Genomic DNA, 55,081 nt, shown 5'->3' on the forward strand with positions numbered 1-55,081 from the left:
CGACCACCGGGCGGGCGGCCTCGTTCCTCGCGCCCGCCGCCTTCGCAGCCACCGTCTCGATCGCCGCGGCCGTCTCGGGCAGCGGCGAGGCGAACGTGCAGTACTGGGGCATCCTCGGGCTCGTCCTCGTCCTCGCCGTGGGGCTGGTGCTGCTCCTGCCGGTGCGCCGCCCGCCGGCCACCGCTCCCGTCGTGCCGGAGCCGCGGCTCGCTCCGCCCGCCCGCCGGGACTGACGAGGCCCGTCCCGCGGGAGACGCGGGCGAGGCCCCTCCCCGCGCGCCGCCGGCCGCGGATCAGACCGTGGCGATCCAGAACACGATCAGCAGGAGCGTGACGAGGAAGCCGGTCAGGAAGTTCAGCGCGAGGAAGCGCTTCCAGCCCGCATTCGCCCGCTCCGCCTCGGCGTCCTCGAGCGACCGGTACGGCCAGATGCTCACCGCGTACGGCACCGCGAGGATCGCCGCGAGGGTCCCCGGCCAGGGCAGCAGGAGCAGGAGCAGGCCGCTCGCGACGTAGGCGGCGATGGCGAAGCGCGTGGTCGCCTTCGCTCCGATCACGGTCGCGATCGAGCCGATGCCGCCCGCGCGGTCGGCCAGGATGTCCTGCACCGCGCCGAAGGCGTGGCTCGCGATCCCCCAGAGGAAGAACGCCACGAGCAGCGCCACCAGAGGTCCGGTGACCACGGTGCCCGCGAGGGCGATCCCGTAGACGGCCGGGCTGACGAAGTGGGTCGCCGAGGTCAGCGAGTCGACGAACGGGCGCTCCTTGAAGCGGAGCCCCGGCGCACTGTAGGCGATCACGGCGAAGACGCTGATCGCGAGGACAAGCCACGAGACCGGTGACCCGAGCAGCACGAGCGCCACCAGGAACGGCACGTTCGTGGCCACCGCCGCGATCAGCGTCGCGCGGTGCTCGCTCCGGTCGAGCACGGCGCCCTCGACGCCGCCCTTGCGGGGGTTCCGCAGGTCGGACTCGTAGTCGAAGACGTCGTTGATCCCGTACATCGCGAGGTTGTAGGGGATGAGGAAGTAGATCGTGCCGAGCACGAAGGCGAGGTCGATCTCGCGGGTGGTCAGCAGGTACGCCGCCGCGAACGGGTAGGCGGTGTTGACCCAGCTCAGCGGGCGGCTCGAGACGAACAGCGCGCGCAGCCGGTTCACGGCTCGCTCCGACGACGCGAGGGCAGGAGCACCCAGAGCGCCGGGAGGGCGAGGGCCGCGGCGATCGCGTAGGCGAAGTCCTCGATCGGAGCGACGCCGATCCGGATCCCCGAGATCAGGTCGTCGTCGTAGGCGACCAGCAGGCCCACTCCGATCATGATGTTGTCGAAGACGGCGGTCATCACCAGCAGCACGGCGAGCGTGCCGAGGACGGCGGGCAGGCGCAGGACGCGTCGGCGCAGCGCGAGCAGCAGCAGCACCAGCACCACCGCGAGGAACACGGCGTTGAGGAGGAGGTAGGTCACGCGCGCGCCTCCGCCCGCCGGGAGACGCGCTGCGAGAGGAAGCCGTGCACGTCCATCGTCAGGTAGCAGAGCAGGGTGAGGAAGAGGACCTCCTCGACCGGGAGCTCCGGCGCGATCTGCAGGCCGGTCATGTAGGAGGTCTCACCGCGGAAGAAGACGCCCAGGCCGATCCCCACGAGGTCCCAGACCAGGAAGAACGCGACTCCCGCGGGCAGCACGATCGCCGCGCGTCGCGCGTCCGCCCAGAAGAACAGCCGGAAGCGGCGGTCGAGCACGATCATCCCGGTGATCGAGACGAGGAGCGCGAGCAGGTAGAGGATCCCCACGCCTACTCCCCCACGGCGACGGGCGCGACCGGAGCCGACGGCGCTTCCCGCACGGGCAGCGGCTCGGTCGACACGTCGCCGCGCACGCGCTTGAGCATGACCTCGGCGCTGATGATGCACATCGGCAGGCCGATGCCGGGGATCGTGGAGCTGCCGGCGAAGAGCAGTCCGTCGACGTGCCTGCTGACGTTCCCGGCGCGGAAGAAGGCGCTCTGCGAGAGGACGTGGGCCGGTCCGAGCATCGAGCCGCGCCAGGCGCCGAGGTCGCTCTCGAAGTCGGCCGGGCCGATGGTGCGGCGGACGACGATCCGCTCGGCCAGGTCGGTCGCGCCGGTCCAGGAGGCGATCTGCGCGATGGCCTGGTCGGCGATGGCCTCGACGCGCGCGTCGCCCGCGCCGTCGACTCCGCCGTGGCCGATCGAGGTGTCGGCCGGGATCGGCACGAGCACGAACAGGTTCTCGTGCCCCTCCGGAGCCGTGCTCGCGTCGGTCGCGCTCGGGCGGCAGACGTAGATCGACGCGGGATCGGGGACGGTCGGGTGCTCGCCGAAGATCTTGTCGAAGTTGTCGCGCCAGTCCTTCGTGAAGAGCAGGGTGTGGTGCTCGAGCTCGGGCAGCTCCCCGCGCACGCCCAGGAGGACGAGGACGGCGCTCGGGCCGGGCTCGCGCTTCTCCCAGTAGGCGGGCGGGTAGGTCCGCAGCTCCTCGGGGAGGAGCGACTGCTCGGTGGTGAAGAGGTCGGAGGCGTTGACGACCAGGTCGGCGGGGATCCGCTCCGTGCCGTCGGGGCCCGTGAACTCGACTCCGACGACCTCGGCGCCGCGGCGTCCGCCGCGGGGCGAGCGGGCGGTGAGGATCCGCGTCGCGGGCGAGGACGTGCGGACGGTGACGCCGGCCTCCTCGGCGACGTCGGCGACCGCCTCGATCAGCTTCGTGAATCCGCCCATCGGGTAGAGCACTCCGTCGGCGAGGTCGAGGTGGCTCATCAGGTGGTACATGCTCGGCGCGGCGAACGGCGAGGAGCCGAGGAAGACGGCCGGGTAGCCGAGGATCTGGCGCAGCCGGTTGTCGGTGACCGCCGTCGCCGCGAACGTGTCGAGCGGCGTGAGCAGCAGGCGGCCGAGCCTCCCGGTCCGGCTGAGCACGTCGCGGCGCAGCAGCGGGAGGAAGGAGGAGAAGCTCGTGTAGAGGAAGCGGCGCTTGGCCATCTCGTAGGTGTCGCGCGCGGAGTCGAGGTACGCGCGCATCCGCTCGCCCGCTCCGGGCTCGATGCTCTCGAAGAGCGCGAGGTTCGACTCGAGGTCGGCGAGCACGTCGATCGGCTCGTCGACGCCCTCGCTGTAGACCCGGTAGCCGGGGTCGAGCGTGACGAGGTCGAGGCACTCCTCGGCGCTGGTGCCCATCAGGCGGAAGAAGTGGTCGAATACCTCGGGCATCAGGTACCAGGAGGGACCGGTGTCGAAGCGGAAGCCCTCGTGCTCCCACGAGCCGGCGCGGCCGCCGACGGCCTCGCGCGCCTCCAGGAGGGTCACGTCGTAGCCGTCGCGCGCGAGCAGCGCGGCGGAGGCGAGCCCGCCGATCCCGCCGCCGATGACGACGGCGCGGTGCGGGCCGGTCCTCGAGCGGGTCGCGCGGACGGGGCCGGGGCCCAGGCGCGGGCCCAGCGTCGACACGGCCGCCTTCGCCGCGAGCGCAGCCTTGGCGGCCGTGGGCACGCTGACGCGGGCGCGGAGGAGCTCCGCGGCGGGCGTCGCGCGGATCCGGTCGGCCAGGGCGGCGAAGAGGGAGTGAGCGAGCAGGACCGCGCGCCGGCTGGAGCGCGGGAGCTCGGGCACGATGGCGGCGGCCTCGGCGAGGTCGTCGTCGAGGTCGGCGAGCAGCGAGGCCTTGTCGCGCTCGGAGAACGCCCGCGGGTCGACTCCGGGGAAGTAGCTGCGGCCGAGGCCGTCGACGTCGGCGGCGAGATCGCGGAGGAAGTTGACCTTCTGGAACGCGGCGCCCAGGCGGCGCGCTCCGGCCACGAGCCGCGCGCGGGCGGCCTCGGAGACGAGCCCCGCGTCCGGCGCCGCGAGGAACACGTGCAGGCACATCAGCCCGACGACCTCGGCGGAGCCGTAGACGTAGGCCTCGAAGGACTCGGGGGTGTGCTCGGTCTCGCGGAGGTCGGCGCGCATCGACGCGAAGAACGGCCGGGTGAGCTCGGTGCCGAATCCGGTCGCCCGCGCGGTCCGCGCGAAGGCGTGGATCACGAGGTTGGAGCTGAAGCCGGAGGCGAGCGCGCGCTCGGTCTCGGCCTCGAAGGCGTCGAGGGACTCCTCCACCGCGGCCCGATCGAGACGGGCCTCCTCGGCGACGCCGTCGACGATCTCGTCGGCGACGCGCACGAGGGCGTAGACGTCCTCCACCCGCTCGCGGACGCCCGGAGCGAGCAGGCGCGTGGCCAGCCCGAAGGAGGTGGAGTAGCGGCGGATCACCTGCGCGGACGACTCGTGCGCGACGCGGTCGTACAGTTCGCTCTGGCGGCTCATCGTGCCACCGTACGGGGGCACGGCCGGGCGGAGCGCATCGTCGCGCGCATCCGCGCGTGGCGGACAGCGCTCATCGGGTGCGCCCGACCACGCTGGCCACGAGCGGGCGGACCTCGTTGCGGAACGCCTCCGACACCGCGGGGGTCTCCAGAGCCGCCCAGGCGCGGTCGGCGAACTGGTTCGCGAGCCCCTCGGCGTAGCTGCGGGCGCCGCACTCCTCGAGGATGCCGCGCACCTTCTCCGCGGTCTCGGGCGCGAGGTGCTCGTCGCCGATCAGCGCCTCGATGTCGGGCCAGCAGTCCGTGCCGGCCGCGTGGGCGATGAGGACGGTGCGCTTGCCCTCGCGGAGGTCGCCCAGCGTGGTCTTGCCGGTCTGCCCCTCCGAGCCGAAGACGCCGAGCAGGTCGTCGACGATCTGGTAGGCGATGCCGATCCAGCGGCCGAACTCGCCGAGCGCGTCCACCGCGGCGTCCGAGGCTCCGGCGAGGATCGCTCCGGCCTGCAGCGGCGCCTCGAACGAGTAGACGGCCGTCTTGAGGCGCTCCATCTCGAGCACCTCGTCGACCGAGGGCATGCCCGGCATGAGGGAGAAGTCCACATCGGCCAGCTCACCCGCGGCGGAGGCGAAGACGGCCTCGTCGAGCAGGGTGAGCAGGCGGGCCCGCACGCCGTCGGAGGCGCCGACGCCCTCGACGAGGCGGTGGGCGCCGGTGAGGGCGAGGTCCCCGGCGATCACGGCCACCGAGGTGCCGCGGTGCTCGGCGATCGGGATGGAGAGGCCCGCGGTCGTCGCCTCGTCGCGGTAGCTGCCCGAGACGTTCGGGCCGCCGCGGCGCACGAAGTCGCGGTCGATCACGTCGTCGTGCACGATCAGCGCGGTGTGCAGCAGCTCGAACGCCGCGCCGAGATGGGCGGCGGCCTCCGGATCCTGGCCGCCGTGGGCCTCGTACGCCGAGATCACCATCAGCGGGCGGAAGCGCTTGCCGCCGCGGGTGTTGGCCTCCAGCGTCTGCCAGAGGGTCAGGTAGCGGGGTCCGAGACGCACCGCCCGGGACCTCGCCAACGAGAAGAACCTGTCCAGGACGGCATCGACGTGCTCCTGCCTCAACCGGGACAGAACCACGGGGTCGCGCGTATCCACGTGGGAAGGCTAACAAAGGGGAGAACCAGGACGATAAGCCGGCTGATGTGTTGCGGCGTGCTTGACTTGCGGGTATGACTTCGCCAGCCGCCACTGTGCAGACGGACCGGATCGAGCAGGTGGTCCTCCTCGACGAGGCCGGGAACGCCGTGGGGGTCGCCGACAAGGCGACCGTGCACGACACGGCCACTCCCCTGCACCTCGCGTTCTCCTGCCACGTCTTCTCCCCGGACGGCGCGCTTCTGGTGACCCGCCGCGCACTCGAGAAGCGCACCTGGCCGGGCGTCTGGACCAACTCCTTCTGCGGGCACCCCGCCCCGGGCGAGCGGATCGAGGACGCCGTCGTCCGCCGGGCCGAGCGCGAGCTCGGCGCCCGGCTGGCCACGCTGGAGGTCGCCCTGCCGGACTTCCGCTACCGCGCGGTCGACGCGTCCGGCGTCGTCGAGAACGAGATCTGCCCCGTCTACACGGCGACGCTGTCGAGCCGCGACGCCCTCGATCCGCGCCTCGACGAGGTCATGGACTACGAGTGGGTCGACGCCGAGGCGACGCTCGCCGCCGTCCGCTCGACCCCCTGGGCGTTCTCCCCCTGGCTCGTGCTGCAGCTCCCCCGCCTGCTGGGCTGACCCCTACGCCCTGATCCCTGCGCCGGAGTCAGTCGGTGTAGACGTCCGTGCGGTGGAAGTTGAGCGCCGACCGCGACGCGGTCGGACCGCGCTGGCCCTGGTACCGCGAGCTGTACTCCGCCGAGCCGTAGGGCTTCTCGGCGGGCGAGCTGAGGCGGAAGAAGCACATCTGGCCGATCTTCATCCCCGGCCAGAGCGTGATGGGGAGCGTCGCGACGTTGCTGAGCTCGAGGGTGACGTGGCCGGTGAAGCCCGGATCGATGAACCCGGCGGTCGAGTGGGTCAGCAGTCCGAGCCGTCCGAGCGAGCTCTTGCCCTCGAGGCGCGCCGCGATGTCGTCCGGCAGCGACACCTCCTCGTAGGTCGAGCCGAGCACGAACTCTCCCGGGTGGAGGATGAACGGCTCGCCCTGCGGCGTCTCGACCAGGCGGGTCAGCTCGGGCTGGTCCTCGGCCGGATCGATGTACGGGTAGCGGTGGTTGTCGAACAGCCGGAAGAAGCGGTCGAGGCGCACATCGACGGACGACGGCTGCAGCATCGACGGATCGTGCGGGGCGAGCCCCACGCGGCCGGAGGCGAGTTCGAGCGAGATGTCGCGGTCGGAGAGGAGCACGCTGCGATCCTAGGGCGTGGCGCGACCCGGGGGCATGGGCCGGCTCCGGGCCTTGCTACGATGTCCTGGTGCGCCCGAGCGGCGCCGCGCGAGTGTAGTTCAATGGTAGAACTTCTGCTTCCCAAGCAGATGGCGCGGGTTCGATTCCCGTCACTCGCTCCATGGCCTGGTCAGCGGCCGTTTCTGCTCCGGTCGGCACTCGCCGCCTGACCCGAAGCTCGCTACTTACTCGCTACTTTGCCTGCAAACGGCGTGTCAGAGCAGGCGTGCGTTCGCCGGATCAAGAGCCGCGAACCAGAACGCCGTGTCTTCCTCGGAATGCACGTGGACGGCCACCTCGACCATGTAATCGGACCAGTACTCGTCGTCGAGCGTGATGATCTGCACCTCGTTGAGGTCCAGGAACGTAAGTGTTGCTACCCAGGCTGTCCGCTTGTTTGCGTCCGCGAAGGCGTGAGCGGCAACAATGCCATGGAGGAGCACGCTGGCCTGCATATAGATCGTCGGGTGAAGCAACGTGCCCCCATCGAAGGAAGCTTGAGGGCGCCCTACAGCGCCCTCAAGCTTGCTTCGATCGATCAGAGACGCTCCGTCCAGAGCGTCGTGGAGCTCGATGACTTGGTCGACGGAGAGGAACCGCGTCACTTGTGGGCGAGGAGCGCAAGACCGGCGCTCCATCGCTCAATGATTCGGCGCGCAGCCGCCGCAACCTCGGCTGAATCGGCCTGAACCGGCCGAGCAGTCCGGCGAGGTATGTCGCCGCCCTCAAGTGCCATGCACGAGTAGAAGTCCAACATCGTCTTCTGGCTGACGACTTTTCGCGAAGGAGCACCACCGGGCAAACCGCGACGCGCCTCGAGCCAGGGCGCGTCGTCATGCGTCAGCTGGATCAGCTCCTCGTACCCTCGGTCGCCATAGAAAGCGAGTACAGAGTCGAGCGTTTCCTTCACCTCGTCTGACAGCTCAACTTCCGCCGGTAGCACTCCGTACTTGTTCTTCGCGTAGACGGAGCGCACCACGGGCCCGTTCGACCAAGCCTGGAAGTCCTCGTCGAAGAGGGGGCGCGCGGTCCAAGCCAGGTTCCATGCCTGGGCAAAGTAGACGAGCTTCTGCAGCTTCATGCTGTCCCAGCTCGGGACGCGACCCTTCGTCGCCAGGTAGCCAGCAACTTCGATTGCGGTCGTCACGGTCACCAACCCCTCTCTTCTTCCAGGAACGACGGAGACCCCAAGCGAATCGGGTGTCCCTCTCGTTGGAGGACGTGAGGGTGGCGGTGCGGCGGGGTCCTCGAATCAGTATTGCACGCTCGAAAATCTGAGCGGCGAACGAATCACCGCGGTTGACTTCGCACGCCGCAGACGCTGCGCGAACCTCTCAGTTGGCGAACGCATCGAGCACGTCTGAGACGTCGGGGCGCATCTTCGCCCGCTCGATGTAGTTGCGGCGGGTGACTGCCACATCCGCTTGTCCGAGCTGATCCTTCGCCGCCACCTCGCCCCGGGTCGCGTCGAGCAAGGTCGCGACCGCCTTCCGCGGGAACTTCGGCGTGATCCACGCGACGTCTGTATCCGCGAGCGCATCGCGCCACTGCACCCTCATGTTCTCCGGCCACCGCAATGTGCCCGTAGAGGAGGGGAACACCCACTCGCAGTACGAGGCCCGGCGCCGACGGATCATCACCTGATGGAGGAAAGGTGGCAGCACCAGCGTCCTCAAGCCGGACGTGCTCTTCGTCCACTCCTGACGGTGCAGACCCTCCCCCGGCACCCTTGTGACGGTGCCACAGATGGTGACGGTCGCCGCGTCTAGGTCGACGTCGACCCAGCGCAACGCGAGAGCCTCGCCGGGCCGCGCTGCGGTGCCGACGAGGAAGTCCCCGAGATCCGCGAGGTCTCGAAGAGAGCCCGACCGGTGGGTTGGCCGCTGGTCGTACAGGCGCAGTGCTTCGCGCATCGTCCGGATCTCATCGATCGTGGGCGCGCGTACATCCCGTATGTCAACGGACGGCGCACGTATGCCGGCGGCGGTGTTCGTCGGAGCGGCGTCGTATCGGACTGCGAGCTTCATCATCCCTGAAAGCACGACTGCGACCATGCGCGCTTGCGCGGGGCCAGACTGCTCGGCGACGCGTGCGACAAGACGGTCGAGTCGTGCAGTCCCTGCTTCCCTGATGCGGACGTCGCGGATCGCCCCAATGTGCTTCGCGACGGTCGACTCGTATCGGGCGACAGTAGCCGCAGCCTTCCGGTCGGATCGCACCTGCTCGAGCCACTTCGCCGCGAGCTCGGCCATCGTGCTTTCGCGGGTTAGGATCTCGGCCGTCGGAGCGAAGCGATCCCGCAGCGCTGCGCGGAGCGCCGCCTCTGCGGCCGCCGCTGATCTCCCCGTACGTTGCGCCTTCCGGGTGCGTCCGTCGGAGTCGCGGTAGTACGCGACTGCAGTGGGCTTGCCCGCGACGGTCGTTCGTCGGATGGTGCCCCAGGTCTCGAGTGGTAGCGGCGGCCTACCCATGGTCGTTCCTCTCGTCGCGGTGCACAGCGGTCGACGCCTAGCCCTCTGCGCCAGTCCGCTTCCGGACCGTGCCGTAGGGCTCCACCACTGGGCTAGATCCCCAGCCGGTGGTGTCGAAGGGCTCGGGTAAGCGCAGCCCCTCCTCCACGAAGATGAGCGCCGTGGCCGGCGTGACATCGAAGTCGGCGAGAGTGTCCTCGACCTCCTTCAGGACGGCGAAGCCCGAGGTCCCGAGCGCACGAGCCATGCCCTCGAGCTGGTCGATGTCGATCGGGCGCTGCCCCCGGAGCATCTTCGAGAGCTGCGACTGCGAGACGCCGACGGCGGCGGACAGTTCAGCCTGGGTCACCCCGTAGCGAGCTACTAGGCCGCGCAGGATGGCGGCGGTCTGCCGCGTATAGTCATGGACCGAGGAGTTCGTCACGGGTTCAGTGTGTCAGATTTGACCCGATTTAGTCCAGCTGGTCGCGGGACTAGTTCATCTGGACTAGATTATTCCACATGAACTACGACACCCCGAACTCCCGAGCGGGCCGTGCCATTCGAGTGCTACTCGCCGAACGCGGTGAGTCGATCGAGGCGCTGTCCGATGGGACAGGCATCTCGAACTCTACTCTCAAGCGCCGCCTGCTCGGTGCGACGTCCTTCACGATCGACGAGCTCGGTCTCGTCGCTCAGTACTTCGACGTGCCACTTACGCACGTCGTCGTCTCCCCGGCCGAGCGCGAAGCTCAAGCGGCGGCGGTCCTCGCCTGATGGAGAAGCTGCTCGCCAGTCCGACTGCGTCGACTCACCTGGTCGGTCCGGTTCTCCGTACGCCAGATGCCGCCGCCTACTGCGGGATCAAGCCCCAGACCCTCTACAACCTCGTGCACCTCGGCGAGGGGCCCCGGCATTACAAGCAGGGCAGGCTCCTCGCGTTCTACCCGACCGACCTCGACGAATGGCTCACCTCACGGCTCACCCCCGCGCCCTGACGGCTCGGCTCGTGACAGAGCAAACGCCTCGCAGCTGGAACTACGAGGCGTTCGAACAACAAGAAGGAGTCCTTGAAATGCTCACCGCAATCGTATCCCAGTCGGCCAACATCACAGAAGGAGCCACCCGCCCGCCGCGCGATGCCCGCTTCCCCTCCGAGGTCGTGCCGGTCATCGACATCCTGACCTCGGACATCGATAACCACCTCGGGCGCACCCTCGCATGGCCCGACCGCGTGTACGTCAATCGCCGGCCCGACGGAAGAACGACTTACTCGACCCGCGCCGCGATGCCCGACTTCGAGCGGCTTCACGCGAGCACCGACTGGCACCACGCCGACGGCTCGGCCTCGGGCCACTTCCTGGGCACCTACGGCGCCGAGGCGCACCCCGACGAAGCACGCACGCGCCTAGTCCTCCTCTCCGCCGTCCGCTGCACCGTCTACTCCTGGTGCTCCGGCCACGACGCGCTCGATCTGTCCCTCGAGAGCAGCACCGGCTACCACGGGGTCGACGACCGTGATCTCGCCGACTTCGCCTCCCTCGAAGCTGAGGTTGGCGGCAACACCCTCAAGGCGGTCGGGTCGAAGATCGACGACGAAGGACGCGACCGGTACAACGTGCTCCTCGAGATCGACCTCACCGTCGGCAAGGCCGGGCTGCGCAACCTCGTCGCCGAACTGCGCAGCATCGCAACCAATCTTGATGCCGAGGCCGACGGCATGACGGATGACGAGCTGTGAGGGCATCGCGGTGGGCTCCCCCACCTCCCCCTCTGACCGCCGTCGTCGTTCCGACCCTTGTAGGTGAGGAATTGCACGTGTCCATCGCGGCCGAGCAGACGCTGACCGTCACACAGGCACGTGTTCTCGCTCGCCAGATCATCGCGACCGCCGAGTGGTCCGCCGCCGAGAACACCAAGACCGTCAACGCTTCGCGGTACGTCCGCGACCCGATGGCAGGAGCTACCGCATGAGCGCCGAAACTTCGACGCCCGCCGTCCCCCCGATCGCCTGCGACCGCGCCGAACTACTCGACCTCATCCAGCAGGCGGAGAAGCGTCTCCTCGGTATCCGCAACGTGGTCGGGTCCGCCCTCTTCGCGAGCGGTCAGCCGGTTGTCAACACCTTCGAGGACAAGGTCGCGGGCCTAGGCGGGGGGCTACTCGCAACCCATTACGCCAGCACCGTGCTCGCCCTGGCACGCCGCGCTCTGACGACCCACCCGGCCGGCTCGCTTGAGCCTCACCTCCTCGGGTTCGCGGAGTCGATCGCTCGCAGTGTGCTCAACGAGAACCGGGAGGCGAGCACGCCGTGAGGATTCGAGCAACGAAGCCCGAGTTCTGGCGATCCAAGACGATCGCCGCGCTCACCTGGGAGCAACGCCTCGTCCTCAAGGGCCTCGAGTCCTACGTGGATGACAACGGGGTCGGCAAGGACGACCTCGAGACGATCGCCAGCGACGTCTTCGGTCGCGACCTCGCCAGGAGCCCTCGCGACACCCTCGCGAGGCTTACCGAAGCCATTTCCACCCTCCACCAGCACGGGCTGATCGCCCGCTACTCAGTCGAAGGTGAGGAATTGCTCTACATCGACAAGTGGAAGGACCTGCAGCGCATCGACAAGCCGGGCCGCGGACGTTTCCCCAGGCCAGACGGCACTTATGAGTACGCGGAGGTCGTCGACACCGCCTCCTACCGCGGCATTCGCGACACCCTCGCGAGGCCTCCCGAAAAGGTAGCGCCTGTAACAGGGGAACAGAGGAACAGGGGAACAGGGGAACAGCCTTCTTCGTCCGACGCTGACGCGTCCGACGGAGGGGCGTTCTCCTCCGACGTCCTCCACCTCTCCGATCTGCTCGCGACGCTCGTGAGAGCCAACGGCCACAAGGTCGGAACCGTCGGCAAGTCGTGGTGGCAGTCGTGCGACCGGCTCATCCGCCTCGACGGGTACACGCCCATCCAGATCGAGAACCTGATGCGGTGGGCCACGGCCGACGAATTCTGGTCCGCGAACATCCGCTCGATGGCGAAGTTCCGAGAGCAGTACTCGACGCTGCGCGCGAAGGCCAACGCGCAGTACAACCGCGACAACGGCGCAGGAGCTCGACCGACCGCAGTCGACGCGAACCTCGCCGCCTTCAACGCCCGATACGGAGGTGACCAGCATGAACTCGAAGGAAGCGCACCAGCTCCTCATTAGGGCGTCCGCGATCGACTCCCGGAAAATCTCGGACCCCATCGTTGCAGCCTGGCAAGAAGTGCTTGCCGGTGTCGCCTACACGGATGCCGTGAGGGCGCTCATCGAGTTCCGCCGCTCGTCGCCCTCCGTGTACCTCGAGCCCGGACACATCGTGCAGATTCTCCGCCGCGAGCATGCCCGTCTGATCGAGGTCCGCGGTCCGCACCCGGCTCCCCCGGTCGGAACCCGCTGGGCGGCCGACATCATTGACGACGTCACCTCGGTCGACGCGTACTCAGAGCCGCGGAAGGCCCTGTCGTGAGCCGGGCGCTTACCGTCGCCCGCGAACAGCGGGACCGCGCATTGAGGGCGCAGGAGGAAGCCGAGGCGCAGCTCGCGTCGGTGCTCCGAGACCGCGACCGGCTCATCGGGGATTCCTTCCGGCTCATCGGAGCCGTCGCGGGTGGTGAGAGCTCGAATGGCTGACGCGACCATGGCCCTCGTCGACGCCCTGCTCGCCAACGGAAAGACCGTGAAGGCCGCGGGGCAGGACAAGTGGATAGCGCAGTGCTCCGCGCACCCTGACGGCCGCCCCAGCCTGTCAATCAAGCGAGGCCGCGGCCAAGTGCTGACCTTCTGCTTCGCAGGATGCACAGCTGACGCGATCGCCTCGTCGCTCGGATGGACGATGTCCGACTTGTTCGACGACCCGAAGGGGATCGACTACGAGTACAAGCACGCCGGTCGCACGGTCCGGACTGTGCATCGCACCCCCGACAAGCGCTTCTTCCAGAAGATCGCCGACGACTCCGTCGTGCCCCTCTACGAACCGGCCGGCATCGACCTCGCTGCAGCGCTCGCGGAAGGAAGGGACATCTACGTCACCGAGGGCGAGAAAGACGCCGACGTGCTGGCCGGCGAAGGCGTGACCGCCGTATCCGCACCGATGGGGTCGAACTCGTGGGCGCGCGCCGACTACTCGTCGCTCGCCGGCCGCAGCGACCTCTACGTCGTCCAAGACCGGGACGAGGCGGGACGCACTCGCGGACCGGGCCTTCGCGCTCTCCTGGACAGACTGACGACCGGACAGGCGTACATCGTCGAATCCGCCGCGGGGAAGGACGCGGCCGACCACATCACGGCCGGGCTCGGGATCGCCGACTTCGTCCGCATCGAGGTCGCAGCCGACGCCGCACCCGTCGATCCAGCCTTCGAGGAGGCCGTCGACGCCGAACGCCGCTTCCTGGCAGTCAAGGCCGAAGCCCGGCGCCGAGACCTCGAGGATGCTGCCGGGACGACCAGCGCCAAGCTGCACCCGAAGCCACTCGGCGAGATCCTCGACACTCGGGTCATCCACGACTGGCTGATCCCCGACCTGCTCGAGCGGGGAGACCGTCTCGTCGTCACCGGAGGGGAAGGTTCCGGCAAGAGCCACCTGTTGAGGCAGATTGCCATCGCGATCTCCGCCGGCGTCCACCCCTTCGACCAGCGAGGGACCTTCCCGCCGCGGAAGGTGCTGGTCATCGACGCCGAGAACTCCGAACAGCAGTGGGCTCGCGGCGCCCGATACGTGACCAGTCACGTCAGCCGCATCGGGACAGGCGACCCCCGCGCGAACGTCATCGTCAGCGCCGGCATCCGCCCTGACCTCACCCTGCAGTCCGACATCAACGAAGTGCACGCCCTCCTCGACCACCACAAGCCAGACCTGCTCTACATCGGACCGCTCTACAAGCTCGTACCCAAGGGCCTCGAATCCAACGACGACGCCGCGCAGATGATCCTCACTCTCGACTCGTTCAGGGAACGCGGCATCTGCCTGCTGATGGAAGCGCACGCCGGGCACGCCAAGTCGCTCGGCGGAGACCGTGACCTCCGACCTCGCGGCGCATCAGCGCTTATGGGCTGGCCCGAGTTCGGCTTCGGCCTGCGGCCCGTCGAGGGCGACGACTCCCTCGTCACCGTCGTCAAGTGGCGCGGCGACCGGGAACAGCGCGAATGGCCCACCTACCTCCGTCGCGGAGCAGAAGGCGAACTGCCTTGGATGCCCGCCTACATGCCTCACGACCTCTAGGAGAACCGTCATGACCACTGCCCAGCCGGAACTCACCAACCCGACCGCACTGCCCTGCGTGAACAGCTGCGCCCGCCGCGGCACCGAGAAGGACGACCAGCCCGAGATCCTCGGCGCTCGTCACGGCCGCTTCTGCGACCGCTGCTTCCACTCGACCCGCGCCGGCCTCCGCCTCGCCCCCACACTCGCCGGACACATCGCCAACCTCATCGGCACGCCCGCCAGCGCCGACGAGTCCGAGATCTCCGTCCAACAGGAAGCGCCACTCCCGTTCAACACGTCCGCGTTCGACGACGTCAACGGCATCTACGAGGAGCTCGTACGCTTCGCCGGACTGTTCGCCGTCCGACTGAAGGTCACGAAGCCGCCCGTCGCCCTCAACGCCTGGCGCACCCCGACCGGACGAGTGAAGGGGTTCACAACCGGCGTCTCATCCTGGTCCGCGCAGCGCGAGACGGCCTTCATCGCCCGGTGGCTCGACGACCATCTCGAAGCGATCTTCAGCTCGGCGTTCACCGACGAGTACGTCGACGTCATCGACTACTTCATCGGCGAAGCCCGATACTTCCGATCCCTCGACCGCAAGTGGCCCCGGCAGATGACTGCAGCATGGTCACGCATGCCCCACACGGACGGCGTCACCTGCTGCTGGCCCCGACGCATCGCCATCTTCCCGGCCGAGACGGAAGGTGGCACCCGCACCATCCGCTGCGACGGCTGCGGGCACATCTGGACCGAAGACGAGTACTCCGCCGCGGTCCTCGCCTACAACGAAGAACAGCAGAACCTCCGTCGGCCGGGGCGAGGCCGCGACCACCTCATCCGGAAGTACGTCACCCCCGTGCCGGCGGAGGCTTCGTGAACACACTCGAGCACCAGTTCATCGCGGTAATCACTCGGCTCGGAACCGAGACCGCCGCCGCCGCACTCGCGGAGTGGCTCACCCTCGACGAACCAACGGCACAACTCGAGGCCATGCCAGCCGTACGAACCAGCACACGACGCTTCACCGCCTCGACGCTTGCACCGGAACACATCGGCGCCCGCGTCAGCTTCGCCCGTATCGGCGACGCGGGAGCGGGAGCGCGCATCGCTGGGACGCTGAAGCGCATCGATCCCGCCGTCAGGGCGAACGGTATGCCCGGCTTCAAGCTTCTCGTCGGTTTCGAAGTACACGGCCCACTCGCTCCGCACCACGAAGTAGTTGTCGACCGGCCCTGCGCGAGGAGCCGGCACTTCACGCGGTGATCCGATCCCGGCGCTACCGATTTGCTTTGCGTCTCGGTGGCGCGAGTGTAGGATGTCCCCAGACATAGAAGTGCACCCCACTTACGAACGAGAAGGCGCCTCACCGGTTTCGGGCTGAGGCGCCTCCGTCGTTGTCCGACTAGGCACCCGGGTGAACAGGTGACTGAACCAGCCGCGCCGAGGCACCACCGTACTGAGGTCGTCCTTGTCAAGAACTGCCCGCCACTTCACCGCGGCATGCTCGGCCAGAAGCGCACTCCCTAGCGAAATAAGCGCAAAGAACACGAGGACGCCCGTCTGCCACACCTGATGCTCCGACTGATCGATACCAGGCACGCCGGCAAGCAATAGTGCTGCCGCGGCTAAACCAAACCCAGTCGTATTCTCGCAGCGGCCCAGCACCCGTTCCGCCACTCGAACTAAGCCCTCGTGAGAGAGGCCGCCTGCCGTGTCGTCTCGTGCCGTCGCGAGCGCATCACCGATCGCCGCCGGCTTGATCTCTATCGTCCCTGCTGCAGAGTTCCCCATGCCAGTGACGATAGCGCGCTGACGGAACCCGACTTCGCAGCGAGCCCCTCTCAACCGGCAGACAAAGTGTCGTCGACAGCGGACGAGAACTGCGAACACCACTTGCCTCGGCCGTCGACACAGCAGCTAAGCGCACACGCAAGCGACGCGAGCACGAGGCAACACCCCGTAACCCGGATCGGAGCGGACGATGAAGTCATGTGCTTGCGGCGGAGACATGCACGCTTACGCCGACAGCCTCACCTACTGCGCGCACTGTGACACCGGGCACCCAGCCGGGACTTGCGCATCCTGCCTCGTCTATCAGCGCGTCACCAACGAACGAGCCAGGCAGTGAACGAGCCCGTGCCCGTTGGGTATGACGGCCAGGGTGCGCCGCTGTACACCTGGTCAGTAGGCGACCGCCTTGATGACGAAACACGGCGGCGGCTACTCGAGCGTAAGGCGTGACCACCAACCCGCGATACGCGAACGGGCACAGGCGCCGAGAGCTGCGCAAGCGCCTACTCGCAGCCGGCGCACACTGCGCGTGGCCTGCATGCCCATGGCCCACTGACTGGCTCAACGCCCAGACAGCCTTGGCACGCCACCACCACGACGACATGTTCCCCGAGGTCGACGAGATCCAGCACGCAAGCCGAGGCGGCGACCCACTCTCCCGCGAGAACACCCGACTGCTCCACCGCTGGTGCAACAACCAGCGGTCGAACAAGCCCGACCCCGAACCCCGAGCGCCCCGCCCGCCGATCATCGCATCGAGCGGATGGGGACCGGCATTAGGCGCGTGACAACGGCCGGACATCGCGCACCAGTTCGATGCCCCGCCGAAAGTCGCAGCGACCCCGCAGCGTCGCGACCCCATCGCCGTCGGCACCCTGGGCACCACCTCCCTCCCCCTGAGGAGGGGCGACCCCGGAGGAGTAGCGCCAATATCTCCCCGCCGGAAAAAACGATCGGAGGCCCGCGATGACGCGCAATCTTCGAGCCGTGGGTCCGGATGAGAAGGTCGAGCAGCCGATCGCGGAGACGATGGCCGGCGCTACGCAGCTCGACCGGCGCGCGTTCCTGGTTCGGGCGCGGAAGCAGATCGCGGACGTCATAGACGAGGGTGTTCCGCCTCATGCTCTAGCTCGTCTGATCGCGGAGATGGATCGGCTCGACGTCGAGGTGCGCCGGATGGACGCGTCGGCGAAGCAGGAGCGGGAACGGCAGGAGGGACGGCAGAGTGCGCGCCGATCCTTCGACCAGACTGCTATCTGAGGTCGCTCGTCACGTCATCATTCCCGAGGGCATCGTCGACTCTGTCTGGTACGAAGTTGAGGAGCGGTGCCGTGAGTGGGGCGACCAGTTCGACAAGTGGCAGGACGGCCTCGGGCAGCTGACCCTTGGGCTGCGTGCTGACGGCAAGTACGCCTGCACTGTCGGTGGCGTCACGTTCTCCATCCCGCGTCAGGTGGCGAAGACGTTCATCGTCGGCCGCATGGTGTTCGCGCTGTCCACGATCTTTCCGGAGACGACGGCGTTGTGGACTGCGCATCGTTCGCAGACAGCTTCAATGACGTTCCAGAAGCTCGCCGCGTACGCGCGGAAGCCGGCAGTCCAGCCGTACCTTGCTGTGAATCGCTCGGATGGTCTGAGGTCCACGAACGGGCAGCAGGAGATCGAGTTTCGGAACGGCTCTCGCATCCTCTTCGGTGCCCGCGAGCAGGGCTTCGGTCGTGGCTTCGACGAGGTCGACATCGAAGTCTTCGACGAGGCGCAGATCCTCACGGAGAAGGCGCTTGAGGACATGGTCCCTGCGGCGAACCAGTCGCGGAACCCGCACGGCGGTCTCCTCATCTTCATGGGCACTCCACCCCGTCCGGTCGATCCTGGCGACGCGTTCAAGGCTCGTCGCCGGAAGGCGCTCGCGATCGCTGGTGACAGCGCCGATGTGGTGGCGGTGGGTGGCAACAGCCTCTACATCGAGACGTCTGCGGACCCCAATGTCGGGAAGCCTGGCGGCCCGAAGCTGGACGACAAGCACCAGATCGCGAAGGCGAACCCATCTTACCCGCACCGCACTCCTCAGGAGTCGATCGATCGGATGCGCGAGAACCTCCCTTCGGATGACGCGTGGCTGCGGGAGGCTCTCGGACGATGGGATGACGAGTCGGAAGGCTCGCGGCTCATCTCGGCCGCGCTCTGGTCGCGGTGCGGCGTGGAGTCGGCGCCGGAGGGCATCCCTTCCTACGGCGTCGCCTTCTCTCAGGACGGTTCGAGAGTGTCGCTCGCCGGTTGCCGCAAGCACTCGTCGGGGTTTCACGTCGAGCTCATCGATGCGCAGAGCGGTCCTGTCGAGCTTGGCATCGGTGCTCTGGCGGACTGGCTCGCCGGGTGCTGGCGAGACTCGGCCGTCATCGTGATCTCGGGAGCGGCTGGCGCGAACGTGCTGCAGCAGGCTCTGCGCGACCGTGGCGTCCCTCAGCGGCTCATCACTGTCGCAACTACCCCGAACTACACGACTGCCTGCGCGATGACGTGGGAGGCCGTGAAAGACGGCACCCTGTCGCATCTCGACTCCGACGGCCAATCAGTTCTCGACGAGTCAGTGGCGGTGTGCGACATGAAGAAGCGGAATGCGGCCGGCGCTTGGGGATGGGAAGCGACAACCCCTGATGGGGATGAGACACCGATGGAGTCGATCAGCCTCGCCCTGTTCGGGTCGAGGACGAGCAAGCGAGTACCTGGACGAAAGGCGGAGCTCCTGTGATCGCTGTCGCCCCGTACTCCCCCGCTGACACCCTGCCCCGATTCATGTCGGGCGTCTCGGATGCCGAGTTCGACGTGATCCGTTCGCTGCTCGCTACGTGGCGAGAGAAGTACCCGCGCAACGTCCTGCGGTCGACGTACTACGACGGGAAGATGCTGCTCAAGCCGTCGGGCAACATCCCGCCGGAGGCATTCGCCCGTATGCGGGCGACGCTGGGTTGGCCGGAGAAGGCGGTCTCGGGTCTCGGGTCTCGAACCATTTTCGATGGCTTCGTGGCGCCGGATCAGGACCAGGACCCGTTCGAGCTCGGCGCTCTCCTCGACGACAACCGCTTCGATCTCGAGCTTCCGCAGGCGATCACGTCATCGCTCAAGCACTCGTGCTCGTTCATCACGACCCTCAAGGGCGACACTCAGTCCGGCGAGCCAGCGGTCATGATCCTTCCTCGTTCGGCCGAGTGGACTGCAGCGCTCTGGGACAAGCGGCGCCGCGTTGTTTCCGCGTTCCTCGCTATCTCGGAGCTCGACCGAGACGGGCGCCCGACCCGGATGGACGTCTACCTTCCGGCGGCCGTCTTGATCTGTTCGCGCCGTCCGTCGGGCGCTTGGGTCGCGGACCGCCGGCCGAACCTCCTCAACGAGGTGCTCGCAGAGCCCTTGACCTATGACCCGCAGCTTGACCGTCCGTTCGGACGTTCGCGGATCTCGCGCGCCGTCATGTCGATCACCGACAAGGCACTCATGAACGTCATCCGCACTGAGATCGGCGCGGACTTCTACGCGGCCCCTCGCATGGTCGCGCTCGGCGTCGCACCGGACACGTTCGCGAACGGCAAGTGGCAGGCCGCTATCGACCGCTGGTTCGCGCTCACGAAGGACGAGGACGGTGATACTCCTACCGTCCAGCAACTCCCGCAGATGACTACTCAGCCCCTCACGGACCTGCATCGTCTGTACGCCTCGCAGATGGCCGGGGAGACGGGTCTGCCGATTTCCTCGCTTGGCATCGTGCAGGACAACCCACCGTCGGCCGAAGCGCTCTATGCGGCCGAGAAGGATCTCATCGTGTCGGCTCGCGCGGCCACTCGCGGGTTCGGCGCGTCACTCCGGCAGGTCGCCCGTCGCGCGGTTCTACTGCGCGACGGCAGGGACGCCGCGACCGACGAGCTGCGCCAGATCAAAGCGAACTGGCAGAACCCTGCGTTCACGTCCCCGGTCACCGCCGCGGACGCGCTGTCGAAGCTCGTCACCGTGTTCCCGTGGCTCGGAGACACTGAGGTCGCTCTTGAGTACGCCGGGTTCTCGAGCGCCGAGATCACGCGCCTGCTTGCGGACAAGCGCCGGACCGAGGGTGCGTTCAACATGGCGGCGCTCCTCGCTGCACGCGGCGACGCAGGCGATGCGGCCGGAGGTTCTGCCCCCGACGCCGCCGATCTGAAGGCGAAGTTCGACGCGCTTGGCGTCGCCATCCGAGCGGGAGTCGATCCCGCTGCAGCCGCAGCGCGCATCGGCCTCGAGGGCATTCCATTCACCGGTGCCGTGCCCGCCTCGCTCCGCATGCCCGCGAGCGACGCCGGCGATCTCGAGGAGAAGTAGCGCGTGGTCACCGACCGGCAAGCGAGCGTCCTCCGGGATCTGCAGGCCGGAGTGGCGCGGCAGGTTCGCGAGGAGCTCGATCAGTTCTTCGGGTCGCTCAACCTCGACAAACCGGAAGCGGTCCGGGAGGCCCTGCTGCAGTACGTGCCCCTTCTGGTGCGTTCGTATGGGCAGGGTGCCGCTTCGGTCGCGGCTGACTGGTACGACGAGGTGCGGGCGGGCGCGAACGTCCGTGGTCGCTTCCGCGCGCAGGTGGCCGATTCGGTCGAGCGGTTCCGTATCGAGAGGACTGTCCGGTTCGCGGCGCAGTACCTCTTCACGGGCGCGGCGGCTCTCGCGTTGCCTTCTCTGCTCGCGCCCGTCGAACGGTACGTCGTTGAGCCCTCACGGCTGACGATCGTCGGCGCCACTACCCGCGACCCGCGTGCGTCGGGCTGGTACCGCAAGACGCGGTCGGACGGCTGCGACTTCTGCAAGAAGCTCGCCGGCAAGGGCGTCTACAAGTACGACGGTGACTTCGCCGCGCACAACGACTGCGGTTGCGTCGCTGTCCCCTCTTGGGACCCGAATGCGCCCGAGGTCGACGTTCGAGCGTACGAGGCGTCGCGCTACACGGGCGGCATGACTCCCGCGCAGAAAGCCGATCACAACGCGAAGATCCGCGACTGGATCGCGTCTGCCTGATCTACCCACATACCACCCGCTACTCGCGGGTTCACGCCTACCCGAGCGGTCAATCGGGGCACAAGGAGAAGCACATGGAGTTCCCCGTCACCATCGAGTCTCAGGACGCGTTCGACGGTCTCGTCAAGGAGCGCATCGCTCGCGTCGAGGCCAAGTACGCGGACTACCCGGACCTGAAGAAGCGCGCCGACGCTTCAGACACAGCGAAGGCAGCTCTCGAGCAGGAACGCGATTCGGCCGTGATGCGGGCGACAGCGGCGGAATCGAAGGTCTCAGCTTTTGAGTCCGAGAAGCAGATCACGCTGCTGCGGTCCGACATCGCGAAGACAGCCGGCATCCCGGTGAACCTGCTGCGCGGCTCCACGAAGGAAGAGCTCGAGGAGCACGCTGCCGAGCTCAAGCCTCTCCTCACGGCGCAGGAAGCGCCGGTCATCCCCTCACAGGGCGACAGCCCCTCGACCAAAGCCAAGACATCCCCCTGGGCGGGCGTCATCGACGCTCTCGACCAGCAATCGACCTAAGGAGCACCACCATGACCGCACAGGTAGCGGACCTCCGCTTCCCCACTCAGATCGCAGACGGCATCGTCGAGAAGGCGAAGACAGGTTCCACTGTCGCTGCCCTCTCCGGCCAGGAAGCCATGCGCTTCGGCAACGTCGATCTCATCACCTTCGACGATGACCTGACCGCCGAGTTCGTCGAGGAGTCGGGCGCGAAGGGCTCGTCGGACGCCAAGCCGTCCTTCGTCACCGCGCTCCCGCGCAAGGCCGTCGTGCAGATGCGCACCTCGGACGAGTTCAAGCACGCTGACGAGGAGTACCAGACCGGCATCCTCGACCGCTTCGCGGACAAGTGCTCGCTCGCTCTCGCACGCGCGCTCGACCTCGGTCTGTACTACCGCGTCAACCCGCGGACCGGCAACGCGATCACCACCTGGACGAACTACCTCAACACGACCACCAAGCGCGTCGAGGCTGGCGCCAACGCGGATCTCGACTTCGAGCAGGCCGCTGGCCTTGTCATCGGCGCCGGCTACGGCGTCAACGGCGTCGCGTTCGACCCGAAGCACGCGTGGACGCTCTCCACCGCGCGCTACGCCGACGGTCGCAAGAAGTTCCCTGAGCTCGGCCTCGGCACGGACGTCACGAACTTCCAGGGCGTGAACGCGGCGATCTCGACGACCGTCTCGGGCAAGCCCACCGACGGCAGCACCACCGACAACAAGGTGCGCGGCATCGTCGGCAACTTTCAGTCCGGCATCCGGTGGGGCGTGCAGCGCACCATCCCGTTCCGAGTCCTCGAGTTCGGCGACCCGGACAACACCGGCCGTGACCTCGCCGGTCACAACGAGAACCTGCTTCGCGCGGAGATCGTCTACGGCTGGTACGTCTTCGCGGATCAGTTCGCCGTCATCGAGGACAAGGTCGCCTGATGCCCCGGCTCCGCAACAAGACAACTGGCGTGATCGTCAACGTCGATGCGGAGACGGCGGCTCGACTCGGCTCGTCCGAGTGGGCGCCCGCGACCGCTGACAAGCGCCCCGCTTCCGGCAAGCCCGCACCCGCAAAGTCGCAGTCGAAGTAGGGAGGAGCCCGGCCATGACCTACGCAACCGCTGAGGACGTGAAAGCGATCTGGCCGGGCTTCCCCGCGGGCCAGGAGACTCGCGCAGCTGCCCTGCTCGAGGACGCCGCGGTCCGCATCGACGCCTATGCCCCCCCTCCTCTCGCCCCGATCGAGGTGAGCGCGGCGGAGCTCGCCGTCCGTAAGACCGTCTCTCGCGAGATGGTCGTCTTCGTCATGATGGCCGATTCGAACGTCGACCCCGTGACACAGAAGTCTCGGACCATGGGCCCCTTCTCGGAGTCCTGGTCCTACGACAGGCCCGGCCGGACGCTCATGCTGACCGAGGAGCACAAACGGATGCTGAGGCCGCGGACGCAGCAGGCGTTCACGGTCCCTCTCGTCAGCTACCCGCCCACCAGCGACCCGCTCTGGTGGCTGGAATGACGATCCCGCTTCCGGACTACTTCCTGCCGCACAGCGCCATCGTCCGGACCCACACCTCGGGCGGCGGATTGGGCGGCGGTTACGCGGAGCCGGTCGAGGTCTCCTGTTTCGTAGTGGACGGCACCGAGACGGTAACCACGTCGTCGAGTTCGGAAACGACTTCCAGCACGCAGGTGACCGTCGACTTCGACGAGGTCATCCCGCTGGGATCAATGGTCACCGTCTGGCCGGGCCTGACGGGTGAGCGTGAAGCGCCGGTCATCTCGATCACCCGAGGACAGCACCCGACGCTGCCCTCCTTCCAGACGCTCTACCTGAAGTAGGAGGTGGCTCGTGGGCTACTACCGCCCCGTCCTATCCCTCCTCGAGAAGGCCGCCCAAGAGGGTCTCCTCGAAGCCGCTCAGACGGTCATCGAACGGTCGAACGAGCTCGCTCCGAAGGACACCGGCGAGACCGAGGGCACATCCTTCGCCCACGTCGACGACCTGACCGCGCAAGCCGGCTACGAGTCGTTCGTCGCCCGACTGCAGCACGAGGACCTCGACTACGAGCACCCGCGCGGCGGCGGCCCGAAGTTCCTCGAGCGCGCTGCGGCAGAGGTGCGCCCGAAGGTGGGCGACATCATCGCCAAGCACGTGCAGGGAGCTCTCGATGGATGACGCGGCACTGACCATCGTCCTTTGCGAGCTGCTCGGCGAGATCGACGGCTGGAAGTGGAAGCCGGAGACCACCGCCACGTACGCAGCGTCTGACGTCCGTATCGATTACGGCAGATCGTCCGAGTCCGCCAATCGGTCCGTGTCTGTCCGCGTGTACGGCGGGGACGACGACCACGTCACCGGGCTCACCCTCCGATGGGTGCAGCTGCGGTTCCGCGGCAAAAAGGGCGACATCGCTAGCGCCGACCGGATGGCCGGCGAAGCGTTCGCCCACTTTCAAGGACTCTCCCGCCGGGAGGGAATCAGCGGCATCCGCCGTCTTTCCATGGCCCCTCTGGGAGCCGACACCAACGGCCGTGAGCAACGGACCGACAACTACCTAGTCACGCTCGACAACCCGGAGGCATCATGACTCGCGCAACCATCAACGCTCTTCCCGCCGGCACCATCCTCGGCAAGTCCTACGAGTACGGGGTTGACGTCAACCTCGGAACTCGGGCTGCCCCTGACTGGCAGACCGTCCGGAAGATGTTCAACTACCAGCTCACCGAGACGCCCATCACTAAGGATGGCCAGACCTACGACGACGAGGGCTCTCCCAACAACGAGACGACGGGTTGGAGCTGGTCGCTCGCCTTCGCCACGCAGGTGAACCGCTCCGGCACGACCGGCAAGTACCTCGAAGAGGTTGAGGCCCTGTTCGCCCGCACCAAGCCCGGATCGAAGGGAGCCGCCGCGCAGATCGAGGTCCGCTGGTACCACCAGCCCGACTCTGTGGCTGGCGGAGTGCCCAACCCCGATGACGCCGGTCGCGGCATCGCCACCGTGTCCAAGGGACGAGCGAACATCGGTCCGGATGGTTCGTCCGAGATCCAGAACTGGACCCTGACCGGTGTCGGAGCCTACGACGAGATCACCAACCCCCTCACTGAGGAGGACGGCGGGGCGTGAGCGCTGTCGACTTCGGGGCCTGGGCGCGCCCTGATCTCGTCCTGACGCTGGGCTCGCGGACCTACACGGTTCCCGAGCCCAGCGTCGCGGCTATGCGCGAACTCCTCGCCCTCGCAGTGCGCGCGGAAGTCGGCGCCGACGCGGTACCTCCCGAGGTGCAGGCGATCCTCGACGGACTCCCCAACGACGGCCACCCCGCCCTCGGCCCCGTCTATGACCAGATGATCGCGGACGGGATCGGCCGGGACACGCTGCACCGTATGGGCGTCTACGCGACGCTCTTCTGGGCGCGTTCCCGGCAATACGCCGACGCTGCCGCCGAGATGCTTTGGGGGCCAGAGCGTGACCTCGCCGCGAAAGAGGCGGAGGGTGCCCGCCCAAAAGGATCGAGGACTGGACGGAAGCCGACTACGCGACCCTCGGGATCGGCGAGCCGTACGACCACGACGCGAACGGCGTCCCGCTCTACAAGCGGTACCGACCAGTCCCCCGAGAAGCCCAAGGCATCGAAGAAGTAGCGACCGACTCTCGCGTTGACGGGTCGCTTCTCGCGATCGTGTCGAACTGGCGACTGGTCGTTGCGGACATGCTCGCGATCTACCACCTCGACCTGTACGACCCGGCCGTCCTCGCGCGCCCATGGCTGGGTGTCAGGCACGCCCTGTTCGCGCTGTTCGACCATCCCGACTCGCTACTACGGCGGGCACTCACCCGGAGGTAGACGATGCGCGCAGCCGAGCTCGAAGTCCTGTTCACCGCCAACACGTCCGACGTCGAGAAGGCGGAGAAGGACGTCAAGGCGGCAGGCAAGCGCATCGAGTCGAAGAAGATCGAGGCAACGGTCGACGCGAACTCGAAGCCCGCGATCGAGGGGCTCGAGGATGTCGAGCAGGCCGCTAAGAAGCTCGTCTCGAAGGATGTCATCGTCAAGGTCGACGCGGAAGTGTCGAAGGCCGAGGCCGACGCGGACAAGCTTCGTCAGAAGCTCGACTACCTCAATGCGATCAAGACCGACGTCGAGGTCACGGCGGATATCGCTCGTGCTGAGGCGCAGCTGTCGCGCGTAGACCGGTCCCTGACTGCGCTTCGCTCGGCTCGAGCCGAGATGACCGTCGACGCGGACATCTCCCCGGCAGAGAATGCCTTCGAGGAGGCCACTGAGTCGGCGTCCGAGTCGGGTGACGACGCCGGTCAGAACTTCGGCGGAGCGCTCCTGACCGCCCTTGTAGCCCTCCCGATCGCGGGCACGGTCGTCGGAATCGGCAAAGCCGCCGCGGACGCGCTGTCTCAGGCGTTCAAAGAAGGTCTCGCTATCGAGGTAGGCCGTGACCGCCTTGAGGCGCTCACTGGGATCAGTCCCGAGCAGGCTGCAAAGTTCGCGCGCGTCTCGGGTGAGGCCTACGTGAACGTGTTCGGCGAGTCGGTCGAAGCAAACATGGACACTACGCGGCTGGCGTTGCAGTTCGACCTCATCGACCCGGAGGCAACGAACCGCGACGCGCAGAAAGTCGTTGAGGGCCTCAGTGGCATCGCCGACGTACTGAGCGAGGACGTGCAGCCGGTCGCCGTGGCGACGACCCAGCTCCTTCGTTCCGGCCTCGCGAAGTCCTCGCAGGAGGCATTCGACATCCTCGCGGCCGGCGCCCGCAACGGCATCAACGCCAGCGAGGACATGCTCGACACGTTCACTGAGTACCCGGTCGTACTCGCGAAGCTCGGTCTCTCGGGCGAGGAGGCACTCGGCCTCATCAACCAGGGCCTGAAGGATGGCGCCCGCAACAGCGACGTCGTCGCCGACGCGCTCAAGGAAGTCCAGATCCGCGCCACGGACGGGTCTGCCGCCAGCGCCGAGGGCTACAAGCTCATCGGCCTGAACGCGGAAGAAATGACCGCCAAGATCGCAGCCGGCGGAGAGGGCGCCAAGGAGGGCCTGCAGCAGATCCTCACCGGGCTCCGCGACATGGAAGACCCGCTGCAGCGGAACCTGGCCGCGGTCGCGCTCTTCGGCCCGAAGGCCGAGGACATGGGTGATGCGCTGTTCGCGCTTGACCTCTCGACCGCGGTCGCGCAGCTCGACGGCGTGACCGGTTCTGCGCAGAAGATGTTCGACACTCTCGCGAGCAACGACGCGTCGAAGATCGAGGGAGCCCTGCGCAGTATCGAGGTCGCCTCGAACGGTGTGAAGGGTGCTCTGGCTGCAGCGTTCGGTGAGGGCCTGGGTGAGCTCGCGACGTTCGTGACCGAGAACCGCGGGCCTGTCCTGCAGTTCCTGTCGGACATGGTGAACGGCGCAATCGACTTCGGTCAGTCGATCATCGAGTCCGCTGCGGGCGGTACGGAGGCGTTCGGCGAGTTCGTCGCCGGTCCCGGCCGTGACGCGGTCCTGCTGATCGCGAACCTGATGCACCTGCTCGGGCAGGACACGACCGAGATCGAGGACCTGGCGTCCGACATGGATGTCTTCGACGAGAAGGCTGAGTCCGCTGCGGGGAACATCCGCGGGCTGAGCGACAACCTCGAGAACGGTCGCGGCAAGTTCAACGAGTTCTTCGACCCGCAGATCGACCTCGGATACCTGAACGACCGCACTCTGGCGCTTGCCGGGGCGATCGACGCGGTCGGTTACGCGGCGGACGGTTCGAAGATCTCGCTTGAGGGCGTGGATACCGCGAACCTGTCCGCTTCGGAGTCCGGGGCGACCCTTGAGGGTCAGGTGCGGGCGGCGATTGCGGCGCTCAGTGAGCAGGTCGATGCGGCAGCCGCGTCGGGGGAAGCGCAGGAAGCGCTGACCGGTCGGTACAACACGGCGACGGATGCTCTGGTCGGGCAGCTGACCCAGATGGGTCTCACCGAGGAGCAGGCGCAATCGCTGATCGACACGGTGCTGAAGACGCCACCGTCGGCGACGACTGCGTTCTCGTCGAACGCTCCGGAGCAGCAGGGCAAGGTGCAGTCCCTCGCGGATCGCATCGTGACACTTCCGGATGGATCGGTGGTTATCACGGCGGACGCTTCGTCCGCTTATGCCGAGACGGACGCCTATCTCCGGTACGTCAACTCTCGATCGGCGACGATCAAGGTCAACGCCACGAACCCCAACATCGGGTTTGGACTCGGCGACGGCCGCGCGAACGGCGGCGCGATCTACGGACCGGGCGGCCCGCGCGATGATCTCGCCGGCCTGTTCCGCCTCTCGAACGGCGAGCACGTTCTCGACGCGGAAGACGTTCGACGCATGGGCGGGCAGGAGGCGGTCTACCGCTTCCGGCAGTCGCTCGACGCGGGCACGCTCAAGGGCTTCGCTACCGGCGGTGCGGTGAGCGTGCCGGACTCCACGTGGGCCGTGGGGCCATATCAGCCCGTTGTCAACACGATGTCGGTCGCAGCGCCTGCCGCAACCGTCGCGACGGCAGTCAGCCGCGACCGGCCCATCATGATGGACGGACGCCTCTTTGCGATCCTCCGCGAGCAGGCGAATGGCGACGCACACATCATCGTCGCCGATGCCTTCGCGCGGTACCTGCAGGACGAGCAGCGAGGGAAGTGGAGATGACCATGATCGTCACTGCCGCCGCGCGTCCTCTCGGGGTGCTCACTCCTCACGCCGAGGTGACGGTCGAGTCTGTGCCTGCTGGCACGTCGACCGTCACCGTGACTCGGAGGCAGGAGCGTCGGGAGTTCCTGACTCGCGGCTTCGTGGATCTTGATCGCAACGATGACCTCTTCGTCCGTGACTTCGAGATGCCGTTCGGTATCGCCGTGACCTACGTTGCGACTGCTGTTGACGCGGCGGGCGTGGTGCTCGGTACGGCGGAGTCGGGTCCGGTGCGGATGCAGACGAAGCCGAGCACCGTCACGATCCACGACCCGATCCGGCCCGCGAACGCACTGACTCTCGCGCTCGGCAAGAACGCGATCACGGGGGGTAGCCGCCCGCTCGGTGGCGGAATTGTCCCGATCACGAACCGCTCGGTTCCCGTTTCGGTCAGCACGGTCCGCGCAGGCTGGTCGCAGCTCTCACTCGATGTCGTCACCTTCCAGGACGATGAAGCGGAAGCGCTCGAGGCGCTCCTCGGTGGCTACGACGAGGATCTCGGTTCCGGCGTCCTCTGCTTCCGCGTCGCAGGCAACGTCCCGCCGCTCATTCCTCGCACGTTTTTCGCGCGCGTGGATCAGCCGCAGCCGCAGTGGTGGCCGGGCGGCGACGGGAACGGCAACCCGCGCGCGGAGTGGACGCTGACCGCGACCGAGGTGCAGCCTCCCGCGCCGGCGCTCGTGGAGCCGATCGTGACGTCGGAGGACTGGACGGCTTGGTTGCGCGACAACTTCGGGTGGGAGGGGTTCAACCTGACCTTCCCGACGTGGGCTGCGGCGAACCGTTCGCTCATTCCGCTGGGTTGGGCAACACGTCCCGTCGCCCGGACGGCGTCGTGGGCTGACCTCGAGAAGTGGCTCGTCGACAACGGCGGATGGTCGGGGTTCAACGCCGCATTCACCTCCTGGGCGGATGCGATGCGGTCCCCGAAGCTCGTCGGATGGGCGTCGCGGTGAGGCCCGGAGCGGAAGGCCTCGACCGGGTCCTGTCCGGCGATCACGCGGTCACCTACACCGCACGCGCACTCCGCGAGTGGGATCGCGAGACGATCCCCGTGGTGCCGATCGTGAACGGGCGTCTCAACTTCGATTCGACCCGTCAGGTGTGCGGCAGCGGCTCGGCGACGCTCGCGTTCGCTGACGTTTCCGGCCGCTCCCACGAACCGAAGCACGTCAACGACCCACTCTCCCCGTACGGGAACTGGCTCGAGGTCACCTGCCATGTGCGCTCTGGCCGATTCCATTCGGCGACGGTCCTCGGGAAGTTCGAGATAACGAAGCCGCAAGCGCAGGACCGGGGTTTCGCGAACGTCGGAGGAGTACGCCGCACCACGGCGGAAACGATCACGGTGCGCCTCGACGATGCGTTCGCTGGCACTCTGCGCGAACCGATCTCGGACGTCATGCAGTCGACGGTCGGCCGTTCGATCAGCAGCGAGCTCGCCGACCTGCTGGGGCTACCGGTGCGTGTGGAACGTAACGCGTACGTGTCTGCGCTTGTCGAGTACCCGGAGAACCGCCTCGAGGCGGTGTTCGATCTCGTGAAGCTGGTCGGCGGCGAACCGTACATGCGCTGGGACGGCTCGGTCGGAATCCGGCCCGACGAGTGGCCGGCCCCTTCGTTCTCTCTGCACGATGGGGCGTTCGCGTCGGCTCCCGGGGTGACTGTCGGTTCCATCCAGGTCGACGAGTGGGATTCGGATGATGTGCCGAACCGTGTCGTCGTGATCGCGGAGACGCCCGATCAGCGCACTCTCATCGCGGAGAACCGGATTCGTTCTGGTCCGCTCCGGTACGGGCCGCGAGTGGAGGGCGCTTGGGGGCGGCGGACGAAGACGTACAAGGTCGGGTCTTTCACGGAACAGGTGCAGGTCGATCGGCACCTCGCAGAACGGTTCGCGGCTGATACGACTCCGCGGGCGGTCGGCCTGTCCATCGAGATGCCGGTAGATCCGCGCCTCGAGCCGGGCGACGTCGGGCAGCTGTGGTCGGAGACGATCTCTGCCCGCATCCGCATCAAGGCCGTCGACATCGACATGGCTAGTCCGACGATGAAGGTGAGCGCCTACCTTGCCTGACACCATGACCGGCACGTTCATCGGCTCAGATGGCGACCGGGCTCGCGTCCGGCTTGATAGCGGCTCCGAGATGCTGCTGCGCATCGTCGGCTCCTACATGCCCACCCCTGGCGACACCGTTCGTATCACGCGTGACGGCGGAACGATCCTCGTCGATGGGCTCGCGTTCCCGCGGGAACCCATCGGCTCCATCGTCGACGTCGGCCCGTCGAGGGACGCTCAAGGGCGGACCGTTCTCGCGGCCACCGTCCGCACTCAGGACAACCGACTGCTCAGACGCGTCGAGGTCCTGGATCACATCACCGACCCGGCGCCCGGCGACTCTGTCGTCGTGTTCGCCGGTTTCATCATCGGCCGCCGACGCGTGCCGACCACCAGCGAGGAGAGCTGACATGGCCGATGACGCCGTCATGACCCGGGACTCTGACTCCCACGCCCTGCAGATGGGCGCTTTCGAGCCGCCCAGGATGCCGGGCGCGTTCAACCAGATGGTCCGCGACGTGTCGAAGCGCGCGGGGACCGTCGCAGGTTCGATTGCGCAGCGCGACGCGTTCCCGCTCGAGAAGCGATTCCCGGGCCTGTGCTGGGTCGCGATCCCCGACAACCCGACCGGCAACGACATGCCCGTCGAGCTGCACTACTGGTCGGGCACGTTCTGGGAAATCCCGGACAGGAAACAGCGCGTGCTGTGGACGCCGCGGTCGGCATTCGATGTCCGTGACGACGTGGGAATCAAGCAGGGGGAGCGTTTTGACGTTCTCAAGGCAACATGGCGCGACGCCCCTCCCGGGACTTACCTCATCGACGGGCAGTACCTGACCGCGGCCGCACGGTACACAGAGATGATCGTCGCGAGTTCGTATAACGGCGGGTCTTTCAAGGGTGACTACCGGGACGACATCAACACGGACCGCAAGCTGCAGTACTTCAATCACCAGGTCGAAGATCACCGCGGTGGCGACCTTGAAATAAAGGTCTGGGTCACGATGTTCGGCACCTCCGCCGCGATCTACAAGGAGGGGTCCGGCCTTCGCATCTCCTACCTTGGCCGCTACAACAACTGATCGGAGATTGCGGATGCCGTTCAACCCATTCGCTCGCTGGCGAATCACCGGCACCTGGGCAGCCCACATGTCCTATTCGGCTGGCGGTGAGGACTATCCGCTTCCGTACGGGACGGTCCTCCCAGCGCCCGCAGCCGGGACGCTGCACACGTCGGGACGCCCTCGGCTTGGCTCCGAGTTCCAATGCGGCCAGGTCGGCAGCGCCGGGCGCCGCTCGATCCTGATGCTCGATCGTCCGATCCGTGACGTCGTCGCGGTCGTCTTTCAGCATCAATCGGCGTTCGGCTACGAGCGGCACTACGACGAAGGCGCCACCTGCGGCTGGTCCGGCGCGTCGGCCAACGGGCGCGACTGGGGCGGCGACGTCCACCTCCACATTCACTGCCTCAACGCCAGCGGTCAGCGGCGGCGCTTCACCGACTACTTCGGCTCGATCGCGTCCAGCGGCCCAAGCATCCCCGCGGGCGGAATCTCAAGCCCCATCGCCGCGCCGTCCGGTCAGGCGACCCCCACCGCCAAGGAGTTCGACTTCACCATGCCCATGCCTCAGGACGTCCGCGACTACTTCGACGAGCAGTTCAAGGCCGCCACCCAGGACCACGCGAACATCGGATCGAACACCGACCGCCGCGCCGAGAGCCTCAAGAAGACCATTCAGGAGGAGGGTGCCCTGCTCAAGGTCCTTTTCAACAGGGCCTCCGGCATCTACTCGCTGGCCTCCGTAGGCCTGAAGTACTGGTGGGAGCTCGGCCAGGACATCAACAAGGCGACACCTCAGGAGACGTGGCAGGCGCGCAAGGAGTTCGGCGAGGGGACTCTCTCCATCTACAGGGAGCGCGGCTTCGCGCAGACCTGGGTGCACGAGCTCGACGAGGAGGAGTGGAACTTCTACCGCATGCTGTGCACGAACACCCCCACGAACCCCAGCGACGAGAACCTCGCTCACCTCGCCAGCGTCATCGCCAAGCAGAACACGCTCCTCGAGACGATCGCCGCGAAAATCGGCGTCACCGGCCTCGCATGATCCTCCTCCGCACCCCTGAGGGCGGGGCCGGTGCTCGCGACTGAGGCCGCCGATCCGATCACCGCTCTGCTCACCCGCGACTGGGCGGCGTTCGGCGGCTGGTCCCTCTTCATCGGGCTCGGCCTGTACCTGATCATCGGGTACACCCGCGAGTCGCTCGTCCCCGGCGCCCGCTACCGCCGCCTCGAGGAGTCCTCCATCGAGCTCCGCAACGCGAACATCGAGCTGCTGAAGCAGAACGGGCAGCTGCTCACCGCGAACGAGATCACGAAGCACTTCTTCGAGGAGACCGTCCCCAAGCGCGGGGAGGCAACCCCATGAACTGGTTCAAGCGGCACAAGCGCCGCGTCGACCCGGACGATCTGACCGCCCGCGCCGCCGAGTCCGTGCAGCGCGTCGAGGACCAGCAGGAGCGGGTCAACCTCATCACCAGCTGGCTGATCAGCCGCAAGGAAACGAACGGGTTCGGAGACGACTTCGAGTACACCCTGAAGCCGAAGGGGCGCCACCCATGATCGACCTCCTGATCACCCTTCTCACCGGGGCGAACGCGACGTTCTGGATTCTCTCGAACCTCCTCATCGCATACATCGCGGCGATGCTCGTGATCTTCGGGATCGCGTACCCGGTGTTCTTCGATCCCCTGGCGACGACCGCAGGGAAGTTCGTGCTCCTGTTCGCGCTGTCCCTCATCGGCGTCATCGGCCTGGTCTTCATCGGCCTGTTCATCGACCCCCGTAACGGTGTCGAGTGGTGGCAGTACCCGCCGGACATCTACTGGTGGCGGCCCGCCGTCCGCCTCGCCGTGTACACGTGCGTCGCGTTCACCATCACCGGCCTCGTCGTCGTCCTCTGGCTGCGGAAGTTCCGGCCGCAGCTGCTGAAGACCGCCCCCGGAACCGACCAGTCCATCCCCATCAAGCCCCGACGCCCCAAGGAGCACCCGTGATCACGTTCGCCCCCACCTGGATTCAGCTGCTGAGTCTGCTGGTGTCCGTCGTCCTGCCCCTCTTCGTGGGCCTCGTCACCACCCGTGCCACCTCGGCGTCGGTGAAGGCGATCCTCCTCGCCGCGCTCGCGTTCGCCTCCGGTCTCGGCGGGGAGCTCCTCGCCGCACTGAACGCCGGTGTGAGCTACGACCTCGCGACCGGCGTCTTCTCGGGCCTGGCCGCGTTCCTGATCGCCGTGGGCCTCCACTACGGGCTGTGGAAGCCGACCGGCGCCACGTCCGCCGTGCAGGCCGTCGGCCGCCACCGCGCCGAGTAGCACCGCCCCTCCACTACCCCCTCAGCCCCCGCCCAAACAGGCGGGGGCTTTCGCGTTCCACCAGCCCGGCGGTCAACGCGCGGGCGAACTCTTGACAGGAGAACCCGTGCCCCCCACCAGCATCCCGGCCACCCCGGCGGCGAACAGCACCGACTGGCGCCCCTTCATCGACGCGATTGCCGTCGCCGTCAAGGAGCTGCAGTCGGGCGGAGTCGCTGAGCAGACCGTCGGCTACCTGAACGCTGCGGACCCGAAGTGGGGACTCACCCCGTGGGACCCGGACGCGCCGGTCATCAACGACATCACCGCTCTCGCCAACGCCGCGCACGCGCAGAAGAAGGCGATCGTCGTCCCGAACCTGTACAAGATCGGGTCGACCACCGCGGCGTCGAACTTCAACGACAAGAACATGCACCTCATCGGCGGCGGGGTCGGCGGGTTCGTCGGCGAGGGCAACACCCTCGTCCGGCAGCTCATCGCGCCCAGCCCGAACGTCGAGGTTCTCGACTTCTCGGTGAAGACCGTCGGCGTGAAGAACAAGCACACGGCGAACTTCTTCGACGTGCCGGCCGCGGACCTGCAGAAGTTCTGCGCGGACATGGCCTGGCAGGTCGTCGCGTCCGGCGCGGTGCGGTCCGGGAACAGCACGGCGACCGACGGGTTCTTCTCGTGGAGCCTTCCCGGCACCACCCTCCACGACCTGCTCAGCAACGGCGACACGCCCCGCGAGACCGGCAAGGCGGTCATGGCGGAGGCGCTGACCATCCTCGGCGTCACGTTCCTCATCTCGGGCACGACCACCCTCGTCGAGGACGACACCCTGACCGGCGCGACTTCCGGCGCGAAGATGAAGATCGAGGCGTACGGCGAGGACTACAACGGGTCGTCGAACAAGCGCGTCGTCGCCCGCCGCGTGATCGGCACGTTCCAGGTCGGCGAGAACGTCACCCGCAAGGGCACCGTCGTCGGGAAGATCGCGGCCGACGGGCAGGTCGTCACGAAGGGCACCACCCTCTACGACTGGTCCAAGGTCACCGTCGCCCGCTCCCTCCGCAAGCTCGGCGGCTCCCAGGGCGGCTACGCGCCGTCCACGAAGTTCCCCGCCGGCGACTACTTCTCGAACCTCATCAGCCGCACCGACGGGATGATCTTCGACACCACCACCGACCCTGACGCGTCCGGCATCACCCGCGCCGCAGCCGTCGACATCCGCGGCGCTGTGCACGGCCGCTACGAGCACGACGTGTTCAAGTCCGGGTACCGCAACGCCTACCGCCTCGCGTCCCCGCACGGCGGCAAGGTGTCCGGTGCTCAGGTCCTCCGACTCCCCAACGCGTCCGACTCCACCGAGGGCGGCTACGGTTACGGCGTCGAGCTCGAAGGCACCGCGCACAACTTCCTCGTCGAGGACTGCGTCTTCTCCAACGTTCGACACGGCGTCACCACGAACCCGACCGGCAACACCGGCTACCTGACCGCGGTCGGCGACACCCTCCGCCACGGCGTCCAGCGCTTCGTCTACGTCGTCGACTGCAAGACGGAGGACACGTACGCGCCCGGCTTCGACACGCACCACGGAGCGGACAGCGTCTTCTTCATCGGCTGCAAGGTCAACGGCGTCATCTCGGGCGGCGAGAAGGACTCCGACTTCGCCGGTTTCCAGACCCGCTCGAGCAACACCTGGTTCATCGACTGCATCTCGATCGGCGCGTGCGCCGGGTTCACCGACCCGACCGCGGGGTTCACGGTGCCTCAGGGCAACCCGAACCCGAACGGCGGCACGTGGCCGCTCACCCCGATCCACTCGCGGACGACGTACATCAACTGCCAGGCGCTCGACTACGAGGAGATCGGGTTCCGGCAGGGTCTCGCCGCCGAATCCATCCACCACTCCGTCGTCTACGTCGGATGCCTCGCTCGCGGGAAGAAGGACGCCCGCTACCCGACCGTGGGCATGCGCCTCACCGGGGTGACTACGTGGGTCATCGACCCGATCTTCCAGGAGAACAGCCTGGCGATGATCGACATCGAGCAGGGCTCCTACTACGGCCCGACCCCCTCGACCCGCGTGAAGGCGACGATCGGCGTGATCGGCGACACGTTCGCCGACTTCTCCCTCACCCCCACCGACGACTGCGGACTGATCAACGTCGCCGGCTCCTCCTCGGGAGTGCTCACCCTCGCGCTCGCGGGGAACGTCGACGTGGTCCAGAAGGCGGGCGTCACCGGCATGCCCGCCGCGTGGGTGAACGTCACCGGCGGCGCGCTGACCGTGAAGGGGACCGGCGAGATCCGCAACCTCACCGGCACCACCGCCATCCCCCTCACCAAGAAGGCGTCGGCCGCGTCCGTCACGACCGCCACCATCCCGACGACCTCCTGGAGGTAACACATGGCCGGCTTCGGAACAGCGCCCTTCGGGTCGACGCCCTTCGGCAGCGGTGACGGTGAGCCCGTCCCGCCGGAACCGCCCCTGCCCACCCCCGCCACCGTCACCGTCTCCGAGGTCGGCGAGACCGACGCCATCATCACCTGGTCGGGACCCACCCCTACCGCGTACCGGCTGAACGTCGGCGGTCGGCAGCTCGGCGCGGAGGAGTCTCGGGTTCTCGTGCGCGACCTCGAGCCGGACTCCGCGTACACCGTCGTCGTGGAGACGTACGAAACCGCGGACGAGCCCGGGCAGGCAGCCGCACCGGTCGCCTTCCGCACCCTCGGCACGACCACTCTCCCCGAGGAGCCGGAGCCCGGACAGATGTACCCCATCGAGAGGTGGAAGGAGCTCGTGCTCCGGAAGCCGTACCTCGCGAGCGGTTCGTCGGAGGGCATCGTCGTCGCCGAGTCGGCGATCAACAAGCCCGACTACGTCGCCGCTGATCTCTTCCACCGCCGCTTCGGACGCGAGCTCGGCGTGACCTCCGTCAACCAGCACAACGGCGGCCGGCACCGCCTCGACGTCGTCCTCGGGAACCTGAAGGCCGGCTACTACCAGTTCAACAAGTGGGGCCTGATCTCTGAGGCCGCGGGCGGGAACGATGCCGCCTACTGCTGGTCGACTGAGGCGGGCAAGCGCGGGTTCAAGCACAACACGACGGCGCTGCTCGGCCAGTACCGGTCGAAGGCGAAGGTCCTCCCCGGCGACATCGAGACCGGCTCGTGGGTCCCGTCCGAGAACCAGTACTCCGGGAAGACCCGCAAGTCGACGACTCCCGGATCGACGCAGACGATCAAGTTCACCGGCGTCGGCGCGACCCTGTTCATGCTCGGCTACACAGACCTCGAGGTGGCGACGAACTTCGCCGGCTCGGAGTTCACGTGGTCGATCGACGGGTCCACGCCGATCAGCCGCTCCACTAAGCGGCAGGGCGTCGCAGGGTCGGACAAGCCGAAGAACTCGGTCGTCCCGATCCACTTCCGCGACCTCGCGCCCGGCGAGCACACCGTCGTCATCAAGCACACGGGCTCCGAAGGCGACCCGCTGATCGTCGACTCGCTGTGGATCTGGCACGACCGCGTCCAGGACATGCCATTCACGATCATGCTCCCGCCCGCGCAGACCACGTTCACCGGTCTCCTGCTGTACCCGGAGCCCCGCCCGACGAACGACATCATCGTCAAGTTCCGCGAGCTGCAGGACGAGGCGTTCGATGAGTTCGGCCGCGACGGTACTTTCGGCGGCGTCCCCGGCGAGCTCATCGACCGGTACTTCCCGCCGAACGACCGCAGCAAGCGGCTCGGTGACGGCCTGCACCCGAACTACGCCGGCCACGAGTCGATCGCGCGGGGGCTGCTCGAGGCGATCGAGATGTTCACGCCGACGTCGTACATCCCGACGCCGACGGACCCGACCGATCCCACCGATCCCGTCGACCCGACGGACCCCGTCGACCCGACCGACCCGACCGATCCGGTGGAGCCGACCCCGGAGCCCGACCCGACCATCACGGTCTCGATCCTCGTCCCGGCCAGGGACGCGGTCGCATCGTCGGCGGTGACGTTCCTGTGGACCAGCGAGCCCCGGCAGTACACGCTCTCGAGCGCTCTGTTCATCAACGGGCGGAAGATCGCGGACGGCGCCCCGTACGGGCAGGCGTGGACGGTCACCGTCCCCCTCGAGGACTTCCCCGCCGCGGACAGCAACGGCTACGTCCGTTGGAGCGCCCAGACCATCACCCCGTACGGGACGGTCAAGTCGATCGAGCGTCTTCTCCGCATCGAGAAGCCGCCGGTCGTGCCGCGTCCGAACCCGCCCCGCCTGACGTTCTCGGACCTGAAGGCGACGTCGGTCGTCCTCAGCGGCGCGGCAGCCGACGTGCCCGGCGACGTCGACCGGTACGAGCTGCGCCGCGGGTCGACCGTGGTCCGCTCAAGCAAGTCGATCGCTGACTTCGCGACGGTCATCGAGACGCTCACCGAGAACACCGCGTACCAGTACACGCTCGTCGCGATCGGGCCGGGCGGGGAGTCGACTCCTGCGGGGGTCAGCTTCCGCAGCCCGTTCGCTCCGATCGGGATCATCCCGAACTGGTTCGAGACGGGACCGAGCTCGACCGATGGCGCCTCCGGTCCCGTGTCGGGTGACGTGTACGTCCGGTACAGCAGTGACGTCCGCACCACGGACGGCCGCCAGCTGACCTCGACGCAGCAGCTGGTGCGCGCGGTCGACGGCTACTTCCTCGACCCGCAGACCGGCGAACCGTGGCGCGGCTACCGGTCGCCGAACCCGGACGACTACATCGAGTGGATCGAACGGTTCATCGGCCCGGACGGGCGTGCGTCGACTCGCACGCGTCGGTTCCGGTTCCCGGCGACCGCGACCGGATCGATGGTCGAGTACCTCGAACGCGTCTGGATCGACGACGCCCCCTCGGGGACCTCGCTCCCGATCTGGGCGCAGCAGCTCGACGCTCAGATCGCGGCGACGAAAGCTGCCGCTGTCCAGCTGGTGCAGGACGTCGAGGAGTCGACCGCGGCGGCTGTCGCTGACGTCAAGGCGGCGACCGACGCTGCCGTCGCCGATGTCGCATCCGAAGCGGACCGTCTCGACGCGGTCGTCAACGAGGCGAAGGCGATCGCAGCTGCGGGCGCCTGGTCGGCTGAGAAGCAGGCTCAGGCGCAGGGCTTCCACATGGTCTACTCGGCGACGGCTCCGACGCAGACGACCATGTACGGGGTCCCGGTGATCTGGATGAACCTGCCTGCCGCTCCGGTGGTCGTGCCGGTTCTTCCGCCTGCGCCGCTGTGGATCGAGACGAGCACGACGTACGTGATCCCCTCGGGGGTCGTCGGCGTCGAGTACCGGCTCGGCACGTCGCCGACCGGGCTCGTGCTCACGCAGGGCCAGACGTACACGTGGGACAAGGCGAACGGGATGGTCACGGTCACGGCGCGAGCTCTGCCCGGCTACATCCTGCCGACGACGTTCTCCTGGTCGCACACCTACCTCGACGTCACGAAGGCGAAGCTCGTGGGCTCGGACACCTTCTCCGGTGCCGCGTCGCCCACGATGGTCGGCCGCACGCTCGACAACGCGCTCGGCGGCTCCGGCTCGCTGATGTGGAGGGGGCCGCGACTGATCACGAACCCGCTGTGGACGCCCCCGAACATCAACTTCACCGGGGGCGGATTCACCGGATGCGGCCCGTCCGGCAACTCGAGCCTCGTCTACAACGCGCCGCCGGCCGCCATCAACCCGACGCTGGTCGGGTCGACGACGGGCGGCACGCTCGCCGCCGGCACCTACTTCTACGTGGTGACGGCGACGGTGGCGGTCGGCGAGACGGGCGTCTGGAACCAGAAGTCGGTCGTGCTGACCGGCTCGACGTCGAGCGCGACGCTGACGTGGGCTGCGGTGACCGGCGCGACCGGCTACCGCATCTGGCGCAGCAACACATCGGGCACGGAGAAGCTGCTGGCGACGCTCCCCTCGAGCGCCCTCAGCTACGTCGACACGGGCGCCGCGACGCCGGGCACGCTCACCCCGCCCTACCTGGACCGCGCCCCGGGCGGCAACGTCGCAGGTCAGCTGCAGCTCGCGTCCCCGTACCAGCGGGTTACGTTCACGCTGTCGGGAGTCACGGCGACTACCGACGCGGTCGACATCGCGTTCGCCTGCCCCACAAGCACGAACGTGCGCGGGCATGGATATCAGGTGAACCTCTTCAACGGCACCGTTCGGCTGTTCCCTGGCGTCGACGGGTCGTCCGTGGTCAGCTACGGTGCCGCCGATCGCGTGGACATCGCTCGCTCGACGACGTTCAACGGCGCGTGGGACGTCTACTGTATTGCGGGCACGCTGACGGCGATCGCGCCTGACGGCCAGATGTATACAGCCGGCCTGAAGGCGTACCAGCCGGGCGCGACGACCGCGGAACGTGCCGGTGGCACGATCTTCGCGTTCGGCGTCGCGGGCAACGCAGCAGTCACCAACGTGCGGATCTACGAAGTGGGGGCCTGATGCCAGGCGTGAAGGCGGATAACGGCTATTGGCAGCCTGTGCCCGAGTCGCACTACGCGGCCGGGCAGTGGAACCGGCCTGCGCTGAAAGGCGTGTTCCCCGGTTCCCTGTTCGACCCGTACATCGCAGAAGGAACCGTCCTCACGCGCGACGTGCGCGGCGCTGCCATGCCGGTGGCGTCGCGCTCTTCGGATCACGCGAAGTGGATGGTCGACAACCTCAACAACGGCGGCGGCTTCGGGCCGACCGGGTTCAACACCTCCCAGTTTGGGACGCACCCGATCGCGGTCTACACCGTCGACTCGAGCGCACCCGACGCCGAGTGGCAGTACGTCGACTCCGCCTCGGCTGGCGGCGGCCAGAATCAGGCCATGATCGACCTCTACTGCAAGGGGCCGATCCCGCTGCCGCACTGGGTCGTCGCCCCGTCGCAGGGTGACAGGGGGCTGGCGCTGTACGACCGGGCGACGGGCATCATGCGGGAGTACTTCTACTTCCAGCAGGTGCCCGGCCGCCCCCTCCATTGGATGGCGAACGTCGCCGGGGTGTCGATCGGAAACCCGGACTTCGCTCGCATGGCGGAGGTGAACCCGGGAGCTCAGCTGCGCGCGGGCGGGAACGCGGTCGTCGGGATGCACAACCCGCTCGGCTTCATCGGCATCGCCGAGGTGCTGCGCGGCGAGATCGGCCACGCCATCGCGTTCACGTGCGCGAACATGGGCCGCGGCTACTCGTGGCCCGCACGTGGCGGTGACGGCCTCGTCGACAACGAGCCGAAGGCGCCACTCGAGGGCCAGTGGTGCCGACTCCCGGCCTCCCTGGACCCGATGCGCAACCCGCTGACGGGCGACCCGTACAACCCGATGACGAGGCTCATCATCCGCGCCGCGCAGCGCTACGGCATGTTCGCGTCGGACAAGAACCTCTTCGTGCACGCCTTCAATGCGGAGCACGGCGGGCAGTGGAAGCACCTGTACGGCGAGGACCCATGGGCGCCCGGCGGGATCATGCACCAGCGGGTCGGCGGCACAACGGCGGACCCGGCAAGCGGCGGCTTCAACGTGCAGGACTTCCCCTGGCACCTGACCGAGTGGGCGCCCGTCGACTGGGGACGCCCGTCCCCGGACTTCTGGCTCCGCCCCGGGGAGCCCCTGCCGTGGGTCGCGCCACCGCCCGCCAAGACGCTCGCCTGGTCGGGGAGGACGTGGTCGATCCGCACCGGGAAGGCGCTCTCGCCCGGCCCGAACGACTTCGGCGGCACGACCCAGAACGTCGCGGTCGAGAGCGACGGTCGGCTCCGCCTGTCCATCGCCAAGGTCGACGGCGTCTGGACGAGCGCCGAGGTCCACGACACCGCGGGCAGTCTCGGCTATGGCCGGTACCGGTGGGTCTACGACATGGACGTGACCGGAATGGACTGGAAGCCCGTGCTCGGGCTGTTCACCTACGACGACGACCCCGCGTCGGCGCCGCACTTCCGCGAGATCGACATCGAGACCACGAAGTGGAACTGGGTCGGGGAGCCATCGCGGCAGTGGTACTCCGTCCACCCGACCGTGGGAATCATCGAGCCGCGAACCGGACCGGTCGAACCCCGGATGGGCGAGCACGGGATGTCCGCCGCCGGGCCTTACACGGGCGAGTTCGTCTGGCAGCCGGGCATGGTCTACTTCCGCACGCTCGACGCGAACGGCGTCGTCCTCGGTGAGCACGTCGTCACCGAGGGTGTTCAGGTGCCGGGCACGGAGAACGTGCGGATGAACCTGTGGCTGGTCAACGGGGACGCCCCCGCGGACGGCAAGCAGGTCGACGTCTACCTTCGCTCGTTCGACTTCGCCCCCGGGGTGACGTACAGCCAGCGCAAGGCCGCCGTCGTGACCGAAGCCTTCGACGACCCGCACGGATGGTCGCTGCGCGGAGGAGCGACGATCACGGGTGGCGAGCTCGTCATGCCGTCCGTGTCGACCTACGCTGCGGCGACCGGCGGCTCGGTGATCGACCTGCGGGAGTCGTCGGCTCAGATCGAGGTGACGGCGATTCCAGAGGGGCGCGGCGGATACAGCCAGGAGGCGCTGTGGTTCCTCCGGTACGACGGGAACAACTTCCTGCTGTTCTTCTACTCAGCCGGCGGCCTGTACGTCCGGGCGCTGCAGAACGGCGTGCAGACGCAGTTCCAGATCCCCGCGTTCGACCCGGCCGTGCACCGGTGGTGGCGGATGGCGCACGCGGGCAGCACGCTCACGTTCTCCACGTCACCAGACGGCACGACCTGGACGAGCCGCGGGACCATCCCCGCGACGATGTCCTCGCAGAAGCTGTCGACGCTCCGGCACCGACTCGAGTCCGGCATCTACGGAGACGCGGCCGACGCCTCCACTCCGTTCAAGGTCGGACGCATCGGGACCTGACCTGAACGCACGAAACGCCCCCTCACCCTCCGCTCCGGCGGTCGGGTGAGGGGGCATTTCGTCGTTGGCGGCGGCATGCGCCACCACGGCCACATCTCGCGCCTGCGCGGTCGTCAGAGGCGTCCGCCCGGCAGGCTGGCCCGATGAGCGATGCAGAGCACCACCTCGTGATGGTCACCCGCCTCTGGTCCGATGCCCCGACCGTTCTCGGCGTCTACCGCACTTCGGAGGAAGCAGAGGCGGCGATCACCGCGGACGCAAACCCTGATCCGGCGCCGGACCGGTACCACCACGAGACGTGGAACGGCGGTCAGAGGATCAACTAGCGGCCCTCGCAGCTCGCCTGAGTGTCGAGCTCAAGACCGAGCAGCGTGCGCACGCGAGGACCGGCAGCCTTCTCTTCGTCAGAACGAGGGCTGAAGTTGATCGAGAGGGCCTCGTCCGCAGAGGACGCCTGGATGAAGCGGTCGAGATCCGCGAGATCCTTGAAGTAGGAGCCCGCGATCACGTCGATGTCACCGTCCACCTCCGTGGGCCAATCGGTGTCGTCGGTGGAGAACGCGACGGCGGCCTGCTGGTTGGCGTCACGCAGCGCGACTGCCGCCTGCTGCAGCGGGGCAATATCCGCGCCCGAGCCGGCGGCGACCACCGAGTCGTACGCGTCGTTGAAGGTCTCCCCCGCGATGTTCGCGGGGCAGACGCCATCGAGGTAAGCCGCGGCTGCTGCCTCCTTCGACAGCGGTCCGGCGGCAGCAGGCTCGGAGGTGGGCGCTGGGCTGGCGGTGTCAGTCGCTGCGGGTGTCGGGTCCGCCTGCTCCCCCGAGGGCGCCGGGGCGGCAGTGCATCCGGCGAGGAGGAGGACCGCAGCCAGTACCGGCACGTAGCGCTTCATGAGGGCGACTCTACCGAGCGCTCGTGTCGGTGGTCGACCGCAGTATCGGTCGATGGGAACACGCTTCGACCCGAACCACCCCGAGCGCCCCGACGAAGAGGGCGACCCGTTCGTCCGGGCCTGGCGCAACGCGGGCGAGGAGGCACCGTGGCTGCTCGCCTGGCGCGACGGGAAGGTCATGGTGAACGCGGTCACCGGTCGATACATGTACGACTCCGAAATGCGCGACAACGCGAACCAGCGCGGTCGGGGTGGGCGCCGGCACTGAGATTGACGCTCAGGACAGACCCCGGTGCAGGTCGCGCCCATCGGCCCCACCCATGAAAGCAGCGAGTTCGTCCGGCGTCGGCTCGTCCGCGGTCGGCGTGAGCGATGACGGCCGAGATAGCGGGTCCAACAGATCGGCGCGCTTGGCCGCCCACTCGAACCACTCACTGGTCGCAGTCATCGCGTCTGGGTCCAAACGCTCTCGAGCTGCAGCGATGTACGCGCGTACCTCCTCCGCTTCCTTCCACTTACGAACCTGATGCAGCAACGCCTCAGCCCTTCGAGTCTCGGCAAACCGCACCCGCGCGCGCGCTTCCGCCCGCTGCCACTGCTCCTCGCGCTCCTCGCGCTCCTTCACCGCATCCTTCTCGCGCTGCTCCATCTTCAAATCACTGATGGCTATCGCGCGCACCAACTGGCCGAGCGCATCCGAGAGCTTGGTGTTCGTCTGCATCGACTCGCGGAAAGGTGTTCCCTCGTAGTTCTGCAGGTACCCCCACAGCCGCACCTCGAGCCTGCCCGATGAAACGAACTCGGTGCTCCGGCTGCCAATCCAGGGCGGGCGACCGTGCGGCAGGCGCGAGTGTTCCGGGCTCCCACGCTCCGACGATGGAATCGTGGCACCGCCAGCGCGCGACACTTCCGCCATCTGCACATGGAACGCCGCATGCTCGGTCTCGATGCGCATGTGAGCGTGCCGCTCCCGCCAGAACACCCTGGGCCTGCCGAAGTCGACGAGAGGATCGACGGCAACCCACCCACGCCGTTCGACCTCAAACTCGAGCGCCTGCAAAGCCCTCGCGGCTCGTTCCGTGCAATTCGGGGTGACGAAGCTCCACTGTCGGTTCTTGATGAGCTGTCGCGCGAAAGGACGGAGGATCGCGGCAGTGGTTGAGATCTCTACAACAGCGACAGGAACGATCTCCTCGTAATGCGGAGCGAGCTCGACCCGGGTGTAGTCAGAGGCAAGTCCCTCCGTTCGCGTCACCAACATCTGACCGAATGGACGCTGCCGGGAGCGCATGCTGTCAGCAACAAGAGAACCGAGCGCTGCCGCTTCCTGCCGCTTCACGCGCAACGATCCGCCTGCAGCACGAACGCGGTCGATGAGAGCATCAGCAGCGGCAGGCGCCGGCTCGTCGACTACGACCGGGTTCTGTTCGAGCCAGGACCTTCCGCTCAACGTGACCGAGCAGCTCCACCCCGTGCCGGTGCCGTCGATCTTCACGTAGCCGCGCGTTTCCAGCGCTCGGGCGGTGATCCGGTGGCCATCCTGGTAGCGATCAGAAGGCGCCCCCTCTGCTGCCCAACGCAGCACCTGGGTCTGCTTGTCGTTAAGAGTCGAAGGCAGGCGTGACATGAACCGATTCTTCCCACCCCTCGTGTGCCCGCGCAGTCGAACGGTCGCGATTGCGCTGACGTGCCAGCCTGGCCTGACGACCCGACACCTCGCACTCGCTCTTTAGTCGCTACATTCGGGCGTAAACGACGGTAGAGCGCGGGAACACGGGTTGTTTGAAACCCCAGGTCACAAGGTCGAACGGTAAGCCGAGGTAGGGCGGACGTCCGAACTTCTGCTTCCCAAGCAGATGGCGCGGGTTCGATTCCCGTCACTCGCTCTCCTCCCCCCCCCCCTCGTCTGCGGCCGGTCCTCCGGCCCGACGCGAGCGGCTCCTCCTCCGGCGCTGCAGCGGCGTCCGTCAGCGCAGCGGCGTCCGGCAGCCCCGCGGTGTCCGTCAGCCCAGCAGCGGCAGCCGCCCGACGATCCTGTCGATCCGGTTCCTCGGCCCCACCAGGCTGACCGCGAGGTACTGCAGCTCGTCGGAGCCGCTCGCCGCCACCGCCTCCCGGTACTCGTCGTACACCCGGGTGGCCTGCGCCGACGCGGGCATGTCGGCGACGAACGTCCCGTCGTGCGCCTCGGCCTTCTCGCGGATCGCGAGCAGGGTGGCCGCGTCGGCGGCGAGGACCGTGCAGCCAGCCCACGGCAGACCGGGATGCAGCGATCCGGACGCGTCGGCGGGGCTCGGTCCGAGCAGTCCCGCGACGTGCGCGGCCGTCGCGGCGCCCACGCAGATCGCGGCGTTCACGGCGCGGCCGGCGGGGAGGGACTCGTCGACGACGACCACCCACTTGAGGCGGGCCGAGCGGGTGGGCGCGGCGGTGTCGATCTCGTCGGGGTGGAAGCCGACGGCGTCGAGGGCGGGGATGGTCATGCTGCTCCTCGGTTCGTGCGAAGTGACGTCACAAAGAGTAGGCAGGAGGGGTCCCCTGCGGCAGGATCTCCGTATGAACGACCAGCAGAACGGCCCAGGAGCGGCACTCGACGAACTCGACGTCCGGATCCTGCAGGTCCTGCAGTCGGATGCACGGATCACGAACCGGGACCTCGCAGCCGCCGTGCACGTCTCGCCCACCACCGCCCTCGACCGCACGAGGAGCCTCCGGCGCCGCGGCGTCATCACCGGCGCGACGCTCACTCTCGACTTCGCGGCCCTCGGGCGCGGCGTGCAGGCGCTGATCGCGGTCCGCATCCGTCCGCCGTCGCGCGAGATCATCGAGGCCTTCCGCGACTGGGTCACCGGCCTCGACGAGACGGTCGGCGTGTTCGTCACCTCCGGCTCGGAGGACTTCATCATCCACGTCGCCGTCCGCGACAACCAGGACCTCTACGCCTTCGTCATCGACGAGCTGACGCAGCGCCGCGAGGTCGCCGACGTGCGCACCTCGGTCGTCTACGAGCACCTGCGCGAGCAGGTCGTCCTGCCGCTGGAGCCGCACGGCCGCGCGGAGCGGTGAGGCGCCCGAGCGGCGTTCCGACGCGACACGCCGGGCGGATCCGCGGCAGCGCGCGGGATCGCGGGATGCAGAGGGCAGGGTGGAGGGGTGACAGAGCTCGTCCAGATCCCGTCGCCGGGCGTCGCCCTCGAGTACGGGCACCCCGGCCGGCCCGTGGTGGTCGTGCTGCACGACGTCTTCGGGCGCCTGCCGTGGCTGGAGCCGTTCGCCGAGGCTGTGGCGAAGCACGGCTACCACGTGCTCGTGCCCGACCTCTACGACGGCTGGGCCACGCTCGCCCCGGAGGACGCGCGCGACCTCGCCGCGATGGCCGCGCAGGACCGCACCCTCGCCGCCGTCGCCGAGGCGGTCGGCACCGGAGTCGCGGCCGGGGCACCGCGCAGCGCCGTCATCGGCTTCGGCTTCGGCGGCCGCCTCGGGCTGCTCGCCGCGGGCACCGGGCTCGTGGACGCGGTGGTCGCGTACTACGCCACCCTCGGTGCGGAGGAGCACGTGCTGGTCCCGTGCCCCACCCTCCTGCACTACGCGCAGAGCGACGAGTGGCCTGCGGGCGACGACCCGGAGTCCTTCGTCGGACGGCTGAAGGAGTCGGGGACGCCGGTCACGGCGCACACCTACCCGGACACGCAGCGGCACTTCGCGAACGGCAACCTGCGCGACGCGGTCAGCCCCGCCTCCGCGGCGCTCGCCTACGCGCGGACGCTCTCGTTCCTCAATCCGCAGCTCATCGACACCTGAGCTCAGCCCTGCACGTCGTGCAGGTGGTGCTGGACGTCGTGCAGGTAGTAGCGGGCGATCGTGTCGACCGTGAACGCCGCGCCGTCGCTGCGGCGGCCTCGGCGCTGCCACTGGGCGCCGGCGACGGAGTCGAACACCTCGGCGATGCGCTCGGCCGCCTCGACCAGCTCGCGGCCGACCGTCGCGGGGTCCTGCTGGTCGTAGCGCTCCTCCACGGCGGTGACGTCCTGGTCCCAGTTGGGGTAGAGCGGGTCGTCGCCGGCGAGCATCAGCTCCACGCGGGTGCGGTAGATGCGGTGCACGTCGCGCACGTGCGCGGCGTACTCGAGCGGCGACCAGGTCTCGTCGTCGGGCCGGCCCGCCGCATCGTCGCGGTCGAGCACGTAGGGCCAGGCGGCGGCGTTCTCGCGGATGAGCTCGGCGACCTCGTCGGCGTCGACGAGCGAGGCGTCGAAACCGCACTCGAGGCAGGGGCTCTCGAGGACCCAGGTCCAGTCCTTGGTGTCGGGAGTGATCGGCATGGCACCAGAGTAGGGCGCCGCCGGATCAGCAGCGCGTCGGGGTCCCCTGCACGGCGCCGCGCTCGCCGTCGGCCGTCCACGGGAGCCGGGGCAGGCCCTCGGCTCCCGCCGCGGCTCCCTGCTCGACCGCGATGGCGGCCAGGGTGCGGGCGACCGTCGCGGCGAAGTCGCCGCCGGGCGTCGAGCTGTTGATCGACACGGCCACGGTCAGGCCCGAGACCGGGTCGGAGTAGGCCGCGGTGACGAAGCCGGGCGCGAGACCCGAGAAGCCGCGGAGGGGTCCCGCCTCGTGCCCGCCGAGCCCGGCGCGGAGGTAGTCGGCGCGGCCCTGGCCCTGGACGACCGGGTCCTGCCACATGGCGTCGCCCGCGGGATCGGCCGCGAGCCCCGTCGCCAGCCGCCGGAGGTCCTCCAGATCGGTCAGCGCTCCGCCGGCGGCGCCGAGGGCGGACGGGGACGCGGCGGTGACGTCGAGGCGCACGTCGCAGCGCTTCTCCCCGGTCGCCGGGTCCAGCGCGACCGCGTAGCCGCGGGGGGACGGAGCGGGCAGGTCGACCTCGGAGGCGCCGGGCAGCTCCGTGCTGCGCAGCCCGTACCGCGGCACCACGTACTGGTCGTAGAGCTCCCCGATGCTCCGACCGGTCACCTGCGCGGCGACGATGCCGGCGAGCAGCGGACCGGTGGCGGAGTCGGACCACGCCGCTCCGGGCTCGGCCGAGGCGCCGCGCACCTGGGCCGCGGCGAGCAGCTCGAGCGTCGGCCACTGCCGCGGGGGGTTCTGGAGCACGGTCGGCCAGAGCGCCGAGCGGAAGTCGGCCAGGCCGGAGGTGTGCGCGCAGAGCTCGCGCAGGGTGAGCCCGTCGATGCCGGGCAGGGAGCGCAGCGTCTCGCCGACGTCGGCGTCGAGGTCGACCCGGCCGGAGTCGGCGAGGGCGAGGACCACGTCGCAGGTCATCGCCTCGGTGCCGCCGGTGCCGAGCCGCAGGTGCGCGTCGGTGGTGAGGGCGGTGGTGCGCTCGTCCGACTCCCAGCCGACCGCGCCCTCCCAGCTGCCGCCCCACGGCGACCAGACCCCGGCGACCGCTCCGGTCGCGCCGGCGACGCCGACCGTCTCGTCGAGGAACCCCGACAGGGCGGAGGCGAGCTCCTCCGACGCCGCCTGCGCGGGCGCCTCCGCCACGCGCGAGGCGGCATCGGGCGTGCAGCCGGCCAGTGCGAGCACGAGGACCGGGACGACGAGCAGTCCCGTCCGCGTCCGTCTGCGAGATCCCATGCCGTGCGACTCCCCCGTCGTCTGCGAACGGCACCACTGTACGGGGGCTCCGTCGGGCCGGAGAGGGCCGCTGAGCGCCCGATCGCGATTCGTGTCCTGACCGTGACCGGCGGAGTCCACCCCGTTCCCAAACCGGCAGGCGCCGGGTTACGAAGAGAGGGAGTACAGCGCAGAGGCGCTGCTCGAAGGAGGTAAGAGACCATGCGCAGATCCCCCAATCGACTGCTGGCGACTCTCTTCGGAGCCGTCTACGTCGTCGTCGGGCTCCTCGGCTTCGTCGTGACCGGAGGCGTGCAGTTCCTCTCGACCGAAGGCGGGCTCCTGCTCGGCGTCTTCGAGGTCAACCCGCTGCACAACATCGCCCACCTGCTCATCGGAGGAGCGCTGCTGATCGCGGGCCTGTCGACCGTCGCCGCGGCGAAGACCGTCAACGTGACCGTCGGAGCGGTGTACCTGCTGCTCGGCATCGTCGGCTTCTTCCTGGTCGACACCGCCCTGAACGTGCTGGCGCTGAACACCGCCGACCACTTCCTGCACCTGGCCAGCGCGCTGGTGCTCCTGGGAGTCGGACTCGGCACCGAGAAGACGGCGAGGACGCGCTCCGCCGCGACCGCCTGACCCGGGCGGCACCTGCCGCCCCCCTCTACTCCGTCCGCCGTGGGCCCGCCGTTTTCCGCGGCGGACGGACTGAACGGCCCCGGACGACACGATGCGGTGTGTCGATCCGGGGCCTCCTCTTCTTCCCCGATCCAGCGAAGGAGCCGCCATGACCACCGTGGCCCGCTGCAACGCCGCTTTCGCCGGACTCGGCGCCGGGCTCGTCCACCTCTCGCTCGCCGCCGGCGGCGAGGGCATGCAGGCCCCGGTGATCGGAGTGCTCGGTGCCGTCGAGATCCTCTGGGCGGTCCTGGTCCTGGCACGCGGCCGGATCGTCGTGCCGCGCTCCGCGCTGGCCGTCGCGGTCGCCTCCCTGGCGGCGTTCGCCCTCGGTCTGGCCCTCGGCGCACTCGCCGAGCCCCTCCCCGCGCTGGCCGCCGCGGTCCTCCAGCTGATCGCGGTCGCCGTGGTGGCCGTCTCGCTCCGCTCTCCGCGCGTCGAGGAGAAGGCCGTCTCGCCGTCGCGAGCTCTCGTCGGACTCCTGGCCGGCGCGCTCGCCGTCTCCGCCCTCGCCACCCCCGCCATGGCCGCCTCCTCGGGCGGCTCGGGCGACATGGGCGGGATGATGCACTCCGTCGTCGACCGCGGACACGGGCACTGATGCCCTCTGGTCCCGGCGGCCCCGCTCGGCTAAGGTAAGGCAGACCTCAGTCGCCGAGGGAGGCCACCGTGTCGAACGTCATCCCGTTCTCCGAGGCCCTGCGCCTGCGCATCGGGCAGTCCGGCGCGGACGACGAGGGCGCCGCCTTCATGACCTCGCTGATGACCGGCTCCGGCAGCCGCGACGACTACATCGCGCTCATCTCGCAGCACTACTTCGTCTACGAGGCCCTCGAGGCCGTGGCGGAGGACATGGCCGGCGATCCGGTCGCGGAGCCGTTCCTCTCGGCCAAGCTCACCCGGCTCCCCGCGATCGCGGAGGACCTGCGCTTCCTCGTCGGCGAGGACTGGCGCGAGCGCATCCGCCCGCTGCCCTCGACCAGCGCCTACGTCGACCGGATCCGCACCGTGGCCTCGGGTTGGAGCGGCGGCTTCGTCGCCCACCACTACACGCGCTACCTCGGCGACCTCTCCGGCTGCGCGATCGTCCGCGGGCTGCTGCAGCGGCGGTTCGGCTTCGAGACCAACGGCGTCGGCTTCTTCCTCTTCGGCGAGATCGCCGCACCGTCGGCCTTCCGCGCCACCTATCGCGAGCAGCTCGACGCCGCGGGCTGGGACGAGGAGGAGCGCGAGCGGGTCATCGCGGAGGTCGCGGAGGCGTACCGGCTGACGACGGAGCTGTTCCGCGATCTCGCCCGGACCTGCGCGGCGGCCTGAGGGCCTGCTCCGACCTCCTCCGCGGGGCGTCAGTCCGCGGACGCCTCCGCGACGGCGGCCGGCTCGGCTCGCCGTTCGGACATGAAGCGCAGCACGTCCTTGTCGACGATGATGTCGCTCGGCCGGAGCGGCCGCGTCAGGTAGAGCCCCTCGAGGCTCGTGATGCGGCTGAGCGCCACGTAGGTCTGCCCGGGGGCGAAGGCGCGCTGCCCGAGGTCGACCACGGCGGAGTCGTAGGTCTTGCCCTGCGACTTGTGGATCGTGACCGCCCACGCCAGCCGGAGCGGGAACTGCGCGAACTCGGCGACGATCTCGCGGGTCAGCTTCTTCGTCGCGGCGGAGTAGGAGTAGCGGTAGCGCTCCCAGGTCGCGGGCTCGACCTCGTGGACCTCGCCGTCCACCTCGACCCACACCGTCCCCGCGACCTTCGTCACCCGGCCGATCGTGCCGTTCACCCAGCGCTGCTCGGAGTCGTTGCGCAGGAACATCACGTGCGCGCCGATCTTGAGCTCGAGGTTCTGGTCCGCTGGATAGGCGCGCCCGCCGAAGTCGCCGCTGATCTCGGCCGACGCGGTCTTCAGCGGGCCCTTCAGCCGCGCGAGTGCCGCCTGGTTGATGCGGTTGACCGTGTCGTTGCGGGTCGCGAGCGTGATCGCGTCGTCGGCCGGAGGCGTCCGCGCGCCCGCCGCGTTCAGCACGTCGGCGATCTCCTTCGTCACCATGCCGAAGCGGACCGCGTTGAGCATCCACTTGAAGCGCTCGTCGCTCTGCCGGTGGATCCGGCCGAGCTCGACGATCCGCAGCGGCGCCTCCTGCCAGACGAGGGCGTCGAAGAACCACAGCGAGCGGTAGCGGTCGGCGAAGTAGGCCCGCTCCTCCGGATCGCCGGGCACGGGTGCGAGCTGGAACGGGTCGCCGAAGAGGACGACCTGCACGCCCCCGAACGGCTCGGAGCGCCGCTGCCGCGCCTGCCGGAGGCTGCGGTCGATCCCGTCGAGCAGGTCGGCGTTGACCATGGAGATCTCGTCGATGACGAGCGTGTCGATGGTGTTGAGGAGCTTGCGCAGCTCGGGCGGCTGGTCGAGGTCGGAGTCGGCGATGACGCCGATCGGCAGTCGGAAGAGCGAGTGGATGGTCTGGCCGCCGACGTTCAGCGCCGCGACGCCGGTGGGGGCGCAGATGACGATCTGCTTGTCGGTGTTCCAGCTCAGGTGGTTGAGCAGGGTGGACTTGCCCGTGCCCGCGCGACCCGTGACGAACAGGTGCTCGCGCGTGTTCTCGATGAGGTCGAAGACCCGCTGCTGCTCGTCGGAGAGGGTCGGCTGAGTCACCGCTCCACTGTACCCGCGGGCCGCCGGGACCCCGGGGCCCGGGCGCGGATCAGCCGCGCTTCTGGAGGGCGGCCAGGCGGTCGTTGTAGGCCGTGAGCTCGGCCTCTCCGGTGCGGTCGGCCTGGCGGTCGCGGCGCTTGGTCTCGCGGGCGTCGGAGCGGCTCCACATCATCGCGACGACGATCGCGAGCGCGAGGGTGGGGATCTCGCCGATGCTCCACGCGATGCCGCCGGCCGCCTGCTGATCGGCGAGCGCGGAGGTGCCCCAGCCCATCGCTCCGTACCAGTCGGCGAGGAGCAGCCCCTCCCCCGTCATCAGTGCGAGGCCGAAGAAGGCGTGGAACGCCATGGTGCCCAGCAGCAGCAGGAGGCGCATCGCGTAGGGCACGCGGTGCACGCTCGGGTCCACTCCGATCAGGACGCTGACGAAGAGGTACCCGGTGATCAGGAAGTGGACGATCATCCACTCGTGGCCGATGTGGTCCGTGGTGGCCCAGCGGAACAGCGGGGAGTAGTAGAAGCCCCAGAGCGACCCGACGAACAGCAGCGCGGCGACGATCGGGTGCGAGATCGCGGTGGCGAAGCGCGAGTGCACGGCGAGCAGCACCCACTCGCGGGCACCGCGGGAGCCGTCGGTGCGGCGGGCGGCGGCGCGGGCGATGAGCGTGACCGGTGCCGCCGGGACGAGCAGCAGCGGCACCGCCATGGTGAGGACCATGTGCGAGAGCATGTGGGCGCTGAACAGGTACTTCTCGTATGCGTTCACCCCGCCGTTCGTGATGTAGGCCAGGAGGAGCATGCCCGCGATCCAGAGGATCGTGCGGTGCAGGGGCCAGCGGTCACCCCGGCGGTGCAGGCGCACCACTCCGGCGACGTAGAACGCGATGGCGAAGGAGCAGACCAGGAGCCAGACCAGGTCGATGTTCCAGAGCGTGAGGAAGTTCATCGCGCTCGCGGGCGGCGGCAGGGGCTCGCCCGTCAGCAGCTGGGCCGGGGTCGGATCCGTGAGCTGGCTCGCGGCGATCTGGTCGACCGGGGTCGCTGTGCGCGCGAGAGCCGCGGCGACTCCGGACGCGATCCCCATGAAGGCGATCTCGGCGCCGACGAGCCACCAGAAGCTGCGGCCGCCGACACCGCCGGCCTTCCGCATCCGCTCGATGAGGTAGCGGCGCTGCAGCACGCCGAACAGGCCCAGCGCGACCAGCGCCGCGACCTTGACCAGCACGAGGATCCCGTAGCCGGTCAGCAGGTTGTCGAGAGTGGCGAGCCGGAGCTCGGCGCTGACGTACCCGGACGCCGCGACCACGACGAAGCTCACGAGCGCGAGGCTGGAGTAGCGCTCGATCACGGGCAGCAGGCGGGAGCCGCCGAGCAGGGGCCGCAGGGCGATGACGGTGATGAGGCCGCCCAGCCAGATCGCCGCGAAGACGAGGTGCAGGCCCAGCGCCGTGACGGCGGCGTCGTGCCCGCTCGCTCCGGCCGCGTGCCCCTGCTGCGCCATCGGCAGCAGCGTGAGCAGGGCCAGGCCCGTGACGAAGACGAGCGCGGTCTGGTTGCGGACGGCGAAGCAGAGGACGGTGACGACGGCCGCGAGCAGCGTCGTGATGAGCCAGGCCTGGCCGACCTCGATGCTGCCGATGAAGTAGCTGAGCTTGGTGCCGAAGTCGCGATCGAGGCTCAGGGGCGTCTGCGTGACGTTGAGGAAGGTGAGGAACCCGGTCACCGCGCTGGCCGCCGCGAAGAAGGCGGCGCTGGCGGCGGCGACGTCGAGGGCGATCGAGAACTCGGTGCGCGGCTCGGGCGCGGCCTCGGCGGGCGCGGGGCGCGCGGGGGCGACCGCGGTGCGCGTCGATCCGGCGCGGGAGGAGGACTGGCCGCCGCGCGAGGACTGGCCGCCGCGCGAGGAGGCGTGAGCGGTCGAGGCGCGGGACGAGGACCGGGCGTCGCGGGCGGCGGCGGCGCGGGGGCTCAGCGCGAACAGCGTCAGCACGAGCGAGCCGATCATGCCCGCGGCGCCGAGATTGACGGCCAGCTTGGCGATCGGGAGGCCGTAGCGGACCACGGGGCCGGGATCGTTCAGCAGCGGAGCCGCGGCTCCCCCGCCGAAGGCCAGGGCCGCGAGGAGGGCGACGAGCGCTGCGGCGACGAGCACGAGCGCAGGGCCGACGATCCGGACGGTTCGATTCACCGGTCCAGCCTACGTTCCGCGGCTGATCGGCAGCCGCGTCCGCGGACGACGACGGCCCCGGCGCAGTGCCGGGGCCGTGTCGGAGGGCGCGACTACTTCGCGGCGGCCTTGAGCTTGGTGCCCGCGGAGACCTTGACCGAGTGGCCGGCGGCGATCTGGATGGTCTCGCCGGTCTGCGGGTTGCGGCCGGTGCGCGCGGCGCGGGAGGTGCGCTCGACGGCGATCCAGCCGGGGATGGTGACCTTCACGTCGTTCGACACGGAGTCGGCGAGGGTGGTGAAGAGCGAGTCGAGGACGCCGTTGACGGCGGCCTGGCTCTGGCCGGAGTCGGCGGCGATC

64 protein-coding genes and 1 tRNA gene (2 of these 65 cut by a window edge) are annotated in these 55,081 nt (G+C 68.6%); 46 read left to right on the top strand and 19 right to left on the bottom strand.

Features of this window, described 5'->3' with window-relative positions; all coding sequences use genetic code 11:
- Window positions 1–233: the end of an MFS transporter gene (locus tag C5C63_RS04410; protein ID WP_104325540.1), read on the top strand. It extends 1,123 nt beyond the left edge of the window; the window shows 233 of its 1,356 coding nt (coding positions 1,124–1,356); its start codon lies off the left edge, out of view; the stop codon is at window positions 231–233.
- Window positions 234–293: 60 nt separating this feature from the next.
- Here C5C63_RS04410 and C5C63_RS04415 read toward each other — a convergent pair whose 3' ends face one another.
- The 5 genes from C5C63_RS04415 to C5C63_RS04435 all read right to left on the bottom strand — a co-directional run bounded on the left by C5C63_RS04415 (window position 294) and on the right by C5C63_RS04435 (window position 5,364).
- Window positions 294–1,160: a prenyltransferase gene (locus tag C5C63_RS04415; RefSeq protein WP_104222892.1), complete on the bottom strand. Its 867-nt coding sequence runs from the start codon at window positions 1,158–1,160 to the stop codon at window positions 294–296.
- Window positions 1,157–1,465 carry a lycopene cyclase domain-containing protein gene (locus C5C63_RS04420; protein ID WP_104222893.1) on the bottom strand — a complete coding sequence of 103 codons (309 nt, stop codon included), beginning with the start codon at window positions 1,463–1,465 and terminating at the stop codon, window positions 1,157–1,159. The genes C5C63_RS04415 and C5C63_RS04420 overlap by 4 nt, the downstream gene beginning before the upstream one ends.
- Window positions 1,462–1,791: a lycopene cyclase domain-containing protein gene (locus C5C63_RS04425; RefSeq protein ID WP_104267176.1), complete on the bottom strand. Its 330-nt coding sequence runs from the start codon at window positions 1,789–1,791 to the stop codon at window positions 1,462–1,464. Before C5C63_RS04425 ends, C5C63_RS04420 begins: the two co-directional genes overlap by 4 nt.
- Before the next feature lie 2 nt (window positions 1,792–1,793).
- On the bottom strand, window positions 1,794–4,319 hold the full coding sequence (gene crtI, locus C5C63_RS04430; RefSeq protein WP_104325608.1) for a phytoene desaturase family protein: 2,526 nt from the start codon (window positions 4,317–4,319) through the stop codon (window positions 1,794–1,796).
- Window positions 4,320–4,389: 70 nt separating this feature from the next.
- Window positions 4,390–5,364 (bottom strand): polyprenyl synthetase family protein, encoded by a 975-nt coding sequence (locus C5C63_RS04435; protein ID WP_244229492.1) that lies wholly within the window; start codon window positions 5,362–5,364, stop codon window positions 4,390–4,392.
- A 170-nt stretch (window positions 5,365–5,534) separates the two neighbouring features.
- On the opposite strand from C5C63_RS04435, the gene idi reads away from it, so the two are divergent.
- Entirely contained in the window at window positions 5,535–6,086 is a 552-nt protein-coding gene (idi, locus tag C5C63_RS04440; protein ID WP_104222897.1) for an isopentenyl-diphosphate Delta-isomerase, read from the top strand.
- A 28-nt stretch (window positions 6,087–6,114) separates the two neighbouring features.
- Here idi and dcd read toward each other — a convergent pair whose 3' ends face one another.
- Window positions 6,115–6,699, bottom strand: coding sequence for a dCTP deaminase (dcd, locus tag C5C63_RS04445; protein ID WP_104222898.1), 585 nt, complete (start codon window positions 6,697–6,699; stop codon window positions 6,115–6,117).
- A gap of 88 nt (window positions 6,700–6,787) precedes the next feature.
- On the opposite strand from dcd, the gene C5C63_RS04450 reads away from it, so the two are divergent.
- Window positions 6,788–6,861, top strand: a tRNA-Gly gene (locus tag C5C63_RS04450).
- Window positions 6,862–6,954: 93 nt separating this feature from the next.
- On the opposite strand, the gene C5C63_RS04455 is transcribed toward C5C63_RS04450, so the two are convergent.
- The 4 genes from C5C63_RS04455 to C5C63_RS04470 form a co-directional block, all read right to left on the bottom strand.
- A complete protein-coding gene (locus C5C63_RS04455; RefSeq protein WP_104325541.1) occupies window positions 6,955–7,377 on the bottom strand; it encodes a type II toxin-antitoxin system death-on-curing family toxin in 423 nt (140 codons plus the stop codon).
- Window positions 7,341–7,892, bottom strand: coding sequence for a Panacea domain-containing protein (locus C5C63_RS04460; RefSeq protein ID WP_104325542.1), 552 nt, complete (start codon window positions 7,890–7,892; stop codon window positions 7,341–7,343). The genes C5C63_RS04455 and C5C63_RS04460 overlap by 37 nt, the downstream gene beginning before the upstream one ends.
- Window positions 7,893–8,073: 181 nt before the next feature.
- Window positions 8,074–9,210, bottom strand: a complete 1,137-nt coding sequence (locus tag C5C63_RS04465) for a tyrosine-type recombinase/integrase (RefSeq protein WP_104325543.1) — start codon at window positions 9,208–9,210, stop codon at window positions 8,074–8,076.
- Between the two features lie 37 nt (window positions 9,211–9,247).
- Window positions 9,248–9,634 carry a helix-turn-helix domain-containing protein gene (locus C5C63_RS04470; RefSeq protein WP_104325544.1) on the bottom strand — a complete coding sequence of 129 codons (387 nt, stop codon included), beginning with the start codon at window positions 9,632–9,634 and terminating at the stop codon, window positions 9,248–9,250.
- A gap of 77 nt (window positions 9,635–9,711) precedes the next feature.
- Between C5C63_RS04470 and C5C63_RS04475 the strand changes: the two genes are divergently transcribed.
- The 10 genes from C5C63_RS04475 to C5C63_RS04515 all read left to right on the top strand — a co-directional run bounded on the left by C5C63_RS04475 (window position 9,712) and on the right by C5C63_RS04515 (window position 15,689).
- Window positions 9,712–9,966 carry a helix-turn-helix transcriptional regulator gene (locus C5C63_RS04475; RefSeq protein ID WP_104325545.1) on the top strand — a complete coding sequence of 85 codons (255 nt, stop codon included), beginning with the start codon at window positions 9,712–9,714 and terminating at the stop codon, window positions 9,964–9,966.
- On the top strand, window positions 9,966–10,187 hold the full coding sequence (locus C5C63_RS04480; protein ID WP_104325546.1) for a helix-turn-helix domain-containing protein: 222 nt from the start codon (window positions 9,966–9,968) through the stop codon (window positions 10,185–10,187). The genes C5C63_RS04475 and C5C63_RS04480 overlap by 1 nt, the downstream gene beginning before the upstream one ends.
- Before the next feature lie 77 nt (window positions 10,188–10,264).
- A complete protein-coding gene (locus tag C5C63_RS04485) occupies window positions 10,265–10,930 on the top strand; it encodes a hypothetical protein (protein WP_104325547.1) in 666 nt (221 codons plus the stop codon).
- A 77-nt stretch (window positions 10,931–11,007) separates the two neighbouring features.
- Window positions 11,008–11,163: a hypothetical protein gene (locus tag C5C63_RS16920; protein ID WP_181110553.1), complete on the top strand. Its 156-nt coding sequence runs from the start codon at window positions 11,008–11,010 to the stop codon at window positions 11,161–11,163.
- Window positions 11,160–11,504: a hypothetical protein gene (locus tag C5C63_RS04490; protein ID WP_104325548.1), complete on the top strand. Its 345-nt coding sequence runs from the start codon at window positions 11,160–11,162 to the stop codon at window positions 11,502–11,504. Before C5C63_RS16920 ends, C5C63_RS04490 begins: the two co-directional genes overlap by 4 nt.
- Window positions 11,501–12,388: a hypothetical protein gene (locus tag C5C63_RS04495; RefSeq protein ID WP_104325549.1), complete on the top strand. Its 888-nt coding sequence runs from the start codon at window positions 11,501–11,503 to the stop codon at window positions 12,386–12,388. Before C5C63_RS04490 ends, C5C63_RS04495 begins: the two co-directional genes overlap by 4 nt.
- Complete coding sequence (locus tag C5C63_RS16665) at window positions 12,354–12,689, top strand: hypothetical protein (protein ID WP_146086351.1); 336 nt, start codon at window positions 12,354–12,356, stop codon at window positions 12,687–12,689. The genes C5C63_RS04495 and C5C63_RS16665 overlap by 35 nt, the downstream gene beginning before the upstream one ends.
- Before the next feature lie 171 nt (window positions 12,690–12,860).
- Complete coding sequence (locus C5C63_RS04505) at window positions 12,861–14,441, top strand: AAA family ATPase (RefSeq protein WP_181110554.1); 1,581 nt, start codon at window positions 12,861–12,863, stop codon at window positions 14,439–14,441.
- 10 nt (window positions 14,442–14,451) lie between these two features.
- The gene (locus tag C5C63_RS04510) at window positions 14,452–15,303 is read left to right on the top strand and encodes a hypothetical protein (RefSeq protein WP_104325552.1); all 852 of its coding nucleotides are present in this window, start codon (window positions 14,452–14,454) and stop codon (window positions 15,301–15,303) included.
- Window positions 15,300–15,689, top strand: coding sequence for a hypothetical protein (locus C5C63_RS04515; protein ID WP_104325553.1), 390 nt, complete (start codon window positions 15,300–15,302; stop codon window positions 15,687–15,689). Before C5C63_RS04510 ends, C5C63_RS04515 begins: the two co-directional genes overlap by 4 nt.
- An 81-nt stretch (window positions 15,690–15,770) precedes the next feature.
- On the opposite strand, the gene C5C63_RS16670 is transcribed toward C5C63_RS04515, so the two are convergent.
- Window positions 15,771–16,217, bottom strand: coding sequence for a hypothetical protein (locus tag C5C63_RS16670; protein WP_146086352.1), 447 nt, complete (start codon window positions 16,215–16,217; stop codon window positions 15,771–15,773).
- Window positions 16,218–17,183: 966 nt separating this feature from the next.
- Here C5C63_RS16670 and C5C63_RS04520 point away from each other — a divergent pair.
- The 27 genes from C5C63_RS04520 to C5C63_RS04645 all read left to right on the top strand — a co-directional run bounded on the left by C5C63_RS04520 (window position 17,184) and on the right by C5C63_RS04645 (window position 43,085).
- Entirely contained in the window at window positions 17,184–17,477 is a 294-nt protein-coding gene (locus C5C63_RS04520) for a hypothetical protein (RefSeq protein ID WP_146086353.1), read from the top strand.
- On the top strand, window positions 17,443–18,969 hold the full coding sequence (locus C5C63_RS04525; RefSeq protein WP_104325555.1) for a terminase: 1,527 nt from the start codon (window positions 17,443–17,445) through the stop codon (window positions 18,967–18,969). The genes C5C63_RS04520 and C5C63_RS04525 overlap by 35 nt, the downstream gene beginning before the upstream one ends.
- Window positions 18,966–20,564: a phage portal protein gene (locus C5C63_RS04530; RefSeq protein WP_104325556.1), complete on the top strand. Its 1,599-nt coding sequence runs from the start codon at window positions 18,966–18,968 to the stop codon at window positions 20,562–20,564. The genes C5C63_RS04525 and C5C63_RS04530 overlap by 4 nt, the downstream gene beginning before the upstream one ends.
- 3 nt (window positions 20,565–20,567) lie before the next feature.
- Window positions 20,568–21,248, top strand: a complete 681-nt coding sequence (locus C5C63_RS04535) for a hypothetical protein (protein WP_104325557.1) — start codon at window positions 20,568–20,570, stop codon at window positions 21,246–21,248.
- 74 nt (window positions 21,249–21,322) lie between these two features.
- Window positions 21,323–21,769, top strand: coding sequence for a hypothetical protein (locus C5C63_RS04540; protein ID WP_104325558.1), 447 nt, complete (start codon window positions 21,323–21,325; stop codon window positions 21,767–21,769).
- Between the two features lie 11 nt (window positions 21,770–21,780).
- Complete coding sequence (locus tag C5C63_RS04545; protein WP_104325559.1) at window positions 21,781–22,680, top strand: phage major capsid protein; 900 nt, start codon at window positions 21,781–21,783, stop codon at window positions 22,678–22,680.
- A complete protein-coding gene (locus tag C5C63_RS16925) occupies window positions 22,680–22,832 on the top strand; it encodes a hypothetical protein (RefSeq protein ID WP_181110555.1) in 153 nt (50 codons plus the stop codon). The genes C5C63_RS04545 and C5C63_RS16925 overlap by 1 nt, the downstream gene beginning before the upstream one ends.
- A gap of 14 nt (window positions 22,833–22,846) precedes the next feature.
- Window positions 22,847–23,257 carry a Gp19/Gp15/Gp42 family protein gene (locus tag C5C63_RS04550; RefSeq protein WP_104325560.1) on the top strand — a complete coding sequence of 137 codons (411 nt, stop codon included), beginning with the start codon at window positions 22,847–22,849 and terminating at the stop codon, window positions 23,255–23,257.
- Window positions 23,254–23,580, top strand: a complete 327-nt coding sequence (locus C5C63_RS04555; protein WP_104325561.1) for a hypothetical protein — start codon at window positions 23,254–23,256, stop codon at window positions 23,578–23,580. Before C5C63_RS04550 ends, C5C63_RS04555 begins: the two co-directional genes overlap by 4 nt.
- 10 nt (window positions 23,581–23,590) lie before the next feature.
- Window positions 23,591–23,917 (top strand): hypothetical protein, encoded by a 327-nt coding sequence (locus C5C63_RS04560; protein WP_104325562.1) that lies wholly within the window; start codon window positions 23,591–23,593, stop codon window positions 23,915–23,917.
- Window positions 23,910–24,329 (top strand): minor capsid protein, encoded by a 420-nt coding sequence (locus tag C5C63_RS04565; RefSeq protein WP_104325563.1) that lies wholly within the window; start codon window positions 23,910–23,912, stop codon window positions 24,327–24,329. The genes C5C63_RS04560 and C5C63_RS04565 overlap by 8 nt, the downstream gene beginning before the upstream one ends.
- On the top strand, window positions 24,326–24,868 hold the full coding sequence (locus tag C5C63_RS04570; RefSeq protein WP_104325564.1) for a phage tail tube protein: 543 nt from the start codon (window positions 24,326–24,328) through the stop codon (window positions 24,866–24,868). Before C5C63_RS04565 ends, C5C63_RS04570 begins: the two co-directional genes overlap by 4 nt.
- Window positions 24,865–25,386 carry a hypothetical protein gene (locus tag C5C63_RS04575; protein ID WP_104325565.1) on the top strand — a complete coding sequence of 174 codons (522 nt, stop codon included), beginning with the start codon at window positions 24,865–24,867 and terminating at the stop codon, window positions 25,384–25,386. Before C5C63_RS04570 ends, C5C63_RS04575 begins: the two co-directional genes overlap by 4 nt.
- Before the next feature lie 206 nt (window positions 25,387–25,592).
- Complete coding sequence (locus C5C63_RS04580; protein WP_104325566.1) at window positions 25,593–28,421, top strand: phage tail tape measure protein; 2,829 nt, start codon at window positions 25,593–25,595, stop codon at window positions 28,419–28,421.
- Window positions 28,418–29,419 (top strand): hypothetical protein, encoded by a 1,002-nt coding sequence (locus C5C63_RS04585; protein WP_146086354.1) that lies wholly within the window; start codon window positions 28,418–28,420, stop codon window positions 29,417–29,419. Before C5C63_RS04580 ends, C5C63_RS04585 begins: the two co-directional genes overlap by 4 nt.
- The gene (locus C5C63_RS04590; protein WP_104325568.1) at window positions 29,404–30,540 is read left to right on the top strand and encodes a hypothetical protein; all 1,137 of its coding nucleotides are present in this window, start codon (window positions 29,404–29,406) and stop codon (window positions 30,538–30,540) included. Before C5C63_RS04585 ends, C5C63_RS04590 begins: the two co-directional genes overlap by 16 nt.
- Before the next feature lie 4 nt (window positions 30,541–30,544).
- A complete protein-coding gene (locus tag C5C63_RS04595; protein ID WP_104325569.1) occupies window positions 30,545–30,931 on the top strand; it encodes a hypothetical protein in 387 nt (128 codons plus the stop codon).
- Window position 30,932: 1 nt separating this feature from the next.
- Window positions 30,933–31,604: a hypothetical protein gene (locus C5C63_RS04600; protein ID WP_104325570.1), complete on the top strand. Its 672-nt coding sequence runs from the start codon at window positions 30,933–30,935 to the stop codon at window positions 31,602–31,604.
- 223 nt (window positions 31,605–31,827) lie between these two features.
- A complete protein-coding gene (locus tag C5C63_RS04605) occupies window positions 31,828–32,628 on the top strand; it encodes a hypothetical protein (protein ID WP_104325571.1) in 801 nt (266 codons plus the stop codon).
- A 30-nt stretch (window positions 32,629–32,658) separates the two neighbouring features.
- Window positions 32,659–32,949, top strand: a complete 291-nt coding sequence (locus C5C63_RS04610) for a hypothetical protein (RefSeq protein WP_104325572.1) — start codon at window positions 32,659–32,661, stop codon at window positions 32,947–32,949.
- A complete protein-coding gene (locus C5C63_RS04615) occupies window positions 32,946–33,143 on the top strand; it encodes a hypothetical protein (protein ID WP_104325573.1) in 198 nt (65 codons plus the stop codon). Before C5C63_RS04610 ends, C5C63_RS04615 begins: the two co-directional genes overlap by 4 nt.
- Complete coding sequence (locus C5C63_RS04620) at window positions 33,140–33,577, top strand: hypothetical protein (RefSeq protein WP_104325574.1); 438 nt, start codon at window positions 33,140–33,142, stop codon at window positions 33,575–33,577. The genes C5C63_RS04615 and C5C63_RS04620 overlap by 4 nt, the downstream gene beginning before the upstream one ends.
- Window positions 33,574–33,894 carry a hypothetical protein gene (locus C5C63_RS04625; protein WP_104249419.1) on the top strand — a complete coding sequence of 107 codons (321 nt, stop codon included), beginning with the start codon at window positions 33,574–33,576 and terminating at the stop codon, window positions 33,892–33,894. Before C5C63_RS04620 ends, C5C63_RS04625 begins: the two co-directional genes overlap by 4 nt.
- A gap of 106 nt (window positions 33,895–34,000) precedes the next feature.
- Window positions 34,001–36,283 carry a hypothetical protein gene (locus C5C63_RS04630; protein WP_104325575.1) on the top strand — a complete coding sequence of 761 codons (2,283 nt, stop codon included), beginning with the start codon at window positions 34,001–34,003 and terminating at the stop codon, window positions 36,281–36,283.
- Between the two features lie 3 nt (window positions 36,284–36,286).
- Window positions 36,287–40,351: a hypothetical protein gene (locus C5C63_RS04635; RefSeq protein WP_104325576.1), complete on the top strand. Its 4,065-nt coding sequence runs from the start codon at window positions 36,287–36,289 to the stop codon at window positions 40,349–40,351.
- On the top strand, window positions 40,351–42,759 hold the full coding sequence (locus C5C63_RS16930; protein WP_181110556.1) for a hypothetical protein: 2,409 nt from the start codon (window positions 40,351–40,353) through the stop codon (window positions 42,757–42,759). Before C5C63_RS04635 ends, C5C63_RS16930 begins: the two co-directional genes overlap by 1 nt.
- Before the next feature lie 143 nt (window positions 42,760–42,902).
- A complete protein-coding gene (locus C5C63_RS04645) occupies window positions 42,903–43,085 on the top strand; it encodes a hypothetical protein (protein WP_104325577.1) in 183 nt (60 codons plus the stop codon).
- Here the strand turns inward: C5C63_RS04645 and C5C63_RS04650 are convergent.
- Window positions 43,082–43,651: a hypothetical protein gene (locus C5C63_RS04650; RefSeq protein WP_104325578.1), complete on the bottom strand. Its 570-nt coding sequence runs from the start codon at window positions 43,649–43,651 to the stop codon at window positions 43,082–43,084. The two genes, C5C63_RS04645 and C5C63_RS04650, sit on opposite strands and share 4 nt — an antisense overlap.
- 52 nt (window positions 43,652–43,703) lie before the next feature.
- On the opposite strand from C5C63_RS04650, the gene C5C63_RS04655 reads away from it, so the two are divergent.
- Window positions 43,704–43,919 (top strand): hypothetical protein, encoded by a 216-nt coding sequence (locus C5C63_RS04655; protein ID WP_104325579.1) that lies wholly within the window; start codon window positions 43,704–43,706, stop codon window positions 43,917–43,919.
- 9 nt (window positions 43,920–43,928) lie between these two features.
- Here C5C63_RS04655 and C5C63_RS04660 read toward each other — a convergent pair whose 3' ends face one another.
- Both C5C63_RS04660 and C5C63_RS04665 read right to left on the bottom strand, forming a co-directional pair.
- Window positions 43,929–45,278, bottom strand: coding sequence for a hypothetical protein (locus C5C63_RS04660; RefSeq protein WP_146086355.1), 1,350 nt, complete (start codon window positions 45,276–45,278; stop codon window positions 43,929–43,931).
- A 376-nt stretch (window positions 45,279–45,654) separates the two neighbouring features.
- On the bottom strand, window positions 45,655–46,134 hold the full coding sequence (locus C5C63_RS04665; RefSeq protein ID WP_104325581.1) for a DUF2000 domain-containing protein: 480 nt from the start codon (window positions 46,132–46,134) through the stop codon (window positions 45,655–45,657).
- A 73-nt stretch (window positions 46,135–46,207) separates the two neighbouring features.
- On the opposite strand from C5C63_RS04665, the gene C5C63_RS04670 reads away from it, so the two are divergent.
- Together C5C63_RS04670 and C5C63_RS04675 are read left to right on the top strand one after the other, a co-directional pair.
- Window positions 46,208–46,717 carry an Lrp/AsnC family transcriptional regulator gene (locus C5C63_RS04670; protein ID WP_104325582.1) on the top strand — a complete coding sequence of 170 codons (510 nt, stop codon included), beginning with the start codon at window positions 46,208–46,210 and terminating at the stop codon, window positions 46,715–46,717.
- An 87-nt stretch (window positions 46,718–46,804) separates the two neighbouring features.
- Window positions 46,805–47,455, top strand: a complete 651-nt coding sequence (locus C5C63_RS04675) for a dienelactone hydrolase family protein (protein WP_104237610.1) — start codon at window positions 46,805–46,807, stop codon at window positions 47,453–47,455.
- A 2-nt stretch (window positions 47,456–47,457) separates the two neighbouring features.
- Here C5C63_RS04675 and C5C63_RS04680 read toward each other — a convergent pair whose 3' ends face one another.
- The gene (locus C5C63_RS04680; protein WP_104325583.1) at window positions 47,458–47,976 is read right to left on the bottom strand and encodes a DinB family protein; all 519 of its coding nucleotides are present in this window, start codon (window positions 47,974–47,976) and stop codon (window positions 47,458–47,460) included.
- A gap of 25 nt (window positions 47,977–48,001) precedes the next feature.
- Window positions 48,002–49,249: a serine hydrolase gene (locus C5C63_RS04685; RefSeq protein WP_104325584.1), complete on the bottom strand. Its 1,248-nt coding sequence runs from the start codon at window positions 49,247–49,249 to the stop codon at window positions 48,002–48,004.
- Window positions 49,250–49,450: 201 nt separating this feature from the next.
- On the opposite strand from C5C63_RS04685, the gene C5C63_RS04690 reads away from it, so the two are divergent.
- From C5C63_RS04690 to C5C63_RS04700, 3 genes are all read left to right on the top strand, one after another.
- Window positions 49,451–49,867: a DUF4383 domain-containing protein gene (locus C5C63_RS04690; protein ID WP_104325585.1), complete on the top strand. Its 417-nt coding sequence runs from the start codon at window positions 49,451–49,453 to the stop codon at window positions 49,865–49,867.
- A gap of 148 nt (window positions 49,868–50,015) precedes the next feature.
- Window positions 50,016–50,507 (top strand): hypothetical protein, encoded by a 492-nt coding sequence (locus C5C63_RS04695; protein ID WP_104325586.1) that lies wholly within the window; start codon window positions 50,016–50,018, stop codon window positions 50,505–50,507.
- A gap of 68 nt (window positions 50,508–50,575) precedes the next feature.
- Window positions 50,576–51,223: a heme oxygenase (biliverdin-producing) gene (locus C5C63_RS04700; RefSeq protein ID WP_104226125.1), complete on the top strand. Its 648-nt coding sequence runs from the start codon at window positions 50,576–50,578 to the stop codon at window positions 51,221–51,223.
- A gap of 29 nt (window positions 51,224–51,252) precedes the next feature.
- On the opposite strand, the gene C5C63_RS04705 is transcribed toward C5C63_RS04700, so the two are convergent.
- The 3 genes from C5C63_RS04705 to C5C63_RS04715 form a co-directional block, all read right to left on the bottom strand.
- Window positions 51,253–52,554, bottom strand: coding sequence for an ATP-dependent RecD-like DNA helicase (locus C5C63_RS04705; protein WP_104222908.1), 1,302 nt, complete (start codon window positions 52,552–52,554; stop codon window positions 51,253–51,255).
- Between the two features lie 49 nt (window positions 52,555–52,603).
- Window positions 52,604–54,742 (bottom strand): bifunctional copper resistance protein CopD/cytochrome c oxidase assembly protein, encoded by a 2,139-nt coding sequence (locus C5C63_RS04710; protein WP_258060006.1) that lies wholly within the window; start codon window positions 54,740–54,742, stop codon window positions 52,604–52,606.
- Window positions 54,743–54,834: 92 nt separating this feature from the next.
- Window positions 54,835–55,081, bottom strand: partial view of an HU family DNA-binding protein gene (locus C5C63_RS04715; protein WP_056037903.1) — the 3' portion only. Its footprint extends 41 nt past the window's final position; the window shows 247 of its 288 coding nt (coding positions 42–288); its start codon lies beyond the right edge, outside the window; its stop codon occupies window positions 54,835–54,837.

It is taken from the genome of Rathayibacter sp. AY1B8, from assembly GCF_002932775.1.
In the GTDB taxonomy this organism is placed as follows: domain Bacteria; phylum Actinomycetota; class Actinomycetes; order Actinomycetales; family Microbacteriaceae; genus Rathayibacter.

Coding starts and splice junctions, on each gene's coding strand:
- crtI (WP_104325608.1), bottom strand. CDS start 4,319: ATGAGCCGCCAGAGCGAACTGTACGACCGCGTCGCGCACGAGTCGTCC.
- idi (WP_104222897.1), top strand. CDS start 5,535: ATGACTTCGCCAGCCGCCACTGTGCAGACGGACCGGATCGAGCAGGTG.
- C5C63_RS04455 (WP_104325541.1), bottom strand. CDS start 7,377: ATGGAGCGCCGGTCTTGCGCTCCTCGCCCACAAGTGACGCGGTTCCTC.
- C5C63_RS04465 (WP_104325543.1), bottom strand. CDS start 9,210: ATGGGTAGGCCGCCGCTACCACTCGAGACCTGGGGCACCATCCGACGA.
- C5C63_RS04475 (WP_104325545.1), top strand. CDS start 9,712: ATGAACTACGACACCCCGAACTCCCGAGCGGGCCGTGCCATTCGAGTG.
- C5C63_RS04480 (WP_104325546.1), top strand. CDS start 9,966: ATGGAGAAGCTGCTCGCCAGTCCGACTGCGTCGACTCACCTGGTCGGT.
- C5C63_RS04485 (WP_104325547.1), top strand. CDS start 10,265: ATGCTCACCGCAATCGTATCCCAGTCGGCCAACATCACAGAAGGAGCC.
- C5C63_RS04490 (WP_104325548.1), top strand. CDS start 11,160: ATGAGCGCCGAAACTTCGACGCCCGCCGTCCCCCCGATCGCCTGCGAC.
- C5C63_RS16665 (WP_146086351.1), top strand. CDS start 12,354: ATGAACTCGAAGGAAGCGCACCAGCTCCTCATTAGGGCGTCCGCGATC.
- C5C63_RS04505 (WP_181110554.1), top strand. CDS start 12,861: ATGGCCCTCGTCGACGCCCTGCTCGCCAACGGAAAGACCGTGAAGGCC.
- C5C63_RS04510 (WP_104325552.1), top strand. CDS start 14,452: ATGACCACTGCCCAGCCGGAACTCACCAACCCGACCGCACTGCCCTGC.
- C5C63_RS16670 (WP_146086352.1), bottom strand. CDS start 16,217: ATGGGGAACTCTGCAGCAGGGACGATAGAGATCAAGCCGGCGGCGATC.
- C5C63_RS04520 (WP_146086353.1), top strand. CDS start 17,184: ATGACGCGCAATCTTCGAGCCGTGGGTCCGGATGAGAAGGTCGAGCAG.
- C5C63_RS04540 (WP_104325558.1), top strand. CDS start 21,323: ATGGAGTTCCCCGTCACCATCGAGTCTCAGGACGCGTTCGACGGTCTC.
- C5C63_RS04545 (WP_104325559.1), top strand. CDS start 21,781: ATGACCGCACAGGTAGCGGACCTCCGCTTCCCCACTCAGATCGCAGAC.
- C5C63_RS16925 (WP_181110555.1), top strand. CDS start 22,680: ATGCCCCGGCTCCGCAACAAGACAACTGGCGTGATCGTCAACGTCGAT.
- C5C63_RS04550 (WP_104325560.1), top strand. CDS start 22,847: ATGACCTACGCAACCGCTGAGGACGTGAAAGCGATCTGGCCGGGCTTC.
- C5C63_RS04555 (WP_104325561.1), top strand. CDS start 23,254: ATGACGATCCCGCTTCCGGACTACTTCCTGCCGCACAGCGCCATCGTC.
- C5C63_RS04565 (WP_104325563.1), top strand. CDS start 23,910: ATGGATGACGCGGCACTGACCATCGTCCTTTGCGAGCTGCTCGGCGAG.
- C5C63_RS04570 (WP_104325564.1), top strand. CDS start 24,326: ATGACTCGCGCAACCATCAACGCTCTTCCCGCCGGCACCATCCTCGGC.
- C5C63_RS04580 (WP_104325566.1), top strand. CDS start 25,593: ATGCGCGCAGCCGAGCTCGAAGTCCTGTTCACCGCCAACACGTCCGAC.
- C5C63_RS04585 (WP_146086354.1), top strand. CDS start 28,418: ATGACCATGATCGTCACTGCCGCCGCGCGTCCTCTCGGGGTGCTCACT.
- C5C63_RS04590 (WP_104325568.1), top strand. CDS start 29,404: ATGGGCGTCGCGGTGAGGCCCGGAGCGGAAGGCCTCGACCGGGTCCTG.
- C5C63_RS04595 (WP_104325569.1), top strand. CDS start 30,545: ATGACCGGCACGTTCATCGGCTCAGATGGCGACCGGGCTCGCGTCCGG.
- C5C63_RS04600 (WP_104325570.1), top strand. CDS start 30,933: ATGGCCGATGACGCCGTCATGACCCGGGACTCTGACTCCCACGCCCTG.
- C5C63_RS04605 (WP_104325571.1), top strand. CDS start 31,828: ATGCTCGATCGTCCGATCCGTGACGTCGTCGCGGTCGTCTTTCAGCAT.
- C5C63_RS04615 (WP_104325573.1), top strand. CDS start 32,946: ATGAACTGGTTCAAGCGGCACAAGCGCCGCGTCGACCCGGACGATCTG.
- C5C63_RS04620 (WP_104325574.1), top strand. CDS start 33,140: ATGATCGACCTCCTGATCACCCTTCTCACCGGGGCGAACGCGACGTTC.
- C5C63_RS04635 (WP_104325576.1), top strand. CDS start 36,287: ATGGCCGGCTTCGGAACAGCGCCCTTCGGGTCGACGCCCTTCGGCAGC.
- C5C63_RS16930 (WP_181110556.1), top strand. CDS start 40,351: ATGCCAGGCGTGAAGGCGGATAACGGCTATTGGCAGCCTGTGCCCGAG.
- C5C63_RS04645 (WP_104325577.1), top strand. CDS start 42,903: ATGAGCGATGCAGAGCACCACCTCGTGATGGTCACCCGCCTCTGGTCC.
- C5C63_RS04650 (WP_104325578.1), bottom strand. CDS start 43,651: ATGAAGCGCTACGTGCCGGTACTGGCTGCGGTCCTCCTCCTCGCCGGA.
- C5C63_RS04655 (WP_104325579.1), top strand. CDS start 43,704: ATGGGAACACGCTTCGACCCGAACCACCCCGAGCGCCCCGACGAAGAG.
- C5C63_RS04660 (WP_146086355.1), bottom strand. CDS start 45,278: ATGTCACGCCTGCCTTCGACTCTTAACGACAAGCAGACCCAGGTGCTG.
- C5C63_RS04665 (WP_104325581.1), bottom strand. CDS start 46,134: ATGACCATCCCCGCCCTCGACGCCGTCGGCTTCCACCCCGACGAGATC.
- C5C63_RS04670 (WP_104325582.1), top strand. CDS start 46,208: ATGAACGACCAGCAGAACGGCCCAGGAGCGGCACTCGACGAACTCGAC.
- C5C63_RS04680 (WP_104325583.1), bottom strand. CDS start 47,976: ATGCCGATCACTCCCGACACCAAGGACTGGACCTGGGTCCTCGAGAGC.
- C5C63_RS04685 (WP_104325584.1), bottom strand. CDS start 49,249: ATGGGATCTCGCAGACGGACGCGGACGGGACTGCTCGTCGTCCCGGTC.
- C5C63_RS04690 (WP_104325585.1), top strand. CDS start 49,451: ATGCGCAGATCCCCCAATCGACTGCTGGCGACTCTCTTCGGAGCCGTC.
- C5C63_RS04695 (WP_104325586.1), top strand. CDS start 50,016: ATGACCACCGTGGCCCGCTGCAACGCCGCTTTCGCCGGACTCGGCGCC.